This window comes from Sulfitobacter undariae, from assembly GCF_014196805.1.
GTDB lineage: Bacteria > Pseudomonadota > Alphaproteobacteria > Rhodobacterales > Rhodobacteraceae > Sulfitobacter > Sulfitobacter undariae.
This window is the reverse complement of the sequence record NZ_JACIEI010000001.1, coordinates 397550-455220: the sequence shown is the minus strand read 5'-3', so window position 1 is coordinate 455220 and position 57671 is coordinate 397550. Positions and strand designations below refer to the sequence as shown.

51 protein-coding genes (2 of these 51 running past the window's edge) are annotated in these 57671 nt (G+C 56.3%); 23 read left to right on the top strand and 28 right to left on the bottom strand.

The window, feature by feature from the left end:
* The 11 genes from GGR95_RS02335 to ruvC form a co-directional block, all read right to left on the bottom strand.
* On the bottom strand, nt 1-177 hold the 5' end (the start) of the coding sequence (locus tag GGR95_RS02335; RefSeq protein ID WP_184562346.1) for a tetratricopeptide repeat protein. Its footprint begins 642 nt before the window's first position; 177 of the gene's 819 nt are visible here — the first part of the coding sequence; it begins with the start codon at nt 175-177; its stop codon lies off the left edge, out of view.
* A gap of 12 nt (nt 178-189) precedes the next feature.
* A complete protein-coding gene (gene pal / locus GGR95_RS02330; protein ID WP_184562344.1) occupies nt 190-711 on the bottom strand; it encodes a peptidoglycan-associated lipoprotein Pal in 522 nt (173 codons plus the stop codon).
* A gap of 71 nt (nt 712-782) precedes the next feature.
* Nucleotides 783-2105: a Tol-Pal system beta propeller repeat protein TolB gene (gene tolB / locus GGR95_RS02325; protein ID WP_184562342.1), complete on the bottom strand. Its 1323-nt coding sequence runs from the start codon at nt 2103-2105 to the stop codon at nt 783-785.
* A 135-nt stretch (nt 2106-2240) separates the two neighbouring features.
* Complete coding sequence (locus GGR95_RS02320) at nt 2241-3350, bottom strand: energy transducer TonB (RefSeq protein WP_184562340.1); 1110 nt, start codon at nt 3348-3350, stop codon at nt 2241-2243.
* A gap of 3 nt (nt 3351-3353) precedes the next feature.
* Nucleotides 3354-3824, bottom strand: a complete 471-nt coding sequence (gene tolR / locus GGR95_RS02315; protein WP_184562338.1) for a protein TolR — start codon at nt 3822-3824, stop codon at nt 3354-3356.
* 3 nt (nt 3825-3827) lie between these two features.
* The gene (gene tolQ / locus GGR95_RS02310; protein WP_184562336.1) at nt 3828-4523 is read right to left on the bottom strand and encodes a protein TolQ; all 696 of its coding nucleotides are present in this window, start codon (nt 4521-4523) and stop codon (nt 3828-3830) included.
* Nucleotides 4524-4632: 109 nt separating this feature from the next.
* Nucleotides 4633-5019, bottom strand: coding sequence for a tol-pal system-associated acyl-CoA thioesterase (gene ybgC, locus GGR95_RS02305; protein WP_184562334.1), 387 nt, complete (start codon nt 5017-5019; stop codon nt 4633-4635).
* Nucleotides 5016-5645 (bottom strand): hypothetical protein, encoded by a 630-nt coding sequence (locus tag GGR95_RS02300; protein WP_184562332.1) that lies wholly within the window; start codon nt 5643-5645, stop codon nt 5016-5018. The genes ybgC and GGR95_RS02300 overlap by 4 nt, the downstream gene beginning before the upstream one ends.
* Before the next feature lie 95 nt (nt 5646-5740).
* The gene (gene ruvB, locus GGR95_RS02295; RefSeq protein ID WP_184562330.1) at nt 5741-6760 is read right to left on the bottom strand and encodes a Holliday junction branch migration DNA helicase RuvB; all 1020 of its coding nucleotides are present in this window, start codon (nt 6758-6760) and stop codon (nt 5741-5743) included.
* A gap of 48 nt (nt 6761-6808) precedes the next feature.
* Complete coding sequence (ruvA, locus tag GGR95_RS02290) at nt 6809-7471, bottom strand: Holliday junction branch migration protein RuvA (protein ID WP_184562328.1); 663 nt, start codon at nt 7469-7471, stop codon at nt 6809-6811.
* Entirely contained in the window at nt 7468-7974 is a 507-nt protein-coding gene (ruvC, locus tag GGR95_RS02285; protein ID WP_184562770.1) for a crossover junction endodeoxyribonuclease RuvC, read from the bottom strand. The genes ruvA and ruvC overlap by 4 nt, the downstream gene beginning before the upstream one ends.
* Before the next feature lie 345 nt (nt 7975-8319).
* On the opposite strand from ruvC, the gene GGR95_RS02280 reads away from it, so the two are divergent.
* Entirely contained in the window at nt 8320-8538 is a 219-nt protein-coding gene (locus GGR95_RS02280) for a DUF1127 domain-containing protein (RefSeq protein WP_184562327.1), read from the top strand.
* A gap of 162 nt (nt 8539-8700) precedes the next feature.
* Here the strand turns inward: GGR95_RS02280 and GGR95_RS02275 are convergent, their stop codons facing one another.
* The 4 genes from GGR95_RS02275 to GGR95_RS02260 all read right to left on the bottom strand — a co-directional run bounded on the left by GGR95_RS02275 (nt 8701) and on the right by GGR95_RS02260 (nt 13640).
* On the bottom strand, nt 8701-9048 hold the full coding sequence (locus GGR95_RS02275) for a hypothetical protein (RefSeq protein WP_184562325.1): 348 nt from the start codon (nt 9046-9048) through the stop codon (nt 8701-8703).
* 109 nt (nt 9049-9157) lie between these two features.
* Nucleotides 9158-10030, bottom strand: a complete 873-nt coding sequence (locus GGR95_RS02270; protein ID WP_184562323.1) for a 50S ribosomal protein L11 methyltransferase — start codon at nt 10028-10030, stop codon at nt 9158-9160.
* 73 nt (nt 10031-10103) lie between these two features.
* Complete coding sequence (locus tag GGR95_RS02265) at nt 10104-11336, bottom strand: MFS transporter (RefSeq protein WP_184562321.1); 1233 nt, start codon at nt 11334-11336, stop codon at nt 10104-10106.
* A 120-nt stretch (nt 11337-11456) separates the two neighbouring features.
* Nucleotides 11457-13640 (bottom strand): primosomal protein N', encoded by a 2184-nt coding sequence (locus tag GGR95_RS02260; protein WP_184562768.1) that lies wholly within the window; start codon nt 13638-13640, stop codon nt 11457-11459.
* Nucleotides 13641-14032: 392 nt separating this feature from the next.
* Between GGR95_RS02260 and GGR95_RS02255 the strand changes: the two genes are divergently transcribed.
* The 3 genes from GGR95_RS02255 to GGR95_RS02245 are packed head-to-tail and all read left to right on the top strand — an operon-like array spanning nt 14033 to nt 16421.
* Nucleotides 14033-14740 carry a DUF484 family protein gene (locus GGR95_RS02255; protein ID WP_184562319.1) on the top strand — a complete coding sequence of 236 codons (708 nt, stop codon included), beginning with the start codon at nt 14033-14035 and terminating at the stop codon, nt 14738-14740.
* Nucleotides 14737-15675, top strand: coding sequence for a tyrosine recombinase XerC (locus GGR95_RS02250; RefSeq protein WP_184562317.1), 939 nt, complete (start codon nt 14737-14739; stop codon nt 15673-15675). Before GGR95_RS02255 ends, GGR95_RS02250 begins: the two co-directional genes overlap by 4 nt.
* Before the next feature lie 47 nt (nt 15676-15722).
* Nucleotides 15723-16421: a CDP-alcohol phosphatidyltransferase family protein gene (locus tag GGR95_RS02245; RefSeq protein WP_184562315.1), complete on the top strand. Its 699-nt coding sequence runs from the start codon at nt 15723-15725 to the stop codon at nt 16419-16421.
* Between the two features lie 12 nt (nt 16422-16433).
* On the opposite strand, the gene GGR95_RS02240 is transcribed toward GGR95_RS02245, so the two are convergent.
* The 6 genes from GGR95_RS02240 to GGR95_RS02215 form a co-directional block, all read right to left on the bottom strand.
* A complete protein-coding gene (locus tag GGR95_RS02240) occupies nt 16434-16889 on the bottom strand; it encodes a methylated-DNA--[protein]-cysteine S-methyltransferase (protein WP_184562313.1) in 456 nt (151 codons plus the stop codon).
* A 99-nt stretch (nt 16890-16988) separates the two neighbouring features.
* Nucleotides 16989-19895, bottom strand: a complete 2907-nt coding sequence (gene ileS, locus GGR95_RS02235; protein WP_184562311.1) for an isoleucine--tRNA ligase — start codon at nt 19893-19895, stop codon at nt 16989-16991.
* Nucleotides 19896-20074: 179 nt separating this feature from the next.
* On the bottom strand, nt 20075-22981 hold the full coding sequence (locus tag GGR95_RS02230) for a DUF2339 domain-containing protein (protein ID WP_184562309.1): 2907 nt from the start codon (nt 22979-22981) through the stop codon (nt 20075-20077).
* Between the two features lie 77 nt (nt 22982-23058).
* A complete protein-coding gene (locus GGR95_RS02225; RefSeq protein ID WP_184562307.1) occupies nt 23059-24072 on the bottom strand; it encodes a YcjF family protein in 1014 nt (337 codons plus the stop codon).
* Nucleotides 24072-24521 carry a GNAT family N-acetyltransferase gene (locus tag GGR95_RS02220; protein ID WP_343042029.1) on the bottom strand — a complete coding sequence of 150 codons (450 nt, stop codon included), beginning with the start codon at nt 24519-24521 and terminating at the stop codon, nt 24072-24074. The genes GGR95_RS02225 and GGR95_RS02220 overlap by 1 nt, the downstream gene beginning before the upstream one ends.
* Nucleotides 24518-25933 carry a YcjX family protein gene (locus GGR95_RS02215; RefSeq protein WP_184562305.1) on the bottom strand — a complete coding sequence of 472 codons (1416 nt, stop codon included), beginning with the start codon at nt 25931-25933 and terminating at the stop codon, nt 24518-24520. Before GGR95_RS02215 ends, GGR95_RS02220 begins: the two co-directional genes overlap by 4 nt.
* 85 nt (nt 25934-26018) lie before the next feature.
* On the opposite strand from GGR95_RS02215, the gene truA reads away from it, so the two are divergent.
* A complete protein-coding gene (truA, locus tag GGR95_RS02210; RefSeq protein WP_184562303.1) occupies nt 26019-26786 on the top strand; it encodes a tRNA pseudouridine(38-40) synthase TruA in 768 nt (255 codons plus the stop codon).
* 39 nt (nt 26787-26825) lie between these two features.
* Here the strand turns inward: truA and GGR95_RS02205 are convergent, their stop codons facing one another.
* Both GGR95_RS02205 and GGR95_RS02200 read right to left on the bottom strand, forming a co-directional pair.
* A complete protein-coding gene (locus tag GGR95_RS02205; protein WP_184562301.1) occupies nt 26826-27512 on the bottom strand; it encodes an anti-sigma factor in 687 nt (228 codons plus the stop codon).
* 10 nt (nt 27513-27522) lie between these two features.
* Nucleotides 27523-28068, bottom strand: coding sequence for a sigma-70 family RNA polymerase sigma factor (locus tag GGR95_RS02200; RefSeq protein ID WP_184562299.1), 546 nt, complete (start codon nt 28066-28068; stop codon nt 27523-27525).
* 89 nt (nt 28069-28157) lie between these two features.
* On the opposite strand from GGR95_RS02200, the gene GGR95_RS02195 reads away from it, so the two are divergent.
* From GGR95_RS02195 to GGR95_RS02155, 9 genes are all read left to right on the top strand, one after another.
* Nucleotides 28158-28763: a DsbA family protein gene (locus tag GGR95_RS02195; protein ID WP_184562298.1), complete on the top strand. Its 606-nt coding sequence runs from the start codon at nt 28158-28160 to the stop codon at nt 28761-28763.
* A gap of 82 nt (nt 28764-28845) precedes the next feature.
* A complete protein-coding gene (locus GGR95_RS02190; RefSeq protein ID WP_184562295.1) occupies nt 28846-30042 on the top strand; it encodes an NAD(P)/FAD-dependent oxidoreductase in 1197 nt (398 codons plus the stop codon).
* Nucleotides 30043-30059: 17 nt separating this feature from the next.
* The gene (locus GGR95_RS02185; protein WP_184562293.1) at nt 30060-30503 is read left to right on the top strand and encodes a GNAT family N-acetyltransferase; all 444 of its coding nucleotides are present in this window, start codon (nt 30060-30062) and stop codon (nt 30501-30503) included.
* 30 nt (nt 30504-30533) lie between these two features.
* On the top strand, nt 30534-32618 hold the full coding sequence (locus GGR95_RS02180) for a hydantoinase/oxoprolinase family protein (protein ID WP_184562292.1): 2085 nt from the start codon (nt 30534-30536) through the stop codon (nt 32616-32618).
* Nucleotides 32619-32622: 4 nt separating this feature from the next.
* Nucleotides 32623-34326 carry a hydantoinase B/oxoprolinase family protein gene (locus GGR95_RS02175; protein WP_184562290.1) on the top strand — a complete coding sequence of 568 codons (1704 nt, stop codon included), beginning with the start codon at nt 32623-32625 and terminating at the stop codon, nt 34324-34326.
* Between the two features lie 131 nt (nt 34327-34457).
* On the top strand, nt 34458-35306 hold the full coding sequence (locus GGR95_RS02170) for an NAD-dependent epimerase/dehydratase family protein (RefSeq protein ID WP_184562288.1): 849 nt from the start codon (nt 34458-34460) through the stop codon (nt 35304-35306).
* 273 nt (nt 35307-35579) lie between these two features.
* Entirely contained in the window at nt 35580-36236 is a 657-nt protein-coding gene (locus GGR95_RS02165) for an ABC transporter ATP-binding protein (RefSeq protein WP_184562286.1), read from the top strand.
* Nucleotides 36233-38617 carry an ABC transporter permease gene (locus GGR95_RS02160; protein ID WP_184562284.1) on the top strand — a complete coding sequence of 795 codons (2385 nt, stop codon included), beginning with the start codon at nt 36233-36235 and terminating at the stop codon, nt 38615-38617. Before GGR95_RS02165 ends, GGR95_RS02160 begins: the two co-directional genes overlap by 4 nt.
* On the top strand, nt 38607-39659 hold the full coding sequence (locus GGR95_RS02155) for a lipocalin-like domain-containing protein (RefSeq protein ID WP_184562282.1): 1053 nt from the start codon (nt 38607-38609) through the stop codon (nt 39657-39659). Before GGR95_RS02160 ends, GGR95_RS02155 begins: the two co-directional genes overlap by 11 nt.
* 3 nt (nt 39660-39662) lie before the next feature.
* Here the strand turns inward: GGR95_RS02155 and GGR95_RS02150 are convergent, their stop codons facing one another.
* From GGR95_RS02150 to GGR95_RS02140, 3 genes are all read right to left on the bottom strand, one after another.
* Complete coding sequence (locus GGR95_RS02150; protein WP_184562280.1) at nt 39663-42791, bottom strand: reductive dehalogenase; 3129 nt, start codon at nt 42789-42791, stop codon at nt 39663-39665.
* A gap of 869 nt (nt 42792-43660) precedes the next feature.
* Nucleotides 43661-44251 (bottom strand): exopolysaccharide biosynthesis protein, encoded by a 591-nt coding sequence (locus tag GGR95_RS02145; protein WP_184562278.1) that lies wholly within the window; start codon nt 44249-44251, stop codon nt 43661-43663.
* A gap of 351 nt (nt 44252-44602) precedes the next feature.
* The gene (locus GGR95_RS02140) at nt 44603-46141 is read right to left on the bottom strand and encodes a phospholipase D-like domain-containing protein (RefSeq protein ID WP_184562276.1); all 1539 of its coding nucleotides are present in this window, start codon (nt 46139-46141) and stop codon (nt 44603-44605) included.
* Nucleotides 46142-46625: 484 nt separating this feature from the next.
* Here GGR95_RS02140 and GGR95_RS02135 point away from each other — a divergent pair, with 484 nt between their 5' ends.
* Nucleotides 46626-47297 (top strand): hypothetical protein, encoded by a 672-nt coding sequence (locus GGR95_RS02135; protein WP_184562274.1) that lies wholly within the window; start codon nt 46626-46628, stop codon nt 47295-47297.
* Nucleotides 47298-47580: 283 nt separating this feature from the next.
* Entirely contained in the window at nt 47581-49386 is a 1806-nt protein-coding gene (locus GGR95_RS02130; RefSeq protein ID WP_184562272.1) for an OmpA family protein, read from the top strand.
* A gap of 60 nt (nt 49387-49446) precedes the next feature.
* Here the strand turns inward: GGR95_RS02130 and GGR95_RS02125 are convergent, their stop codons facing one another.
* Complete coding sequence (locus tag GGR95_RS02125) at nt 49447-49623, bottom strand: hypothetical protein (RefSeq protein ID WP_184562270.1); 177 nt, start codon at nt 49621-49623, stop codon at nt 49447-49449.
* Nucleotides 49624-49815: 192 nt separating this feature from the next.
* Between GGR95_RS02125 and GGR95_RS02120 the strand changes: the two genes are divergently transcribed.
* Nucleotides 49816-50490 (top strand): endonuclease/exonuclease/phosphatase family protein, encoded by a 675-nt coding sequence (locus GGR95_RS02120; protein WP_184562268.1) that lies wholly within the window; start codon nt 49816-49818, stop codon nt 50488-50490.
* Nucleotides 50487-51917, top strand: coding sequence for a cardiolipin synthase (cls, locus tag GGR95_RS02115; RefSeq protein ID WP_184562266.1), 1431 nt, complete (start codon nt 50487-50489; stop codon nt 51915-51917). Before GGR95_RS02120 ends, cls begins: the two co-directional genes overlap by 4 nt.
* A gap of 66 nt (nt 51918-51983) precedes the next feature.
* Here cls and GGR95_RS02110 read toward each other — a convergent pair whose 3' ends face one another.
* Nucleotides 51984-53150: an iron-containing alcohol dehydrogenase gene (locus GGR95_RS02110; protein ID WP_184562264.1), complete on the bottom strand. Its 1167-nt coding sequence runs from the start codon at nt 53148-53150 to the stop codon at nt 51984-51986.
* A 440-nt stretch (nt 53151-53590) separates the two neighbouring features.
* On the opposite strand from GGR95_RS02110, the gene hemP reads away from it, so the two are divergent.
* The 5 genes from hemP to GGR95_RS02085 form a co-directional block, all read left to right on the top strand.
* Nucleotides 53591-53755: a hemin uptake protein HemP gene (gene hemP / locus GGR95_RS02105; protein WP_184562262.1), complete on the top strand. Its 165-nt coding sequence runs from the start codon at nt 53591-53593 to the stop codon at nt 53753-53755.
* Nucleotides 53752-54231: a hypothetical protein gene (locus GGR95_RS02100; RefSeq protein WP_184562260.1), complete on the top strand. Its 480-nt coding sequence runs from the start codon at nt 53752-53754 to the stop codon at nt 54229-54231. Before hemP ends, GGR95_RS02100 begins: the two co-directional genes overlap by 4 nt.
* 14 nt (nt 54232-54245) lie before the next feature.
* Nucleotides 54246-55508 (top strand): imelysin family protein, encoded by a 1263-nt coding sequence (locus tag GGR95_RS02095; protein WP_184562259.1) that lies wholly within the window; start codon nt 54246-54248, stop codon nt 55506-55508.
* 80 nt (nt 55509-55588) lie between these two features.
* Nucleotides 55589-56596 carry a hypothetical protein gene (locus GGR95_RS02090; RefSeq protein ID WP_184562257.1) on the top strand — a complete coding sequence of 336 codons (1008 nt, stop codon included), beginning with the start codon at nt 55589-55591 and terminating at the stop codon, nt 56594-56596.
* Between the two features lie 145 nt (nt 56597-56741).
* Nucleotides 56742-57671, top strand: the 5' portion of a protein-coding gene (locus tag GGR95_RS02085) for a di-heme oxidoreductase family protein (RefSeq protein WP_184562764.1). It continues 621 nt past the right edge of the window; the window shows 930 of its 1551 coding nt (coding positions 1-930); it begins with the start codon at nt 56742-56744; its stop codon lies beyond the right edge, outside the window.

The window sequence follows — 57671 nt, the reverse complement described above, 5'->3', positions numbered from 1 at the left end:
AGGCAGTTGAACACCACCCGCCGTCCCTGTTGTAGACATTTCGCGCTTTAGCTTGGTCATTTCCACGCTGAGAACGTTCAGTTCCTGCCGGATGTCAGCAAGAGTTTGCGCGTCTTGTGCGGTGGCTGCCATCGGCACAGCCCCCAAAACAACGGCGAATATAAAAGCAAAGCGCATTCTGCGGCTCCCTTAGCTGGTTTGACCACCGGCCAGCACAGTTACAGCGCGGCGGTTTTTCGCATAACATGCCTCATTCGAGCAAATTTCGATCGGGCGTTCTTTACCATAGCTGACAACCCGCAGACGCGCAGCGGGCACACCTTTGGAAACCAGATATTCACGTGCAGCGTTTGCACGGCGGGCACCCAGTGCAAGGTTGTATTCACGTGTACCTTGCTCATCCGCATGGCCTTCAATGACGGCTTGATAGTCATTGTTGGTCATCAACCAAGTCGCCTGCCCGTCCAGCGTAGCGCGGCCAACATCCGTCAGCGCGGATTGGTCGATCAGAAAGAGAACGCGATCCCCAACGGCTTGGTTGAAATAAGCAACCGACGTAGGATCATTTGCACTGCCTGGAACGATACCGTTCAACGGCTGGCCAATTGCAGGGTTTCCAGAACCGTTCGCGTCATCGCCAAAGCGGTTCGGGTTGGTACATGCCGACAGCGCCACAGCGGCGACCAAAACGGCCATTGGTAGGAATTTCATCTGTCTCGACCTCGTAAAATTATTTTGTTATTCCTCCGACGATACCACAGGCGGGTATGTCAGGGAAAGGGCTACTGCTGCAACGGTGACCAACTCGGGTCTGATCCGCCTTCTTGGGTTTGAACCTGCTTTAACACTCGGCCCGTAATATCAACCGAATAGAGCGACGATGCACCGCCTGCACCTTGGGTTTCACGGGTGAACATGATCACGCGGCCATTGGGCGCCCATGTTGGGCCTTCATCCAGAAACGACGCAGTCAGCAGACGCTCTTCAGAACCATCCGTGCGCATCACGCCAATATGGAAACGACCCGAGTTCTGCTTGGTGAATGCCACCAGATCACCACGGGGCGACCAGACAGGTGTGCCGTAGCGGCCCTCACCAAAGGAAATCCGCCGCGCTTCGCCGCCACTGGCGGACATGATATACAGCTGCGGTGATCCCGAACGGTCACTTTCAAACACAATCTGACTGCCATCTGGACTATAGCTGGGTGCTGTTTCAATGGCCGGTGTGTTGGTCAGGCGCACAGACTGGCCCGAGTTGATATCCATCGAATAAATATCAGTATTGCCACCTTGGCTAATCGAAAACACTACCGTCTGACCAGATGGCGAAAACCGCGGTGCAAAGCTCATGGTGCCTTCGCCGCTTTGCAAAACGCGGCGCTGTACCGAACCGATATCCAGCACATAGATACGCGGAAAGCCGCTCTCGTAGCTGGTATAGAGAACACGGTCGCCTGTAGGCGAGAAACGTGGGGCAAGCACAATAGCGCTGCTATCTGTCAGATAGCGTACATTGGCACCGTCATAATCCATAACCGCCAACCGTTTTTTACGGTCATTTTTGGGGCCTGTCTCAGAAACATAAACCACGCGGCTGTCAAAATAACCGCCTTCACCCGTGATGCGTGAATAGACTTCGTCGGCGACTTTATGCGCCATACGACGCCAGCCGTCCGTGGTGCCAGAGAATTGCAGCCCCTCACCCAAAGTGGTACCAGAGACCACATCATAGACGCGGAACTTTACGTTCACGTTGTTGCCCGACACGGACACAGCCCCTGTCACCAACGCCTGCGCATTGATCGCTTTCCAATCAGGATAAGAGATCGCGGCGTTGAAATCACTGTATTGCGCGATGAAAGCCGAGCTGGGGATTTCGCGAAACACACCTGTCCCTTGCAAATCCGCCGCAATCACCCGCGACAGATCAGCAGCCAGCTGGCCCGCCTCGCCTGTTTCGGCCTGAAAATTGGGAACGGCAAAGGGCAGCGGCTGAATGATGCCTTCTTCAATGGTGATCTTTAGCGGCCCCTGTTGGGCCTGTGCCGTCGATGTTAACGCAACGGCACATACCAGCGCTGCACATATGCTCAGAAACTTCATTTCAAACTCGTCCTTTCAGGGCTGAACGTAAGTCCAATATCCCGCCATTCATTATGTTTCTCAACGGGAAGTCTATGATCCTGTTCCCCACGGCACATTTTTTCTCATAAGACTGCTCTTGCGCAACAAGCCAACTCATCTGATCCGCATCCGTTCCGGATTAAACGTCATTTCGATTTCCTGCCATTGGCCGTATTTTTCCGCAGGCAGCGGGAATCCGTCTTTCTGGCACAGCAAAATCGCCCGCCGCGCCGCGCCGAACGCCGCATCAGCCGTAGAGGCATCGCCGCCTTCGCTGGCAATCATCCGCAAGGAAGACCCTACAACTTTGCCGTCTTGGGTCATGTTCATCGCAACGGTCACAGTTGTCTGCGCCCAACGCGCCCCCGGATCGACGTTCCAGCACGCCTGCACCGCCAAGCGCAATGCATCCTTTTCGCCAGAAGACATCGGCGGGCCACTTGGCACGGTATTGGAGGACGAACTCATTGCCGCTTCCAGCGCCGCCTGAACCGCCGCATCATCTACTGCGTTTGTCTCTTGCGTGGGGGCGGGTGTTGTACGTGTCGGCGCGGGCGTTTCGACAGGGCGCGGTGCAGAAGGTCGGCGCGCAGGGGGACGCATCGAAACATTCGGCGACGCCGCTGGCGGTTGTGCCGCCTCTGTCACGATACGGTCGGTTGCGGCGGGTGCTTGTGTCGCTTCGCGCGGTGTCTCAACCGTTTCACCCGTGTCTTCTGGTACAACAGCTTCTTGTGGCGTGGGCTCCTGAACAGCCTCCGGTGTGGGTTGCGGCGCAGGTGTAGGGGCAACCACCTCGGCGGGGCGCTCTACAGGTCTGGACGATACGGGCGCATCTTGCACGTTCACTTCTGCTGGCGCGTTCGGGCTCTCGGGCGCCGCTTCGGACACCTCTGGCACCACTTCTTCAACTGGCTCCGGTGCAGGCTCGGCCACCTCTTCTGGTACGGGAGGCGGCGTGACCGTTTCAGGCGGTGCAACGTCAACTTCGGGCGCATCTGGTGTTTCTTCGGGGGCCGCTGGGGTTGGTGTTTCAGCCAACTCAACGGGTTGACGCGATGCATCCACCAACGCCTGAAATTCCTCACCCGAAATCATCGCAACTTCTTGTACGTCTACAGGGTCTGGCCGCGATGTGAAAATCCCGCCCAGCAACACCCATCCGGCAAGGCCAACATGCCCCACACCCGATACGATATTCCCTATTTTGCGCGTGCGCGACATCGGCTAGTTTCCAGCGCCGTCCAGCGTTGGCCCGCCAATATCAGTCACCAGACCAATGTTGGAAAACCCGCCTGCGTTCAGCGCACCCATAATTTCCATAACTGTGCTATACGGCACAGCCCCGTCAGCGCGCAAAAACACGCGGTCGCCTTCGCGCTCTGCCGCAACAGCGCGCAACTTCGCAACCAGTTCTTCGCGTGGCGTCTCAGTTGTCAGAATTTGAACGCTTCCTTCCGCTGTGATTGTCACCGTCAAGGGCTCTTCCTGCTCGGCTGGCAGGGCTTGCGCCGCTGTTTTGGGCAACTCAACAGGCACACCCACAGTCAACAGCGGGGCCGCTACCATAAAGATAATCAGCAACACCAACATCACATCCACAAACGGCGTGATGTTGATCTCAGCCATCGGCTGCGCTCCGCCGCGCCGCCTGCGCCGCCCGCTACCGCCGGATTTTTTCATGATACCACCAGCCATGGCTTAGCTATCCAACTGGCGGCTGAGGATCGTCGCAAATTCATCGGCAAAGGCTTCGTAGCCGCCCAAAATGCGGTCACTGTCCGCGCTTAGTTTGTTATAGAAAACAACCGCAGGGATCGCCGCCATCAGGCCAAGTCCCGTCGCCAGCAACGCCTCGGCAATACCCGGCGCCACGACCGCAAGGTTGGTGTTTTGCTGCTCTGCGATTTCGATAAAGGCGTTCATAATACCAAACACCGTCCCGAACAGGCCGACAAACGGCGCCGTCGATCCAGTTGTCGCCAGAACAGGCAACCCTTTTTGCAGGCGCTCTGCCTCTTTTGCGATTGCCACATCCATCGAGCGGTCGATACGTGCCGTGGCACCGGGGATCAGCCCGCCGTCCTCACGGTGCGAGCGCTGCCACTCGACCATACCGGCGACAAAAATCTTCTCTGCCGCGCCTTTTGGATCAGGACCGATCTGGTCAAACAACACATCCAACGGCTCGCCCGACCAAAACGCACGGTCAAAATCTGCTGCTTCGCGCCGCGCTGCGCGGTATTGGATGGTTTTCTGAACCACAATCGACCACGTCCAGAAACTGGCCGCGATCAGCGCAAGCATCACAAGTTTCACTGTGAATGTCGCTTGGGCAAACATGCCCCATACGGTAATACTGCCGCCGATTTCGGCCGCTATCAATGCTGTCTGCATGTCTGTGCTCTACTTTTCTGCCTCGGACGGGCCTGTTCTCAGGCTCCATTTGGGGAGAATCTAACGCAGCACAAGGGAAAAAGCGAGAGCCAAGCGCAAGCAGCCTTAATCAGGCGTCAAGCAAGCGACATTCCGCTGGCAAACGCACGGGCTTTCCCGTTGAACCAATGCAGACAATCAGCACTTTTGCAGTGAAAATCAATGTATCTCCGCGCCAAACCTCCTGCGCCATGACCATTTTGGCAGCACTGAGACTGTCCAAGGTTGTGCGTACTTCCAGCACGTCATCAAACCGCGCAGGGGTGATATAATCAGCTTCGACACGGCGCACGGCAAAGACCACGCCCGCATCTTTCATCGCAAGCTGATCAATGCCCACATCACGCACCCAATCACTGCGCGCCCGTTCAACATAGCGCAGATAGTTTGCGTAATAGACGATGCCCGCCATATCTGTATCTTCGTAATAGACGCGGATTTCTTTACGGTGAATCATTGCGCTTCTCCGACCTGCACCCGCGCAAAAAGGCGCAAGGCATGGCTCCTGTCTTTTGCTGCCGCAGGTAACACAGGATCATAAGCAGCGCGGATCAAATCAGCCACGTCCGGGCGCAGAATTGTTGTGCCCTCCACAATCGCCAAAGGTGATTGATCCCTGAACGCCGTATCCGACCACAATAGATAGGACTGAACTATCTGGCTTAATGCCAAGGTCTGCGCATCAATCTCGGCCAATTGTGCATCCATACGCAAGAACACAAAGCAGGCTTTGATTGCGCCTGCTTCGTCAAAACGGAAGAAACGATACTGGTTCGCCTCCGCCTCGGTCAGTTTTGCCACCAACGGGTCCAGATCAGGCACCAATCGGTCCATCCCTTTCACATCCAGCAATTCGGCCCAGTCAGAGAAGAAGAACACCATGAGGTTAGAGCCAAGCTCCATATCCGTTTCAGCCATCTTGTGCCCAGATAGGACAGCAACAGCCTCCAACGCGCCTTTGACCACCTGCAAGGTTTCCTCTTGGACGCCAAAGATCACAGGCGCGATGGGCCGCCCCCACCGCGCAAAGACAAACTGCCCGTCTGCCCGTGTGAACATTGCTTCTATCTCTTCAGCCGTCATGGCCCTTCCTTCTCTTTGTGCAGTGGCCACCAAAGCGTTCTCTGGCAGGCTTACTTGCAGCTATATTCAGTTGGCTTTTAAACGCATTGTCGGTTTTAGCCAAACAGATCAACGTCCCGTTTCGGCGGCTGCATGCCCAAATGCACCCACGCTTTATGCGCCAACATTCGTCCACGCGGGGTGCGCTGGATCAAACCTTGCTGCAACAAAAACGGCTCGATTACTTCCTCCAAGGCGTCACGGGACTCAGAGAGCGCCGCGCTCATCGTTTCAATGCCCACAGGGCCGCCTTGATAATTTTCGGCGATCAGGCGCAAATACCGCCGATCCGCCCCGTCCAAGCCCAGATGATCCACGCCCAAACGCGTCAACGCCATATCAGCCAACGCGCGTGTCACACGCCCATCGCCCTCGACTACAGCAAAATCAACCACGCGGCGCAGCAAACGCCCTGCAATCCGCGGTGTGCCACGCGCACGTTTCGCGATCTCCCGCGCACCGCCTTCATCGGCAGGCGCGCCAAGCTTGCGTGCATTACGTTCAACAATGATGAAAAGCTCGTCCTCGGTATAGAACTGCAACCGTGTGGGGATGCCAAAACGATCCCGCAGCGGCGTCGTCAAAAGACCCATCCGTGTGGTCGCCCCCACCAAGGTAAAGGGCTGCAACTCAATCCTCACGGTACGGGCCGCTGGCCCCTCACCGATCACCAGATCCAGCTCAAAATCCTCCAAGGCAGGGTACAGGACCTCTTCAACCGTGGGGTTCAAGCGGTGGATTTCATCAATAAACAAGACATCACGCGCTTCAAGGTTGGTCAAGATTGCGGCCAAATCACCTGCCTTGGCCAGAACCGGACCCGAGGTCATCCGAAATCCCACACCCAACTCTCGCGCCATAATCTGCGCCAAGGTCGTTTTCCCCAGCCCCGGTGGGCCGTGAAACAAGGTGTGATCCATTGCTTCTTCACGCTGCTTAGCACTTTGTATAAAAACCTTCAGGTTTCCACGTGCTTCGGCCTGTCCCACAAATTCGTCCAGCATTTGTGGACGCAAAGCGCGGTCAAAATCCTCAGGCATCCCTTCGGGTCGTACAATCGGGTCACTGTCTATCATACCAAACCTTTAGCGATGAGCGCCCGCATGGGCCGCGATATGCGCATATTACCCTTGCGGTGCCAGAAGTTTCAACGCCGCACGGATAAGCGTCGATACATCCGCCTCAGGGGCCTCACCAGCTGCACGCGCCACAGCCCCTGCCGCATCGGACGGGCTATACCCGAGGTTTGAAAGCGCCGACAAGGCTTCGGACTGGGCCGAGGCATTGGGCATCGGTGCAGGTGCGCTGCGTTTCACGGGCGCTTCAATCACTTCTGCTTCGTGATCCCCTAGGGCTTCGGCCACCGTGCCGCCCATCGCCATCATGGCAGGCGCTTTGTCCTTCAGGTCCAACACCACACGCTGCGCAATCTTTGGGCCAACACCTTTGGCAGCCGTTACGGCCTTCCAATCCCCCAAAGCAATCGCGCGGCTTACGCCATCAGGGCCAAGTGCGCCCAAAACAGCCAGCGATGCCTTGGCACCGACGCCCTGCACACTGGTCAGCAACCTGTGCCATTCTTTCTCGGCCAAAGTAGAAAAACCAAAAAGCTGCATCAAATCTTCACGCACCAGTAAATCCGTATAGACCGCAGCGACCTCACCCACGGGCGGCAAACTGGCCAAAGTACGGTCGGAGCAGAACACCAGATAACCAACACCGCGCACATCTATCAAAACGTGATCCAGCGCACGATACTCTATGCGCCCTGTAATTTTACCGATCATGCACTTGCCCTCGCTACTGCCGCGGCAAAACTAGAGGCACCGCCATGATGTGCATGCGTGATCGCAATCGCCAGCGCATCCGCCGCATCGGGCCCTTCAAACTGGACACCAGGCAATTGCATCCGCACCATATGCGCCACCTGCCCTTTATCCGCATGCCCCACGCCTACAACAGTCTTCTTGACGTTATTGGGCGCGTATTCACCGACACTCAGGCCCATTTGCGCAGGCACCAACAAGGCAATCCCCCGCGCCTGCCCCAGTTTCAGCGTCGCAACACCGTCTTTGTTCACAAATGTATGCTCGACCGCCGCCGTTTGCGGACGATACGTCACAAAGACGCGGGTCAGCTGCGCATGCAAGCTCAACAAGCGTTCGGCCAGTTCAATGCCGGTTTCTGAATGACAAATCCCGTTTGCTACGTGACTCAGCTTGCTGCCGGCAACGTCAATCACGCCCCAGCCCATGTTCCGCAACCCCGGATCAATGCCAATTACCCTGATCATACGTCCTCGCCTCAAATTATTGTTGCTTTTAGGATGCAGTAGCACGAAACGCGAACATTGCACACAGTTTTCATACCAAAGTGAGCTTTCGACGTTATTTTGCCCTTTGACGCAAGAAATATGCTGCACTGCAGCGATTCTCGACGGAATATTGCCAAGTGAGCGCCGTCTGACTGCTTAATTTTGGCATATTTTTAGCAAATTTACCCATATTTTGCTGCTATGCAGAAAACGCATATCGGACGTGCGCACAGCCCCCTTGCACGATCTTTTCACTCTGCCTATTTGATCATCACAACGCCGAAGAAATCGGCATAACCCTATTAGAAAAGGACGGCTCCAATGGCTGCTTTTGACACCACACGCACCACCTACGGCGTTGCAACATTTGCAAACCGCGTAATCGCTTTTGTCGCCGATCTGGCACTTTCGGTACGCTCCTGGAACGATGTACGCATCACCAGCAACGCACTTTCAAACCTGACAGACCGCGAATTGAATGACATCGGTTTGGCACGTGGCGACATCAATAACGTTGCACGCAGCCACTTTACCCGCTGAAATTAATCCTTAGGCTGTTGCGCCCGACATATTGGGCGGACAGAGCCAAGGTAAAGAATTGATAAAGGCCGCGCTGGGATATCCCAGTCGCGGCCTTCCTATTTTCATATCTGCTTTATTTCCTGCTCCTGCCCCCGAAGGAACAGAAGCAAAAAACGGAAATTAGCGAAGCAGCAGCGTCGCCTGATCCGCAATAAATTGCGTAGCTGGATCAATGCTCAGAACTGTTGCGCCCAACACCTCAAAGGCCGTCCCGTTTTCCAACACTGCTAGGCGCTCATTGTAAGTTGCAGGGCCGCTTGTTGTCAAAACAAGGGCTTTGAACCCCAAAAAACACAAAACCAGAAGCAGTAGCCCTTTGATAGGAAAACGAAGACGCTTCCCCTTGGGCTTTACAACAATGATGCCGTTTTTATCCACGCGCGAGGTGTAGCCGCGGCTCACCAAACGGGCATGTTTTCCGTCTACGTTCTTCACACGCGACACAAAATCTTGCTTTGTATAAACCATAACAGTGGTCTCTCTAACAACAGCCCCCACCGTTGTTACGTCTTTTTTAAGCTCCAAATATGGCAAGAATTAGGCAAATAAGGCAGTTTCACCATGAATACGGTATATTCTAGGTCATTTTCCGCAGCACTATTGTCGTCCAGTCACCAATGCTTTCGCGGTGATATAGATTGATGCCATTTTGTGCATAAACCTCAATCACATCATCTGCCTGCTCGTTCAGAATGCCAGATAGAATCGCAAAACCCTCAGGCACCATTGCCCCTGCCATATCAGGCGATAGTGCGATCAGCGGGCCTTTCAGGATATTTGCGAACACCAAATCAAACGGCGCAGCCGCCGCCAGTTCAGGATGGTCAAAACCCGCCGCCTCAACACAGGTCACACGACCTTCTAAACCGTTCGCCACCACATTGACCTGTGCCACATCAACTGCGACCTCATCAATATCAGAGGCCAGAACAGTGCCCTCCCAGATCCGCGCAGCACCCATCGCCAACACGGCCGTACCGCAACCAATATCCACCACACGCCGTCCAATAAAACCGCCCGTCGCCAGCATATCCAATGCCTTTAGGCAGCCCAGCGTCGTGCCATGGTGCCCTGTGCCAAAAGCCATCGCTGCTTCGATCAACAAAGGTTCACAGCCCTCTGGCACCTTATCCGCATCATGTGACCCATAGACAAAAAACCGCCCCGCCTCGACGGGGGCCAACTCACGGCGCACATGGGCAACCCAATCGGTTTCAGGCACTTCCGAGACAACGAATTCCTTCGCGCCAAATGCCGTGGCCAATACCGCCAGCGCGGCCTCATCAGGTGTTTCTTCAAAATAGACGCCGACTTCCCATAGGCCCGACCCGTCTTCCATCTCGAAAACGCCAACGCCGGTTGGTTCGGGTAGGATCGCGTCCATGGCTTCGCCCAGTTTATAAGCCGGTTCGCGGCCCGTCAGCGTGGTCAGTGCGGTAAAGGTTGGCATCTATAGGTTCCTATAACTCTTTAATTTCGGGTAGGCACACGTCGCCCTCAGGTCAAGGGCCAAGCGCAATGGCTCACTCTGCCGCCTTTAGCTTGCGCGCCGCAAACACCGTCTCATTTCCCGTGTCTGGATGGCGCGGGATCAACGTAGACAGCACAAATGAAATTGCCGCCATCGCCGCCGCCAACAAAAACACCGCCGCAGGAGAAGCCAGCCATAAAAGCCCCAACATCACGGGCAAAAACACCGCAGCAATGTGGTTAATGGTAAACGCCACCGCCGCCGTCGGTGCCATATCCCCATGTGCGCCGATTTTCTGGAAATACGTCTTTAACGCCAATGCCAATCCAAAGAACATGTGGTCCAGCACATAGAGCACAGCCGCCACCTGAAACCCCCAATCAAAGAAATAGACGCCGCCGTAGGACAAAAAGATAAAAACCAGCCCTGTATACTCAAACATCAACGCACGGCGCTCACCAAACCGCCCTACGATCCGCCCCAGCAAGGGTGCGATCAACATGTTAAGCAGCAGATTTATCAAATACAGCCCTGCAACTTCATGCACCGCAAAGCCGAATTTCTCGACCATCATAAAACCCGCGAACACCATGAATATCTGCCGCCGCGCGCCAGACATGAATTGCAGCGCATAATACAGCCAATAGCGTTTGCGTAGCACCATGCGTTTAATCTGCGGATGCGGGCTCTCGTATTGTGGGAAAGCCAGCAGCGCAAATAGGGCCACAGCCATAGTGATGCCGCCGCCTGCCATGAAAACGGCATTATAGGTTAGCCCCAAAGGCTCCCACAAAATCATGATCACGAAATACACACAAAACGTCGCCGCCGATCCTGTGGCCATCAGCCAGCCGAGTATCTGCGGCGCACGGTCTTTGGGCAGCCATTGAAGCTGCAAGGATTGATTCACCGTCTCGTAATAGTGAAACCCAACCGAGCTGAGGAAGGTCAGCACCAAAATACCCGTCAATTGCGGATACCAAGCGGTGACAGCCGTGGCCGCACCCAAGACCATCAGCGAGACGATCCCCAAGACCTGTTCACGCACGAATATGATCAAGAAAATAACAAGAAACGCCAAAAATCCGGGGATTTCGCGCACCGTATGCAGCAGGCCAATATCTGCCCCGTCAAAATCCGCCACTTCTTTTACAAAGTTGTTCAGCAGCGCATACCATGTAAAAAACGCAATCGGCATGGCCATAGCCATCACAAACAACAACACCTTGGGACGCCGCCATGCGGGCTGGTCCTTGGCTTCTTCTAGGGTCAGGAAATCTATCATCCTGCTGCATTACGCCTATACCACTCTAAAAGCGATAGAAATTCACGTGCCACGGGATGCGCAGGCCGTTGAATGATTTGGCCAGTTAAACCCAGCTAACGGCCCTTGGCTGGCCACGTCCTAATAAAAGCTCTGCGGGTCGATATCGACTGCCAAACGCAAGTCACCTTTTAACCTGATCTGGCTGACCCATTTTGCAAGGGCACGTTGCAACGCTACTGTTTTATCAGCCTTCACCAGCAGCCGCACACGGTGTCGCCCGCGCACCCGCGCAATGGGGGCGGGTGCTGGCCCGAAAACCTGTGCGCCCACATCGCGCAATGCACGGTCATTGCGGGCCAGTTGGTTACCCGCTTCAAACACCGCAGCCACGTCTGGCCCGCTCAGGATGATGCCCGCCAGCCGCCCATAGGGAGGCATGCCTGCCTGCTCGCGCTCTTTTGCCTCGGCCTGCCAGAACCCTTCTTCATCGCCATCTAGGATCGAACGGATCACAGGATGGTCAGGCTGATAGGTTTGCAGCAATGCCGTGCCGGGGGCCTCGGCCCGTCCTGCACGCCCCGCGACCTGCCGCATCAATTGGAATGTGCGCTCAGCAGCGCGAAGATCGCTCCCCGCCAGCCCCAGATCCGCGTCAATTACACCCACCAGCGTCAGATTAGGAAAGTTATGACCCTTTGCCACCAATTGTGTACCGATGACGATATCCGCTGCCCCCTCGGCGATGCCCGCGATTTCAGCCTTGAGTGCCCGCGCCGTGCCGTACATATCCGAACTCAGCGTCGCAACACGCGCATCAGGCCACAGCGCATGGGCCTCTTCGCCCAACCGCTCCACTCCCGGCCCGACAGCGGCTAATTTGCCCTCAACTTCACAAGACGGGCAGGCCTCTGGCATCTCCTTGCTTTCACCGCATTGATGGCAAATCAGACGTTTCAAAAACCTGTGCTCAACCATCCGCGCATCACAGTGATCACAGGCAATCTGATGCCCGCATGCACGGCACAGGGTCACAGGTGCATAGCCGCGGCGGTTGATAAACAACATCGCCTGCTCACCTTTGGCCAAACGCGCATCCACCTGCGCCTTAAGCGTTGGCGATATCCAGCGATCAGACGGCAGCCCTTCGGCCCGCATGTCAATTGTGCCCATTGTCGGCATCACCGCAGGCCCGAAACGCGATTTCAGCTCAAGCTTGGCGTATTTCCCCGCTTGCGCATTTGCCCATGTCTCGAGCGAAGGCGTAGCCGAGGCCAGCACCACATGCGCCCCGCAAATAGAGGCCCGCAGCACCGCCATATCGCGCGCATTATACAGCACGCCTTCTTCTTGTTTATAGGAAGTGTCATGTTCCTCATCGACCACGATCAGACCCAAGTTTTGAAACGGCAAAAACAGCGCTGACCGCGCGCCGATCACCAGTTGTGCTTGGCCTTGCCCGACCATGCGCCAAATGCGCCGCCGTTCGGTCATCGTCGCACCTGAATGCCATTCGGCGGGCTTGGCGCCAAACCGCGCTTCCACCCGCGTGAGAAATTCAGAGGTCAGCGCGATTTCTGGCAGCAAAACCAGCGCCTGACGCCCCGCACGCAGCGCCGCTGCTACGGCTTCCAGATACACTTCGGTTTTGCCCGATCCTGTCACGCCGCGCAGTAAGGTTGTGCCGTAGTTGCCCGAAGCTACCCCCGCCGCCAGCACCTGCGCGCCTGCAGCCTGATCGTCGCTCAAGTTTTTGCTGGGCAGGTCAGGGTCCAACGGCAAGAAGGGTAAATCGCGCGGGCTTTCCTCTTCGCGCACGACCTCTTGCTTGACCAAACCTTTGATCACAGAAGAAGTCACCCCCGCCATATCCGCCAGTTCTTTGAGCGTGAAAGACAGATCACCGTATTCCTGCAAGGTGTCCAACACCTGAGTACGTGCTTTGGTAACGCGGTCAGGCTCTCCGATCCCCCGACGGTACACTTTTTGCATCGACGGCGGATCACCCAAACCCGGTGCGCGGGTGGCAAGGCGCAGCATCGCACTGAGTGGTGTTAGCGTATAGGCGGCGGATTTTTCCAGAAAGCTGACCATCTCGGCGCGCATCGGGGCCGCGTCCAGCACCCGCATCACCTTGCGCACCTTGTTATAGTCGAAATTACCCTGCCCCGCACCCCAAACGACACCGACTACCTTGCGCGGACCCAAAGGCACTTCCACAAACGCACCCAAATGGCAGCCCCCTTCTGGCGCTTTGTAATCCAACGCGCGGTCCAGCGGTTGCGCCGTCAGCACCGAAATCAGTGCACCTTCGTCAAAGAACATTTGCGGCACCGAGGGCTTCCTTTGGGCAAAGAGTAACGGGGACATGTGCTAAGGGTTGCACCAACAGCACGCCCCCTAACATAACCGCCTTGTCCGCCATTCCAACCGCCAAGCGACAGTTCCGTCAGAATTTATACGGCCCCAGCCTAGGTTTGCGCCGCATAAATGAACCCCGTTGTGCAGGACATATGAGAATGCGCTTTGTCGGATTTTTATCTGCGGAGGGTTCCATGAAGCGTGGCGACACCGTATGAAGCCTAAAAAACGGGGAAATGAGGGCATCACCCTCTTCTATCAGGCAATTCGGGCGCATGCGCCCTAACCTACAACAAAAAAAGAGGCGAAAATCACAATACTCTGTGTTATAGCCCCTAAAACAAAACGAGAGCAGCATGAGCAGCAGCCCAAAAATTGAAGACGCCCTGCGCGAAGCGATCATATCGCAGCCCGATGTGATTCTGGATGACAGTGACGTCATGCAGGCGCTGATTGCGGCAAATGAAAAAGCTATGGGCGGTAATATCGTCGATCTGCGCGGCATCGCCATGGAACGTCTAGAGACACGTCTGGACCGCCTAGAGGATACGCATCGCAGCGTGATTGCCGCCGCCTATGAGAACCTTGCAGGCACCAACCAAATCCACCGCGCCATTCTCAGAATGCTGGACCCACTAGAATTTGAAACGTTCCTGCGTGATCTGGACGGTGAAGTCGCCGATATTCTGCGGGTGGATTCAGTCAAACTTGTGCTGGAATCTGTTCAGAACGACGAAGATCCAGCCGTTCAACGCCTTGGCGATGTGCTGAGCGTGGCAGCGCCCGGATTTATTGACGACTACCTGATGCAAGGACGTCGCGGTACGGCACGGCAGGTTACTCTGCGTTCGGTTCAGGACGCCTCTGAACATATCTATGGCCCCAACGCCGAGTGGATTCGCTCCGAGGCTTGCCTCAAGCTGGATTTCGGCACAGGCCGCCTGCCCGGTATGTTGGTTATGGGCGCTGAAGACCCGCATCTGTTCAGCCCCCAACAGGGCACAGACTTGCTGGCGTTTTTCACTGGCGTATTTGAGCGCACCATGCGCCGCTGGCTGTCTTGAGCGCCCCAAAAGATACACTCGCCATTAGCGCCGCGGCACGCGACGCATTGCAAACGTGGCTGGATCACCAGCGCGCCCTGAAAGGGGCCGCTGAAAATACCATGACGGCCTATCGCGGCGATGTAACTGATTTTCTGGCTTTCATGAGCGTGCACCACGGCCAGATGCAAGGTTTGGGCGCATTGGCCAATATTACTGTCAGCGACATGCGGTCGTGGATGGCGCGTACACGCGGCGAAGATGTCGGGTCGCGCAGCCTTGCGCGCAAACTCTCGGCTGTCAAAGCATTCTACCGCTGGCTGGCCGAACGTGAAGGGTTTGAACCCACTGCCGTTCTCTCTGCACGCGCCCCAAAATTCACCAAAAAGCTACCGCGCCCTTTGGCTGTGGATGCCGCCCGCGAGCTGATCGACTGCGTTGAAATTCAAACAGCGACGCCGTGGGTTGCCGCACGTGATGTGGCTGTGCTGACCCTGCTTTGGGGCTGCGGATTGCGCATATCCGAAGCATTGGGTCTACAAGCCCAAGATGCGCCCCTGCCCGATGTTCTGAGGATCAAGGGTAAAGGCGGCAAGGAACGTTTAGTGCCTGTGCTACCTGCTGCCCGAAACGCGGTTGAGGTTTATACGCGTCTTTGCCCTCATCCGCTGCCTGATAAATCACCTCTGTTTCGCGGTGTGCGCGGCGGTGCCTTGTCGCCTGGCGCGATCCAAAAGGTCATGGCCTCTGCCCGTATGCAACTAGGTCTACCCGCCAGCGCCACACCCCACGCCATGCGCCACAGCTTTGCGACCCATTTGCTGGACGCAGGGGGAGACCTGCGTGCTATTCAGGAATTGCTGGGCCATGCCTCGCTTTCCACCACCCAAGCCTATACAGCCGTAGATACGGTACGCCTGATGGAAGTCTACAACAGCGCCCATCCACGCGCCTGATATCTTTCTTTTTGCCAGCCTCCCCCCGATGTGCGAGTAACCTATTTATGAAAAACCAAACCAAAGCCCTTGCCGTTCACCTCTTCACTGCAACAGGTGCCGTTTTTGCCATGCTCGCCATGTTGGCAGCTGTGGACGCCGAATATGACATGATGTTCCTCTGGCTGGTAGTTGCGTTCTTTGTGGACGGCATCGACGGGCCGCTGGCGCGCAAATACGATGTGAAAACAAACGCGCCCGAATTTGATGGCGTCCTGCTGGACCTCATCATTGATTATCTGACCTACGTGTTCATCCCTGTTTTCGCATTATTCAAATCCGGCCTGATGGATGGCTGGAGCGGCTGGTTGATGATGATCATTGTGACCTTCACCAGCGCATTGTATTTTTGCGATACACGCATGAAAACCAAAGACTATTCGTTCTCCGGCTTTCCGGGGTGTTGGAACATGGTTGTACTGGTGATCTTTGCACTGGGCATTCCATGGTACATCAGCCTTGTGCTGTCGACCTTTTTGGCAATCACCATGTTTGTGCCTGTAAAATTCGTCCACCCCGTCCGCACCGAGCGCTGGCGCAGTGTGACATTGCCCATGGCGCTGGCGTGGACCTTCTTTGCCGGCTGGGCCGCTTGGGTGAACTTTCTCCCCGGAAGCTGGGCTTCTTGGGGGCTGGTTGTGACCTCTGTCTACCTGCTGTTTGCGGGCGCTATGCAGCAAGTCATCTATGATGGCCGTGACATCTAAAGATCAAAAACCCTAGATCAAAAACCCGCCTGCGCCTTCATGGCGCAGCAGTGCGACCTTGGTTTCCACACCACCAGCGCCTGAGAACCCCGTCAGCCCTTTTGCCCCCATCACACGGTGACATGGAATGATAATGGGGATTGGATTGCCGCCACATGCACCACCCACCGCTTGGGCAGGTACACCAAGTTGCTTGGCTATATCGCCATAGGTGCATGTATCCCCAAAGGGTATCGCAGACATGGCATCACACACCGCACGTTGGAAATCGCTGCCTTGCACATGCAACGGCAGATCGAACTGCTGCAACTCCCCCGCCGCATAGGCCAGCATTTGCCGCCGCGCCTCCTCCAGCACTTGCGTGCTGTCCTCGGAGGGCGCACGCCCCCAATTCAGGGCAGTGACGTGGTGATTTTCCTCTACGAGGATCAAATCGCCGAATTGTGTGGGAATGGTGCATGTATTCATGCGCTGAGTATGGGCGTGGTTTGCGCCTTGCTCAATCCGCTTTATGCGGGATCGTGTTCAAGGGCGGGAACAAACCCGCCCCTGACCAATCTTTATGCCTTAAACCGCATCGTCACAGCGGGCACAAACGCCTGCATGCTTGTGGGTTCCAACATCTGGCAGAACTTTCCAGCACCGCGCACATTTCTCGCCTTGGGCCAGAACAAAGGACACGGCCACACCGTCGGTTTCGGGCATGCGGAACGCATCCTCAGGTGCTGCATCGCCTGTGACAGTGATCTGGCTGGTGATGGTCACATCATCAAACGACACACTCTCCAACGCCGCACGCTGCGCTGCGTCTTCAACATAGACAACCGGAGCCGCCTCAAGCGAGGCACCAATTACCTTGGCTGTACGCTGTACTTCCAAAGCGGCAGTCACCACACGGCGCGCCGCACGGACCTTGGCCCATTTTGCGGCCAATTCCGTATCCAGCCAACCCTCAGGCGTGGCAGGAATATCTTGCAGGTGAACCGAGCTGCCTTCGCCACCCATACGCTCCAGCCAGACTTCTTCCATGGTGAACACCAGAACGGGTGCCAACCAAGTTGTCAGACGGTGGAACAACAGATCCAACACCGTGCGTGCCGCACGGCGGCGCAGCGTATCGCCATCACAATACAGCGCGTCTTTGCGGATATCAAAGTAGAAGGCCGACAAATCCAGCGTGGCGAATTCAAAGATCGCGCGGAAAACGCCTTGGAAATCAAAGCGCGAATAGCCGTCACGTACCACTGTATCCAACTCGGCCAGACGGTGCAGCACCCAACGCTCCAACTCGGGCATATCAGCGGCGTCTACGCGGTCTGCCTCGGTGAAATCAGACAAGGCACCCAGCATATAGCGCATGGTGTTGCGCAAGCGGCGATAACTGTCCGAGGTGCCTTTGAGGATTTCATCACCGATGCGCTGATCGTTGGTGTAATCCGTCTGGGCCACCCAAAGGCGCAGGATGTCCGCCCCGTATTGCTGGATGATTTTCTCGGGTACGATGGTATTGCCGATGGATTTGGACATCTTCATGCCCTTTGAATCCAACGTAAAGCCATGCGTCACAACATTGCGGTACGGCGCGCGGCCCGTGGTGCCAACCGATTGCAGCAAGGACGAGTGGAACCAGCCGCGGTGCTGGTCGGTGCCTTCCATATAGACATCTGCGATGCCATCCTCTGAGCCATCTTCGCGATCACGCAGAGTGAAGGCATGAGTCGAACCAGAGTCGAACCACACGTCCAGAATATCGGTGACTTGATCGTAATCATCAGGGTTCACGATACCGTCAAGGAAACGCGCCTTTGCGCCGTCCTCATACCACGCATCCGCACCTTCAACTTCAAACGCCTCAACAATACGCTGGTTCACCTCTGCATTGCGCAGCAGGAAATCCGCATCCGTCGGCAGCACACCTTTGCGCGTAAAGCAGGTGAGCGGCACACCCCATGCACGTTGGCGCGACAGCACCCAATCTGGGCGTGCCTCCATCATCGCGTGCAGGCGGTTGCGGCCTGATTTTGGCGTCCAGTTGACGTTGTCGATCTCGGTCAGCGCACGTTCACGGATGGTGGTGCCGAATTGGTCCTGACCATCACCCACAGTTTTATCAATCGCGGCAAACCATTGCGGAGTGTTGCGATAGATCACGGGCGCTTTAGAGCGCCAGCTGTGTGGGTAGCTGTGTTTGATCTTGCCACGCGCCAGCAGGCCACCGACTTCGACCAGCTTGTCGATCACAGCAGCGTTGGCGTTGCCCTCTTTGCCGTTCGGCTTGAGGATCGCCTTGCCGCCAAACAGCGGCAAATCATCGCGGTAACGACCATCGGGCATCACATTATACGTGATAACTTGGTCCAGCATGCCCAGATCACGGTAGAGATCATATTCATCCAAACCATGGCTTGGCGCGCAATGCACAAAGCCCGTACCATCAGTGTCGGTCACAAAATCAGCGGCGCGGAAATCGCGCAGATCATCCCATTCGCCGTTGCCGCCGTCGACACCATGCAGCGGGTGCTTGAGGCTGATGGTTTCAAGTTCAGCAGTGGTCACATCACGGACACGGGCCCACTGCCCTTCCTCCAGACGTGCACGCCCCAGAACATCCGCCGCCATATTATCGGCCAGCAGATATTTATCGCCCACATTCACCCAGCATTCGTCAGGCGTGCCAGTGATTTCATACAGGCCATAAGAAATACCCGCGCCGTAAACGACTGCTTTGTTCGATGGCATTGTCCATGGCGTCGTTGTCCAGATGACAACCTGCGCATCTTCCAGATCGCCACCACCAACAACTTTAAACTTCACCCAGATCGTGAAACTGTCTTTGTCGTGATACTCAACCTCGGCCTCGGCCAATGCGGTCTGCTCAACAGGCGACCACATCACAGGTTTAGAGCCTTGGTACAGCGTGCCGTTCATCAAGAATTTCATGAATTCTTCGGCGATCACGCGCTCGGCGTGGAAATCCATTGTCAGGTATGGCTTATCCCAGTTTCCCTGAACCCCAAGGCGTTTGAATTCCTCACGCTGGATGTCCACCCAGCCTTTGGCAAACTCGCGGCATTCACCACGGAATTCATTGATCGGCACTTGGTCCTTGTCGCGGCCTTTTTTACGGTACTGTTCTTCGATCTTCCATTCGATCGGCAGACCATGGCAATCCCAGCCCGGGATGTAACGCGCATCGCGGCCCATCATCTGGTGGCTGCGCACGATCATGTCTTTGATGGTTTTGTTCAGCGCGTGACCGATGTGCAAATGCCCGTTGGCATAGGGGGGGCCATCATGCAGGGTGAACGGTTCGCGTGTCTCGGTCTTGGCCTTTTCGCGCAGGCGGTCATAGATGCCGATTTCATTCCACTGTTCCAGCCACATTGGCTCACGTTTGGGCAATCCCGCACGCATTGGGAAATCGGTTTTTGGCAGGTTCAAAGTAGATTTATAGTCTGGGGTCTCGGCGCACATGTGGGGCGTCCTTTATCATCGTCAAATATATAAAAATGGGGTCGGTGCGAGCGGCTCAAACACCTTTGCCCGGCGGCTCAGGACTGGCCGAGCGCCGGGGATGTAATTCGCTGTATGATCAGATGCTCTGTCATGTTGAGGCGCTTATAGGCCCGCTCCCGCTAGGGAGCAAGCGCGTCTTACTCTTTATCCTCTGTCGTTTCGCGATCATCCTCTGACGCAGCGTCGCTTGACGGCAATGAGGGCGGCACAGCAGGCGGCACGGGGTGCGCCGCCTCGGCAAGGTCGCGGTCCTGCGCCCAGCGGTTCAACCACGCCAGCGCAGCCAAAGCCAGCCCCAGCACCAAGAGCGAGAACACCCGCGTCAGCCCATCCAGATCGGTCACATCAATCAGGAAAACCTTGGCCACAGCCATGCCAATCACCACCAGCCCCGCCTTGCGTAGCTCATCTGATCGGCGTGCAAGAGACTGATAAAACAGCCCTGCCCCCGTAACCAGCAAGATGAGCGTATAGGTGTATTGCTCTGGTTGCGAGATGCCCAAGCTGAGCGGCATCATAGACCCGCCTTGCCAGAAGTGGCGGATCACAGTCAGCGCCCAAATCACCGTCAAAGCGCCACTTGTAATGGCCAGGCCTTTGCGCAACCGCAGATCAATCTGCCCCAAACGCCACGCCCCTGCCAGCAGCACCAATGCGGGCACCAGATAGGCCGCTGCCAATGTATTGATAACAATCGGGCCATAGACATCCGCCGATTTTCCCGCCTCGAACACGGGATTTGCTTCGGTCAATGCGCCAAGCAACGCTACCCCACCGATCAGGCCAAACAGCGCGGCCAATGCCCACCGCATTTTGTCCAACACGCCAGCCGAACGCCCTTCGCTGCGCTGTACCTGAGCCAACGCCAATCCGATCCAGATCGCGGCATTCAGGCCAAGGCTCCAATGGCTCTCGACATAGCCAATGCCCACTTTGCTCTCGATCCAGCGCAGAACCAACAGGCTCAGCGTCAGCCCGCCCGTGGACCACGCAGCGGAATCAAGCATAACCTTGGCGGTCTGCCGCTCCAGCGGACGCAACAACCACAATGCAGCAATAAACGCAGCCAGCGCCCCGCCATAGGCCAGCAACACACCCGCAAGCGGTCCCTCGGCCCCGTAAACCAGCCCCGGATCAGCAACGAGGCGGAAGCCCACGGTGACCACGCCAACCGCAATGAACCACGACAGCGCAGGCAAACGCCACATGCGATCCAGTGCAGCGGCAGCAACAACCGTCACAGACAACGCCACGGTCAAAGCGACCGAACTGAGGACGATAACAAAGGCGAAAGCCAAACAGGCAAGCATCGACATCACCGCAAAACTGACCCGCAAACGCTCGGCCCCGTCTTGCCGTGCAAGCCGTTCAGCAAACAGCGCCATCAGCACCGCCAGCCCCGCCGCATGCAAGGCCCAAGGATAGGCTCCGATAACCGCCGCAGGGTTCCAGACCATTTCCAGCACAATCGCCATTGCAGGTGCATATACAGCGGCGATAACAGCCCAGATCACACCAAACTGCCCGCCCCGCATCGCCCGCCAAAGGGCCAGCACCGACAGACCCACCGCCAGCACCAGCAAGAGCGTCACGACCCAAGGAAACGCCGCCTCGGGGCTTTCGCTATAGGTATCAATGAACTGGCGATAGGTAACGCGGCGGTTTTCGCCCTGTGCAAAAACCGACAGCAGCAGCGTGCCCATCGGCAGCAAAGCCGCGTCTTGCAGCGCAGGAGCGCGGCGCGACCAAAGGATCAACACAGCGCCCAACACTGTCATCAGGCCAACGCTCAACCAGATTTCCGCCTCACCCGGTTTCCAGATGGTGAGCAGGATGAAACAGCTTGCGGCGACACTGGCAAAGGCTAGCAATGTCGGGAAAGAAGGCCATGTCGCGCCGCGCTCTTTCGCGCCAAGTGTCATCCGCCCCAGCACCCCCAACAACGCAGGCGGGCCTGCATGGTCAGGCACAAAGCTGCGCGCAGGGATCAAAATAGCCAGCAAAGGCAAAACAGCGAAATACAACTGCCCTGTCCACGCTGTTGCGCCGCCCCCGCCCAGCACGATGGCAAAGCCCATCAGATATGCCAGCGTCAGTGTCAGCGCAGAAATCCAACCCCAGCGGCGCACCGTATCCACACCTAGCCCCAGCAACGCGATCACGGCAAAATAACCAAACAACGGACTCGCGTCAGCCGAGGAGTCTCCCAGCACCAGCGGCGCGCCATACGCACCGATGACACCCACAGCCACCAGCAGCGGCCCGTGCATCCAGCCCAACACAACCGCAATCAGCGCGACAGCAACCATGCCGACCATAGCCGACCCACCACCGATCAGATCATACATCATCCGCGCAGACAGGATCGCGCCAAACAACGTCACGATACCCGCCCCCGAAAAGACCGAGGGCAAATAGGCCGTGGCCGATTGTGGCCCATCGCCAAAGCGGCGGCGAATAAACTCGCCCACACCGATCAGCGCTGCACCAAAGGCCAAGGCCGCAGCAACCCGCGCACGGGGCGGCAACAGACCGTTTTCCATGCCGTATTGCACAAGGAAAACCCCCGCCAGCGCCAGCGAAGCAGCGGACACAGCGTAGAACCAGTTTTGCTGCAACCACGGGCCAAAATCGGCCAGTGCCTGTGCAATTGGTGACGGGGGACGTGGTGCGACCAGTTTGGTCGGCTCCGCCGGAAGAACTGGCGGTTTTTGAGTGATCGGCGGCGGCGTGGATTGCGACCGGGGCCAGACAATTTCTTTTGCTTCAGGCGCTTTGGCTTCTGAGACAGGCGCAGTCTGCACCGCTGGCGTATCCGAAACCGATGCAGGCTGGGCGCTTACAGTTTTCCACGGCTCGAGCGCGTTTTGAGGCTTTTCAACTTTACCGTTGCCCATCGCATCTATGGTTTTTTGCAAGGCTGTGATCTTGTTTTCGGCATCGTGCAGACGCGTGCGCAGGCCAGATTGCCCAATAATCAATGCAATCAACGTCACAGGGATGGCCAGCACAACCAGTGCCGCAATCAACAAAAGGCCATCCATACGTATTCTTCCCGTCTCAAAATCGCAGTTTACACTATTTTAAACAAACACGCCCACGTCAAACAGTAAGGAAAACCTTAACCTTTTGCGTTGGCCTTACTGAACAAGCCACCAAGGCTTTGGGCGATGATACTGCGCACTTTGGGGCGTTTCACAGCCGTAAAGGGCAGCGGGCGGCAGACCTCTATCGCGGCGACCCCCACGCGTGCGGTCAGAGCCCCATTCACCATGCCCTCGCCAAAACGGCGACTGAGTTTGCCCAGAAGTGAACCGCCCAAGATCGGTTCCAACATATCATCCCCCACAGCCACAGCCCCTGTCGCCACCAGATGTGATAGCACTGCACGGGTCAAACGCCAGCTGCCGAAAAACCCTGAGCGCCCGCCGTAAATCTCGGCGATGCGGCGGATCATGCGCAGGTTAGAGGTGAGCGCGGCCACAACATCTGCCAACGCCAAAGGCACCAGCGCTGTCACCGTTGCCACCTGACGCGCTGCGGCCTCGACTTCACGTTGGGCCGCGTTATCCAACGGCGACAACAATTCAGTTTCGGCCAAAGCCAGCAAACCCGCCGCATCCAACTGATCCCCGCGCAACTCTGCCAGACGCTCGCGCCCCCAACGGGTATCTTCACGCCCTTTATAGAGGCCCACCAAACGGTCGGTCACATCACGGGCCGCTTTCAAATCCCCACTGGCCAGTGTCACAGTTGCGCTGTGGCGCAATCCATCCAAACGGCCAAGCCGCCCGAAGGCGGCCAATTCACGCAGCGCCACCAAAGCACAGACCAGTAAAAACGCCGACATCAACACAGTCATCGCCATGCCCAACAGGGGATAACGCGTCATCAGATCAGTAATGAAACGCCACGCCGCAAGCGATACAAGCGCGGCCAACACAGCCCCCGCCAAGCCCCAGAACAACCGCGTCAAAAGCGAAGGCTTGCGTGCCGCCAGCCTTGCGGCAATCTGCATCGCTTGCCCTTGTGGGGCATCGCCTTGGGGCAAATCCTGAACCGCAGGCGCATCAGCCACCGACGGGCGTTCAGAAGTGTCGCCTTCCAGGTCAAATAATACGGGACCTTTAGCCATCACTCGGCCTCCCTTTGCCATTCATAACGAATATCCGGCAGATGTGCCTCATTGCCAGCGCCATCCGTGCGCAGGATTTCCACGAATCCAGCACGCTCATAAAAATAAGTGGCACGGTCATTGGCTTGATAGCTCCATAATCCCAGCTTTTTGGCTTTGCGTTGCGCATCGCGCATCATGGCCCTGCCAACACCCTGCCCTTCCATGTGCGGGACTACAGCCAGCGCGTGCACCTCTGTACCCTTGCGCGCAATGAAGCCCACCAACCCGTCATCCACATAGGCCGTACGCACCCACCCCGCATCGATCATATCGCCGATCAGCATGATCTCCTCGGCAGAGGTATAAAGCGGCGGCAACCACGCCAACTGCCTGTTCGCGGCCGCAAGAATATCCCCCAGCTTGCCCGCATCCAGAACCCGCGCGGGACGGATCATCACCGCGCTCACAGCCTGTCTCCAATCAGGAATTCTGCCGCACGGTCCAGACGGATATGGGGTGGCCCGTCGCCTGACCGCAGGGTCAGAGGCGCTGGCGCGAAACGCATAATTTGGTAATCCGCGTCCAGCCATTTCTCCGCCCCTGCCTTGGCAGGGCTGAGCAGATGCGCCGGGTCTTGGGGCAATGCGCCGGGGTAAAACGCCGCTTGTTTGCCTGTATCCAACAAGGTGCCGCGCACCACGTCCAGTTTTGTACCCTCATAGGTCATCGTATCTTCGGTGGTGGCACGCAACGACGCGATGGCCAGTGCTTGGGTTTTTGCCCCTGCGAACCGCGCACGTTCACGGGCCTCGCGCGTCAAGGCCTCCATGATCGCAGTCAATTGCGCGTGCTGGCTGTGGTGCAGATGATCCGCTTTGGTCGCCGCAAAGAGAATTTTCTCAACCCGCCTACCCCCTAACAGCCCTGTCAGGAAACTATTGCGGCCCGGGCGAAACGCGCCGAGTGTTTCGCTCATCGCAGCGCGCAAGTCTTCTACGGCTGGCGGACCAGCATTGATTGCGCCCAACGCATCCACCAGCACAACTTGACGGTCGATGCGAGAGAAGTGATCGCGGAAAAATGGCTTAACCACCTGACGTTTATACGCCTCAAAGCGGCGGGCCATTTCACGGCGCAGGCTTTTGCGGGCATCGCCCTGTGCCGCAGGCAGCGGTGCGAATGTCAGCACCGGAGACCCCGCCAGATCACCGGGCAGCAAAAACCGCCCCGGCGTGCAATCTGAAAACCCGTCCGCACGTGCCTGCGTAAGATAGCTGGCATAGGCCTGCGCTAGTTCTTTCGCGATCGGTTCTTCCAACGGGGCCTGCGGATCAATCCCCGCCGCCAGCGCCAGATATTCACGCGCCTGCGCACGCGGCGCAATGCGCGCCAGCGTTTGCGCACACCAGTCATCATAGCTGATGTCCAGCAGCCCCAAATCCAACAGCCATTCCCCCGGATAATCGACAATATCCAGATGCACCGTGCGCGGCCCTTGTAACCCCGAGAGCAACCCTTTGGGCCGCACGCGCAAGCTCAGCCGCAACTCGGATACGGCACGGGTGCTGTCAGGCCAACTGGGCGTCGGCGTGGTAAGCGCCGCCATATGTGTCTCATACTCAAACCGCGGGATGGTATCATTGGGCTGGGGTTGCAAAAATGCCGCCTCAATCCGCCCTTCGCCAGCGGCCACCAAACCGGGCATGCGGCCACGGTCCATCAGGTTGGCCACAAGCGACGTGATAAAGACAGTTTTACCCGAACGCGCAAGACCCGTCACCCCAAGCCGGATCACCGGCTCAAAGAATGTTTCAGAAACCGTGTCTTGCACAGATTCGACTTGCCGCCAGATGCCATCAGCAATTTGAGATATGACCACGAAAACCCTGCCCTTTTAACAACCTCTTACATAGGCGTGTTGTGTAGGGATTGCCACAGGGCACCCCCCGCGATAAAGCCCCTTTATGCCACGTTATGCCCTTCAGATTGAATATAATGGCGCGCCCTTCCACGGTTGGCAGCGCCAAAAGACCCTTGCTTCGGTTCAGGGTGCCATTGAAGATGCCTTGGCCAAGCTGGAGCCGCGCACCCATAATATCGCCGCCGCAGGGCGCACGGATAAAGGTGTGCATGCGTTGGGACAGGTTGCCCATTGTGATATGGAACGCGACTGGACCCCCTTCCGCTTGTCAGAAGCCGTCAATTACCACCTGAAACCCGCGCCTGTGGCGATTGTGAATTGCGTGCCTGTGCCCGATACGTTTCACGCAAGGTTTTCTGCGCAAGAGCGACAGTATTTCTTTCGCATTTTGTGCCGCCGCGCCCCTGCGACCCACCAAAAAGGGTTGGTTTGGCAGATTAAGAACAAATTGGACATCGCAACCATGCAAGAAGCGGCCAACAGGCTGCTCGGCGAACACGACTTCACCACGTTCCGTTCCACCATCTGTCAGTCGCTCAGCCCGATCAAGACAATGAGCCGTTTGGACATCACTCAGGTCGAAACCCTACAGGGCACAGAAGTTCATTTTGACGTGCGTGCGCGGTCATTTCTGCACAACCAAGTACGCAGCTTTGTTGGCACGTTGGAGCGGGTCGGCAGCGGGCAGATGACGCCCGATGACGTGACCGCCGCCCTCGAGGCCCGCGACCGCGCCGCATGCGGCCCAGTCTGCCCGCCCCATGGGCTATATCTGGCTGGCGTTAGCTATCCAGAAATGCCATTTTCCTGATCACCCGACGCATCGAACTCACTCTACGCGCTGGCCGCGCTAAATAGCGACCAATGCGGAGGCCGCCAACACGTCACCTGTGGGCACGCCGTTGGGCGATCCACCTGCGGGTTCATCTGTAATGGCCAGCGTGATTTCGGCACCACGGCTACGCAAATTCTCTGGCAAGGCCACCCGCATGGTCGCACCCTCTTGCATAATACCCAACGATATCGGCGGCGTATCCGGCACAATCGCCCAAAGCTCAAACGATCGGCCCTCGGCCTCGCGCCCTGCAACACGGCTCAGCGCGACGTCCCCTTGTCGCGCATCCAGAACCGCCAAGACTTGCAACGGCACCCCATCACCCATCAACTGTGTGGCATATAGCGGCCCTGCCGCTGGTGGTGTTTCTGGTCCCAACTGCTGAACGCCCAAAAAGGCGGCAAGCGCCAATGCGGCAAAGCTTAGCCCTTTCCATATCCACAGCCGCTGCAACACGGGCACGGGTGCAGTGACGAACAATGTACTTAACAGACGCTTTTTGACATGTTTTGGCGGGGTCACTGGCGCGATCTCATCTGTCATCGCGACCAGCCGTTCCTGCCATGCAACCAGCAGTACTGCAAAGGCGGGGTCACGCAGCGCACGTGCGTTTGCTTGGCTCAGCTCATCGCCTTCCAGCAGGCCCAGCGCCAGTTCTGCTGCCAAAAGATCATCGCCCTGGGGTGCCACATCATCGGTCATTTCGTCCCCCTCACTCACGACTCATACATTCACGTAACGACATTAACCCACGACGCAACCATGTGCGCATTGTATTAAGCGGCACAGAAAATGCATCCGCCAATTCCTGATAGCTTTGCCCGTCCAAATACGCCCCCCGCACCGCCACGCCGCGATCCTCGGAGAGTTCATCCAGACACCCTACCAGCCTGCGCGCCTCGCCAGAGGCCACCGCCATTTGTTCTGGTCCAGCGCCCGAAGCAGCCAGTTCAAGCCCCGGCGTATCTATATCAACATGTCCTTTACGGGTTGCACGCAGCCGATCGATCGCAGTGTTCCGCGCAATTGTGATCAGCCATGTCATCGGGCTCAGCCCATTGGCCTGATAGCGCGATGCGTGTTTCCATACTTTCACAAAACTATCTTGCATGGCGTCCTCTGCTGCGGCCCGATCATTCAACACACGCAGGCACACGCCGAAAAGTTTCGCCGAGGTCGCATCATAAAGTCCTGTAAACGCCGCCCGATCATTCAACGCCACACGGCTGATCAACGTTTCTATCTGTCCGCGGTCCATCAAACAGCCCTTGCCCTACTTCCCCCGTGACAATGGAGCGATCGCGGCTAAAGTCAAATGAACAATGAGATTTTTTACCGGAGACCGCCGTGACCGCTAACACTATTGAGTATTTTTACGCCGCCCATTCCGCCTATGCCTATCTGGGGACAAAGGCGCTGGCGCAGATCGCGCAAGACAGTGGGTGGCGGGTGGTGCACCGCCCCTTTGACTATCTCCCTGTTGTGCAAGCAGCCAGCCCACACGTGATCCAAGGCCGTACCGTGGCGCATATCGAGTATTTCTTTGGCCGCGAATTACGCCGTTGGTCGCAATGGCGCGATTTGCCAATGATCTCCCGTCGCCCGACCCATCATGATAATCCACTCGCCCTTGCCAGCGGCATGATCATTGCGGCCACTGATCCAGACCGCGTCGGCTTTGCCATTTTACAGGCCCATTGGCGTGATGATGCGGATATTGCGGATGCTGATACCCTTTTGCAAATCGCGCAGGAGTGCGGCGAAGACGCTCAGGCTTTGCTGAAAATGGCCCGTAGCACCGCCGTAAGTGAGCAGTTTTCAGCCAATACGAAAGAAGCGATTGCACGCAGTGTCTTTGGTTCGCCCACATATTTTGTAGGCGGAGATATGTTTTACGGGCAAGATCGCCTTGAATTGGTCGCCCGTGCGATCAAGCAGCCCTTTGATCCCTGAAAATCGCTCTGGGCAATATCTTCCAGCCATGATTAGGCTTTGTTAAATCGGCTCCTTGCAACTCACAGAAGAAAGCCTGCCCATGCGCACCCCTACCCGCTCCAGCTATGATGTGGTGATTATCGGAGGAGCGATCTATGGCTCCTCCGTGGCGTGGTGGCTGACGCAAATGGCGGGGTTTGACGGCACTGTTTTGGTGGTTGAGCGTGACCCGACCTATACATTTGCCTCCACGTCCCACACCAACAGCTGCATCCGCCAGCAATTCAGCAATGCAACCAACATTCAGGTCAGCCAGTTCGGCGCTCAATTCATCCGCAATTTTCGCAGCTTCATGGGCGACAATCCCGATGTGCCAAACCTGACGCTGCAAAGCTTTGGCTATCTCTATCTGGCCGATACGCCAGAATTCACACAATCCTTGCAGCGCTCACAGGCGGTGCAAAGCGCCCTTGGCACCGCCACTCGCCACATGAGCCGCGATGAGATTGCGCAGGCTTATCCGTTTTATCAGCTTGATGACATTCTGGCAGGCAATCACAATCTGGTAGACGAGGGCTATTTTGACGGCGGCACCATGTTTGACTGGTTCAAACGCAGCGCCCGTGCGGCAGGGATAGAGTTTGTGCATGCCGAAGTGACGGCGATCACCCGTAAAGGCGATAGGGTGAACAGCGTGACCTTATCAGATGGCACCGACATCGCCTGCGGTACGGTTGTAAATGCCTCTGGCCCGCGTGCCGCGGCCACTGCGCAGATGGCAGGGCTGGAAATTCCTGTTGTTCCGCGAAAACGCTATACCTTTGTTTTTGATGCGGCACAGCCGCTGGACATTGATTTACCGCTCACCATTGATCCCTCAGGCGTGCATGTCAGGTCAGATGGCAAATATTACATGGCTGGTTGCCCGCCCGAAGACGATTATGATGCCGCCTATGATGATTTTGATTTTGATCACAGCCTGTGGGAAAATAAAGTCTGGCCCGCCATCGCCACCCGCATCCCGCAATTCGAAGCGGTCAAAGTCATCAACGAATGGGTTGGCCATTACGCCTATAACACGCTGGATCAAAACGCTTTGCTGGGCCGCGCACAGAGCTGCCCGAACTTTATCTTCGTCAACGGATTTTCGGGTCATGGGCTGCAACAAGCCCCCGCCATTGGCCGCGGCATCGCCGAATTGATCACCTATGGCACTTACCGCAGTCTTGACCTCAGCGCATTTGACGTAAACCGTACCCACCGCAACGAGAGCTTTCTTGAGACTGCTATCATCTAAACCAAACTGGAAAACTTATGTCCCTTACTACCCGCCCCCTAGCCCAAACCGATCACGCCGAATGGGAGGTGCTATTTCAGGGCTATGCAACATTTTACAAGGTTGAGCAGACTCAAGCCATGCGCGATACGGTCTGGGGCTGGCTTCATGATCCTGCACACGGATCAAACTGCATTGTCGCCGTGCTGGACGATACCATCATCGGCTTTACCCATTACCGCCCGTTCACCTCAAACCTACGGGCAGCGACCAACGGGTTTCTAGACGACTTGTTTGTCGATCCCGACACACGCGGATCAGGGGCTGCCCAAGCGCTGATTGAAGCTGTGGCTGACAAAGGACGCGAAAACGGTTGGGGCCTGATCCGCTGGATCACCGCCGAGGACAACTACCGCGCTCGCGGTGTATATGACCGCGTCGCCACGCGCACGCCTTGGGTCACCTACGACATCAAGCTTTAAAAGACCGAACCAAAAGACTGGAATATTGAGATGGACAGACAAGATGCACGTCTTGGCGTAGATATTGGCGGCACGTTTACAGATGTTGTGCTTGAGACGGGCGGCGACAGCTTCTCCACCAAAGTACTGACCACCTATACCGCGCCCGAACAGGCGATCATCGACGGCATGCACATCGTTTGTGAAAAGGCGGGGCTGAAGCCACGTGACATCACCCAGATCATCCATGGTACTACCTTGGCCACCAACGCGTTGATTGAACGCCGCGGTGCTAAAACTGCGTTGATCACCACCGAAGGATTCCGCGATGTCATCGAAATGCGCACCGAGTCGCGGTTTGAACAATATGACCTGAACCTGAAACTGCCAGAACCTCTGCTGCCGCGCCAACGGCGTTACACGGTGCCGGGCCGCATTGATGCCTCTGGAGGCGAACTATTGCCCCTTACTGCCGCCGATATCGAACCTGTCGTCGAAGCCATCGCCATCGCAGGGTATGAAAGCGTCGCCATCGGATTGCTACACAGCTATCTCAACCCCACACATGAACGCCTTGTGCGGGATGTGCTGGCCGCCCGCCTGCCCGATGTGATGATCTCGCTCAGCTGCGAAGTCTCCCCGCAGATGCGCGAATATGAACGGTTCAACACGACAGTCGCCAACGCCTATATCAAACCGCTGATGAAATCCTATCTGGGGCGGCTGGAGGGACGGTTGCGCAATGAGGGTGTAAATTGCGCCATTTTCCTGATGCACTCGGGCGGGGGCATTATCTCTATCACAAATGCCGCCGAATTCCCCGTACGACTGGTTGAAAGCGGCCCCGCTGGTGGGGCTGTTTTTGCTGCCCATATCGCAGCGCGCTACGGGCTGGATAAGGTGCTCAGCTTTGACATGGGTGGCACCACCGCCAAGATTTGCCTGATCCAGAACCAAACCCCCAAAACTTCACGCGTGTTTGAAGTTGCCCGTAGCTACCGCTTTAAAAAGGGGTCAGGCATGCCAATTTCGATCCCCGTGATTGATATGGTAGAAATCGGCGCGGGCGGCGGCTCGATCGCGCATGTGGATGCCCTGCGCCAGATCCGTGTCGGGCCAGAAAGCGCAGGCTCCGAACCCGGCCCTGCCTGCTATGGCCGTGGTGGTACACGCCCCACTGTCACCGACGCCAATCTGGTGGTTGGCAAGCTGGATGCCAAGAAATTTGCAGGCGGCACCATGACACTGGATGAAAACGCCGCTCGCGCTGCGGTGCTGGCTGACTTGGGTGATCCGCTGGACCTTGATGTAAAAACCGCCGCCTCGGGACTGGTTGAGGTTGTCGATGAAAACATGGCCAATGCCGCCCGCGTGCATGCGGTTGAGAATGGCGAAGACCTGTCGGAATACACCATGATCGCCTTTGGCGGCGCGGCCCCCCTGCATGCGGGGCGCCTGTGCGAAAAGCTGGGCATCACGCGGCTGCTGATCCCTGAAGGGGCGGGTGTCGGCTCGGCCATCGGTTTCTTGCGTGCGCCCTTCAGCTTTGAGGCTACGCGCTCAGTTTACATGACGCTGGCGCGGTTCGACAGGCCCACGGTGACTGATTTACTGGCCGAACTACGCGCTGAGGCGACCTCATTTGTGCGCACCTGCGCCCCCAAGGGCGAGATCATCGCGGAATACAAAGTCTACATGCGCTACAAGGGGCAAGGATGGGAGATTCCTGTTTCGCTAACCGCCGAGCAAGTGCAAAATCCTGATCCGGCAGTATTCGAAGAACGCTTTACCGCCGATTACACGCGCCTATTTGGCCGCGCAGTCGTGGGCATGGATATTGAGATCACCGTCTGGTCGGTCAACGCCACCACCCCACCGCAGCCTGTCAATCGCGCAGTTCAGCAAACCCGTGGCAAAGTCGCCGTGGTGAATGGCAAGTGCAGCTTCTTTGACGCGGCCAAGGGCGAAAACGTTCACGGATACCTGTATCGACGCCACAGGTTGGTGACCGGCACTGAAATATCGGGCCCCGCGTGCATCACCGAAGATGAAACAACCATCATCATCCCCAGCAGCCGCAGGGCGCATCGGCAACCGGATGGTTGCATCGATGTCACCCTAAAGAACAAAGGATAGGACCATGAGCAAGCAACCTACAACTGTCGCCTATCAAGTCATGTGGAACCGCCTGATCTCTATCGTTGAGGAACAGGCGCAAGCCTTGGTCCGTACCGCCTTCTCCACCTCTGTGCGCGAAGCGGGTGATCTATCCGCAGGGGTCTATGATGCCCAAGGGCTGATGCTGGCACAGGCCGTGACAGGAACGCCGGGGCATGTGAATGCCATGGCCGATGCTGTGGCCCATTTCATCCGCCGCATCGGGCGTGAAACCATGGCGCAGGGCGATGTCTATCTGACCAACGACCCATGGGAAGGCACAGGCCACTTGCACGACATCACCATGGTTACCCCCTCTTTCCACAATGGCACCTTGGTCGGGTTCTTTGCCTGTACCGCCCATGTGGTTGATATTGGCGGGCGCGGCTTTGGAGCTGACGCGAACTCGATCTACGAAGAAGGGCTGTATCTGCCGATCATGCGTTTTGCGGATCGTGGCACCGTCGATGAAACCCTACTGCGGATTGTGCGCGGAAATGTGCGCGAACCTGATCAACTGGTTGGTGATCTCTATGCATTAGCCACCTGCAATGACATCGGCCACCGCCGCCTGATCGAGATGATGGGCGAGTTCAACCTCACGGATCTGACGGGCATCGCCGACTTCATCTTTGACAACTCCCGCCGTGCCACATTGGAGCGCATCGCAACCCTGCCACGGACCTCAGCCACTGGCGAAATGACGGTAGACGGGTTTGCCGCACCGATCACCCTGCGCGTCAAACTCACCATTGAGGGAAACCGCATCCTGACTGACTTTGCAGGGACCTCAGGTCTTGATCCAAAAGGCATCAACTGCCCCTTGGTCTATGCCAAAGCCTACGCCTGCTACGCGCTCAAATGCGCCATCGCGCCCGAAATCCCTAATAACGCGGCCTCGCTTGCGCCCTTCGAAGTCATCGCCCCTGAAAACACAATCGTCAACGCGCTGCATCCGGCCCCCGTTGCCCTGCGTCACATCGTTGGCCACTTTGTCCCTGACACAGTCTATGACGCGCTGGACAAAATCCTGCCCGATGTCGTGCCAGCCGAAGGCGCGGGATGCCTGTGCAATTTTCAAATCTCGCTGCGCCCCACCGCCGACGCCCCCAAGGGCGCGCGGCGTGCAGAAGTGCTCACCTTCAACTCTGGCGGTGCAGGCGCGCGGCCTTTGATAGACGGCCTGAATGCCACCGCCTTCCCGTCCGGCGTAATGACAATGCCTGTAGAGGCGACAGAACATGCTGGCCCCGTGATCATCTGGCGCAAAGAACTGCGCGCCGATTCAGGCGGTGTCGGCAAGCAACGGGGCGGGTTGGGCCAATACATGGAGATCGGCGCACGTGACGGCTATGAGTATGACATCTCGGCCATGTTGGACCGCGTGCATTATCCCGCACGGGGGCGCCGTGGCGGAGGCGATGGTGCGCCTACACGCATTACCCGCGAGGATGGCACCCCCATGCAAGGCAAAGGCCGCCAGAGCATCCCTAAAGGGCAGCGCGTGAAGATGGCCTTTCCGGGTGGTGCAGGATATGGCCCCGTATCCGAACGCGACACTACCGAAATCAAGCGCGATTTGGAAAAAGGTTACATAACCACAACATCAGCAATCACAGAATATGAACTAAGCGTAGATGACGTTGAAAAAGTAGAATCCGAAATAATGGCCGGCACCGATAAATGAGGTAATACAAGACCATTTAATCAGGTCGAAACCCCGAATTTCAAGCTGACGTATCGCGCCCTGTGCCTGCTTCAGATACCCGTAAGAAGATGACCAAGCTGTACCCAGCAAACTAAAGAAAGGCCTACAACATGCCCAAAACGCTATCAAAAATCGTCCTCACAGGTGCCGCTGGCCGTCTAGGCTCCTATTTGCGCGAACCGCTTGCAGCGTTATGCGATGAATTGGTCTCAACCGATATCAAAGAGCAACCTGGAACGCTTTATGCAGGTGAGAGCTATGTGCAGGCCGATTTGGCAGATTTCGACGCGATGAATGCCGTGATTGAAGGCGCAGAGATGGTTGTGCATATGGGGGCTTTTGTGGACGAAGGCCCGTTTGAACAACTGCTTGGGCCAAATTTCGTCGGTTCCTACAATGTCTGGGAGGCTGCATCGCGGCACGGTGTGCGGCGCGTTGTTTATGGATCATCTATTCACGCTGTCGGCATGTACCCGAAAAATGAATTCATCGGCACAGACGTCGCCCACCGCCCCGATACATTCTATGGCCTCGCCAAGTGTTTCACCGAAGATTTGGGTCGGATGTATTGGGAAAAGCGCGGTTTGGAAAGCGTGCATATGCGTATCCTGTCTTGCGCCCAAGTCAATAATGCCCGCGCCCTTGGATCGTGGCTCAGCTATGATGATCTGATCCAGCTTGTCACCCGCTGCATTGAAACGCCTGTGACCGGCTTTGCCATCATCTATGGCGTCAGCAATAATGACCGCGCACCTGTGGACAACGCCAAGGCCAGCTTCATCGGTTACCGCCCCAAAGATAACGCAGAACAATTCGCCGAGGAAGTTCTGGCAGCGGAGCCGCCAATGGACCCACAAGACCCCAACCACGCACGCCATGGTGGACCTTTCGCAGGGGTTGAGCTTGGCAATTCTGGGCTGGCGGGCATGAACGTGGTGGATGATACGAAAAAGAGCTGACCTAGTTTTAAGACATCAGGGGTCTATTTGCACAGGATGTGGATAGACCCAAAAAAATTATCCTTTAAATAATAATTTCAACACATTAAACGCCAAATCTAACCCAAAACATCCACATGACCTCAAAACACAAACAACACCCCTTAGTGAGCTGATAACAAAAGATTAACAACTACCTTCACATCAACGCCGCGACATTTAGCCTTTACTCCACAATAGCTACTGCTCTCCGCAGTATTCTGCGCTATTTTGCAATCAGCCACGGAGAAGAGTATGTTGTTAAGCGTTAAGTCCCTTGAGAAATCTTATGCTGGCGCTGAAGGTTCTGTGCCTGTTTTACGCGGCATAGACATGGATGTCGCCACGGGTGAAACGCTGGCGCTGACCGGTGAAAGTGGCTCTGGCAAAAGCACGCTTTTGCACTTGATCGGCGGGTTGGATACAGCGGATGCTGGCACAATTTTTCTGGACGGGCACGACATCGCACAGATGGATGATGCGGGTCGGGCCGCTGTTCGGCGCGCGAGTGTCGGGATCATTTTTCAACAGTTCAACCTGATCCCGTCTCTGGATGTCACGGCCAACATCGCGTTCCAAGCGCGGCTTGCGGGTGTCTATGATCGGCAGGAGGCCACCGCATTGGCGACCTCTTTGGGGCTGGCAGATCACCTGCATAAATATCCTGAACAGCTCTCTGGTGGGCAACAGCAACGGGTTGCCATTGCCCGCGCGCTTGCCGCCAAACCACGGTTGATCCTTGCGGATGAACCCACAGGAAATCTGGACGAAGAAACCGCCGCCGAGGTCATGGCACAGATGCTGTCATTGGTCAGTCAAACGGGATCTGCATTGGTGATGGTCACCCATTCTCCACGTCTGGCCGGACAGATGGGGCGGCAACTGCACTTGCGTCAAGGCCAACTGGCATGACTGCCGCAACACTGGCGGCACTCTGGTCACATTGGCGGCGAAACCCGTTGCAACTGTTCACATTGATCGCTGGCCTTGCTTTGGCGACGGCGCTTTGGTCTGGGGTTCAGGCCGTAAATTCCGAGGCCCGTGCAAGCTATGACACAGCCGCCGCAACATTGGGCGAAGGCCAGTATGACCAACTGTTGCCCACCGCAGGTGACACCATTCCCGAGGGAACCTTCATCGCCCTGCGCCGTGCTGGATGGATAGTGGGCCCTGTCGTTGAGGGCCAAATCGCTGGCGTGCGTTTGGTGGGGATTGATCCGCTCACTGCACCCGGGGGCTTGGGGCCAGTGGGTAATGGCGGTATGGACCTGCCGCAATTTTTGGCCGAGCAACCTGTTTTTGCCAATGCGGCCACCGCAGCCAAACTGCAAACCTTGATCGACGCCCCTATCGTGATCGCGCCTGCCACCGCGCCAGACACGGCCATTACCGACATTTTTGTAGCCCAGCGCCTGCTGAACGGCCAAGGGCAACTCAGCCGCTTGATCGTGTCGCCTGATCAACCTTTAGGTCAGCCGCCTCTGGCGCAGATCGCCCCTGACCTCACCCGCCGCGCAGCGCAGGGCGGATCAGACGTGGGGCGCCTGACCGACAGTTTTCACCTCAACCTTACCGCCTTTGGATTGCTTAGCTTTGCTGTGGGGATTTTCATCGTACATGGGGCCATCGGCCTTGCCTTTGAACAGCGGCGCACGATGATCCGCACTTTGCGTGCCTTGGGAATGCCCCTGCGCCGTTTGGTTATGCTGATGGCGTCCGAACTAATGGTCTTTGCCCTGATTGGCGGGTTAATCGGTGTCTGTCTGGGGTATCTGGTTGCTGCCAGCCTGCTGCCAGATGTGGCCGCGACCCTCAAAGGGCTCTATGGCGCACAGGTATCAGGCACATTGCAGTTGCGCCCGTCTTGGTGGCTGTCTGGCATGGGGATCTCGGTTCTGGGCACCGGTATCGCGGCCACTGGCGCGCTGCTGTCGGTGGCGCGGATGCCGCTGCTGGCCAGCGCCCAGCCCCGCGCGTGGGCCACCGCACGTGGCAATGCGCGACGCATACAGGTTATGGTTAGTCTGGGCTTACTGCTGATTGCTGGGCTGCTGGCTGTTTTTGGTGAAGGCCTGATCATGGGCTTTGGCCTATTAGCCTGTCTTTTGATCGGTGCCGCGCTGGCGCTGCCTTTGGTATTGGATGTTACCCTCCGCATGGCACAGCGTTTTGCCAAAGGCGTCACCGCGCAGTGGTTCTGGGCCGATACACGCCAACAGCTTCCGGGCCTCAGCCTTGCCTTGATGGCGTTGTTGCTGGCGATGGCGGCGAATGTGGGGGTGTCCACGATGGTGTCCAGTTTCCGCCTGACCTTCACGGGTTTTCTGGATCAACGGTTAGCATCCGAGCTTTATGTCAGCACTGAAAACGCTGCGCAGGCTACCGCGTTGGAAGAGTTTGTCGCCCCGCGCACTTCCGAAATCTTACCGCGTCTTTATGTTGAGACCGAGTTGGCAGGCCTGCCAGCCGAGATTTACAGCGCACGCATCGGGCGCACCTACCGCGAGAACTGGCAGTTTTTGGCAGAGGCGCCGCAGGTTTGGGACCGTGTCGCGGCGGGTGAGGCTGTGCTGGTCAACGAACAATTGGCGCGGCGCGCAGGGCTATGGGTAGGCGATGATCTGGCCCTTGCGACGGATGTTGTCCTGCCGATTGCAGGCGTGTTTGGCGATTATGGCAACCCAATGGGACAGGCGATGGTTTCAGAAGACCTGTTCAATGCCCTTCATCCCACGGCGCAATCCACACAGTTTGGTCTGCGCACGGATGACCCCCAAGGTCTACGCGATGCGCTAATCCGTGATTTTGGCCTATCTGACCAGAGCATCACCGATCAGGCGCAGATCAAGGCCTTTTCCCTATCTGTGTTTGAGCGCACGTTTACCGTGACTGCAGCACTGAATATCCTCACGCTCAGCGTCGCGGGGTTCGCGATATTTATGAGCCTGCTCACCCTTGCCGCCATGCGGGTGCCGCAACTGGCCCCTGCGTGGGCCTTGGGGCTGACACGGCGGCGGTTGGGACAATTGGAGCTGATCCGTGCGGTTGTGCTGGCGGTGCTCACCGCGCTTCTGGCCCTGCCGCTGGGTTTGGCCTTGGCCTGGGTGTTGCTGGCGGTGGTCAACGTTGAAGCCTTTGGCTGGCGTCTACCGATGTATGTGTTTCCGCGTGACTATGCGGTGTTGGGGCTGTTTGCGCTGGTCGCCGCTGTTTTGGCTGCCGCATGGCCCGCCCGCAGGCTGGCACATACGCCGCCTGCGGACTTGTTAAAGGTGTTCGCCAATGGCCGTTAAATCGTTTCTGTTCGCCCTTGCGCTCTCTCTGACCGCGCCTGTCGTCGCCTTGGCCCAAGGCTTTGCTGGTATGGGCAGCGAGGCCCAAGGTTTTGCGACCCCCAGCCTTGGCACCCCGCTTAGCTTCCCCGCTGATCATGGGCCGCACCCTGACTACCGGATTGAATGGTGGTATGTGACCGCCAATATGACCGGACCAGATGGCACAGCTTACGGATTGCAATGGACGCTGTTCCGCTCGGCGCTGGCGCCTTTCGCGACCCAAGGCTGGGATAGTCCGCAAATCTGGCTGGGCAATGCCGCTGTGACAACACCTGAAGCGCATTACACCTCTGAACGGTTGGCGCGAGGCGGCACAGGCCAAGCAGGCGTCATTGCTGCACCGTTTGAAGCGTGGATAGATGAATGGCACATGCGCGGCGATACGGTTGATACGCTGCAATTGCGTGCGGCAGGGACCCAATTTTCCTATGATGTGACCCTAGAGGCCCAAGGCCCGCTGATCCTTCATGGACAGGATGGGTATTCCGTCAAATCCCAACAGGGACAGGCCAGCTATTACTATTCCCAACCCTCATACGCGCTAAGCGGTACGTTAACCTTGCCGCAAGGTGAGGTTGCTGTAACAGGCTCCGCATGGCTGGACCGCGAATGGTCATCACAGCCTTTGGCGTCTGATCAGACGGGCTGGGACTGGTTTTCAATCTCGTTTGACGGGGGCGAAAAACTGATGGGGTTTCGCCTGCGCCAAGCCGATGACAGCTATTACACCTCTGGCACATGGATCACCGCCGAAGGTGATACAACCGCCCTGCCAGATGGCAGCTTTGACGCCACCGTGTTGGAGGTATCAGATGTGGGCGGGCGTGACGTGCCGACACGTTGGCAAGTGCGCGTGCCGGATTACGATGTGGATATCACCGTCGAGGCCCTGAACCCGCAAGCGTGGATGGACATGTCTATCCCGTACTGGGAAGGGCCTGTGCAGATCAGTGGCAACCGCACAGGCGTGGGATATCTAGAGATGACGGGCTATGACTAGCCGTTAAAGATCAACCTCGATCACGCCGCCCTCTTGTGCGGCACGTGATTGGCACAAGATCACCGTGGTTTCGCGCTGCGCTTTTGACAAGACAAAATCGCGGTGCTCCACCTCTCCTGCGACCAGCCCGCATTTACATACGCCGCATAACCCATCCGCGCATTTCACATCCAGATGCACACCGTTTTCAGCCAGCACATCCGTTGCAACGCGGTCCGCAGGCACGAACACATCACGGCCAGAGCGTTTCAGACGCAGCGTGAAGTCATGGTTTACGTAATCCGGCACCTCGGGAACCGAGAAATACTCCAGATGCAATGCCTCGTCAGGCAGGCCTGCGGCACTGGCGGCTTGCATCACCGCGTTCATGTAGGACTCGGCCCCGCAGGTATACATATGCGTGCCCTCGGCCTGACCCGCAAAGATCGCAGCCATGTCAGCACGTGTGCCTTCATCTGTGATGTGCAACGTAACATGCTGCGCCCAGTCAAAAGATGCCATTTCCTCCAAGAACCCCATGGTCGCACGCGAACGGCCCGAATAATGCAGCTCAAAACTGCGCGATTGGGCGTGTAATTCATGCGCCATGGCGATCATCGGCGTGATCCCGATACCGCCGCCCATCAGAACGGAGTGGGTAGCCTGTGTATCCAACGGGAAGTGGTTGATCGGCTTTGAGATAAACACCCGCCGTCCCTGTGCAAATATCCGGTGCATCAACTTGGACCCACCCCGCCCTGCGTCCTCACGCAGAACTGCGATCTGATAAGTGCTCCGATCAGCGGGATTACCCGACATGGAATACTGGCGCAAAAACTCAGGCGCGACCACGATATCCAGATGCGCGCCCGCTTGCCATTCAGGCAGCTCACTGCCATCCAGCGCGCTGAATTCATATTTGGTGATGCCATCTGCCATCACTTCGACCTTACTGACTTGGGCCTGTATCACAGGGCTGTCCTTCGCCCCCGCATAGACATGCGCAACACTATCCACCGTGCCGTTTTTCACATGCAGCTTGTATTCATCGGCGGTGATCATCGCCTGATACGCCTCGATTCCTGCCTCGCGGTCCATCGGGAAAGGATAAGGGTAAGGATGCGGTGCGAGATTGGCAGGATAAACGGCCAGTGTCTGATCCTCATATTTCAGATCAAGGTCTTTTTGCAAAGACCGCGCATTCACTGGCGCTTTGGCCGGGAGATAGCCGCCGTTTTCATCCAACTCCAAATCCCACCACCATTTTTTGACGGGGTTCAGACTGCCTTTGCCCAAAGCATCATCCAGCTTGGCCAATACAGGGGCCGCTGCGGGAATGTTCATCGCCGCCCAACGGAACGGTTTTTCGGCGAACAGCCCTTCAAGGTTCCACGGGCAAGTCTTCATGCAACGTCCACACATCGCCCCGCCCTCGGTGGTGATACGGTAAGTCGCGCATTTTTGGCTGTCGGATTTCCAAATTTCATAGCCGTTGAACATCAGCTTCGGCCCCGCCGTGATCGCCCCCGAGGGGCATTCACGGGCGCATTTATTGCAGGCTTCGCAGAATTTTTGCAGTCCGAAATCAATCGGCTTGTCGTGGGTCATGGGTAGATCAGTGGTCACCACCCCGGATTTCAGACGCGGGCCAAGGAAAGGGTTAAGGATCACTTCGCCAATACGGCTGACCTCGCCCAAACCAGCCAACAGCAACAACGGTGGTTGCAGCACTTCGCCATCCATCACCGTATGCGCTTTGGCGCTATAACCCAGATTTCGGATTTGCTGCGCGATCACACCGCCCAGCAACGAAAACCGCAGATAAGCGCGCATGGATTGCGCAACGCTGATCCAATCATCGCCGCTGGCGCCCTCCATTGTCTCAAAACCTTGGTCGATGATGATGCTGATCGCCTGATCATGGGGCGGATCAATCACATCACCGCGGGCATCATGGCTGTACCACGTCCAATCAGGACAGGCCGAAATGCCCACCGCATCACAGCCCAACCAATAGGATGTCGCTTTGACCAGATCAGCAGCCTCTTGCGGCGGCAGTTGTACCCGCGTGTCCGCTGCCGCACCGTCTTGCAATAGCACAAACGCCCCCAGCGCACGGCGTTGTGCCATCGACGGGGCCGCCTTGCGGGCATAATGTCCCCCCGCAGCGCCCTTTTGCAAAGGTTTGCCCATATCCCCGAATTGCGCCCGCGCAAACAGATCCGCACGTTTTGGCACCCGTGCCACACGCGGCGCGTCAATATAGGTGGTCGGGTTATCCACCCGTTTGAGCGTTTCAAACGGATGCGCCCCATCGACAAATCGGCGTTTGGCAAAAGGCACCGCATTACTGGCGTTACGCGCATAGCCGCCGCCAATCTGCCACCTCAACCCGAAAGCCGAGGTCGGTTGCTGCTGCATCGGCACAAGCGGTTGATCAGGTGCAATTTCAAAACGGGTTGTGATTGCCGCCAGCCCAAATCGCGTGCCGATATAGGGATGGCTCAGCCCCCCCTTCTCAACTGTCGCCAGCCCCGCCACGACAGCCAGCTGGTTCAGATCAACATCCGCGTCGGCCCCCGTATGCGCACGCGCATCATAGCCCAACAGACGGATATATTCGGCCAAGACCACAGCCGTTTCCGCCGCCAAAAGCCCCGCACGATGATCCTGCGCATCACGAAGCCAGTCTGTACCCACCTCATCAGCATCTGGCGTGCGCGGATTTTCATACATAAACACAATGGCATGTGTATGGTCATCAATCGCAGCAGGAGGTGTTTTTATGGAATCCTTCAGATCAGCCATGATCATATCAATGCCCGCCGCCAAAGTCTTGGTCTGACGGGTCTGAAGCGCATCGGCCAACCGCTCTAACGCGGGATTCCGCTGTGGCGTTGCAAGCACCGCCGAGGCAGGCAAAAGGCACGTGCCGACCACGGCTGCATCTGCAAAATAGCCGAATGATTTCAAATGCTCGGCCCGCGCGACGGGGTCATCAGGACAGGCGGCCAGCGTCCCGTTTACCCGCCCATGGCGGATCGCATCCAACATCGCGTGGTATTCCCCCATCGCATTCACGATGCTACGCGGGTCTTGTGGGCGATCAAATTCCAGAGGTGTGAATTTGGGCACCCCCGACAGGTCAGGCATGCTGCTTTGACGTGCCAGCAACTCGCAGGGATAGCTCCCCAAATGCAGTCGCCTATTTTTATTTGAAAAGACTTTCACGCATGCCACCCATTGTTTTGGACCTCCGCAAAGCTAGTACACTCCCCCCTGTAGGTCACCCGAAAAAGCAGATTGCCATGCACCATGACCCAAGGGAGGCGGTCCGACAAATTTGGACAGCGTGCTACAGCGTACTAAGGAGTATCCCAACACCATCAAAAAGCACCCTCAACATCGGATCTATCCCTTTCTGTTGAGAAAGCTGGCGATCGCGCGCCCCAATCAGGTTCCCTTCTCGAGATCATACTACGTATGACCCTGCCGAGCAGTGGATGTTGCGGCATTACCTACATACCTGTCAAAAACGGCTTCCTTTACTTGGCGGTAATTATGGGTTGGGCCACCCGCAAGGTGCTGTCCTGACGGCTTTCAAATACGCTAGATGCCAGTTTCTATGTTGAGGAGCTGGAGGAAACGATTGCCAAATATGGGAAGCCAGAAATGGTGAACACGGATAGTCATATAATAGAAACCCGTTCTCGGGCGGTTTGGCACAAACACTGATCAACAGTTCGCTGGGTTGGGGCCGCTTGGCTGCCCGGTTTCCTGTTTACTTTCCAAGCAGAGCATCAGCTCTAGAGCTGCTTGAACTCATCTGCACTGGATGCAGAGAACAGCACTCTGGAGTCACAAGACAGAAGTGCCGCACAATTGGATGCCTCAACAGCGCTGTAGCAGTGCCATCTGTTTGATGCCAAATACACGTCGCGCCAGTTAGATGCCGAGCGCCCCTCTCGTGCCATTGCTTTTCAATGCACTGTCGGGCAGCGGACAAACCTAAGTGATTGGGATCATCCACCAAATCCCAATTGCCAGATCGCAAACGGTACGCTCACAAGCGCGGCCATTGACAACAAGACCAACGCGCCGTCGCGTGTTAGCAGCCCTGCGGCGAAGGTCGCAATCAGAGCAGAGGCGATAGAGCCCGATGCTGGCACAACTTCCATAAACGGCATGAACAATGTTAAAAACAAGATCAAGAAAAGGGGCACCCAAAAAAGGGGGCGGTGAAAGACGAACGTTAGGCGTACTTTCAAAAACCTTTCAACAAACCTCACTGGTTTACGCAGCCAGTTAATCCCCTGTTGGAGCTTGGCGCTGGATAAATTGCGGTCGGTCACAATGGCCGGAAGCCACAATGCATCACGCCCCATGATCATTTGCAGCGTCAACATAAATACGATGACCGCAACCAGTGTAGTGACACCGGGGATTGCGCTTGCGGGTGATGTGCAGATTAACGAGAACACTAACATGATTGACCCAAATGAGTTATGTCCCAAGCACTCGATCAATTCCTTAACCTTGATGTGATCGCCATCGGCGGCGGTTTCTAGTTGATTGAGCACTTCGCTCAAAGCGTGTGTCCGATCAGTGCTCATCTCAAGCCTCCTGCGCCAATTCTACAGACGTTTGGTGAAATGCGCCTGTCGCTTTATTTTTTCACATTTCACCCTGAAAAGAAGCTACGTCAACAGCACCTATGAGGGCAATTCTCATCACCCAAGCTGCCCTGTTCATTTAAAACCTCAAATTATAGCTTTTTATCAACACTCAAACCCGTATTTCGTTCCTTTACGCCACTCCAAAGGATGGGAAGACTCGGGCGTTTTCGGATTGGTCGCTAAGCGCGAGTTGAAGCACACTGGAACGGGCATGATGTCGAACCTATCCAAGCAGACGGCAGAGAACCGTAGAGTTCCCCTGCCCTCATAGCCACAAACACGTTAGCCTCAGTGATTGCCCTCGAACCAACGCCAAGCCATGAAACCAATATACCCGATCATTGCGCCAGCCCCGATCACTGCCAAATGGCGCGGTCGGATGCCATTGCCTGCGGATGTGTCGTCATCATGACGATACCTTTTGTCCATCAAGCGCGTTCTGGCCAGTAACAACCCTCTCCAGTTCTCACGACGGCGCCGCAATTTGCGTAATCCCCGCATCTTACCAGTGCTCAATGCGCTAATCGTCGCAATCAAAGACCGCTCGCGCGCAAACGTTTCCGAAAAAACCTGAGGTGTGACACCGAGATGTTCGGATACCAGCTTTGCGCGGGTTTCCGCGATAAGACTATCCGCGTCGGTCAACGCAACATCACACTCCGTGTCAAAACCCATGGAGCGGTCGTTTAGATTGCTTGATCCCAAACGTATGATGGATGTGTCCACTATCATGATTTTGGCGTGCACATAAATAGGCTCTTCGGCTGTATTCACGGGATAATAAATGCGGAACCTGTTCTCATGATCGACCTCGCGCAACTGCTCGATCATTCGGTTGCGCAATACATGCATCGCGTCGTCTTCGAAATCCGATTGTGCCGACTTTGGATTAATGATGACAACCTCCGGCCCGTTTTCCTCCTCCAACCGTTTTTGCAAAGCGTCACAAATGGTTTGCGCCGTGAAGTATTGGGATTCCAGATAGATCACATCGTTTGCGGCTTCGATACTGTCTAGGTAGAGGCGCTCGATCTCGTTGATCAGCGGCGCTCCATCATACGGCGGTTCAGTCCGTGCGATTGCGATCTTTACATCATGCGCTTGCACCTCCAGTTCCTCGGGCCATAGGGCCGTTCCAGCCGTTGAGGGCCGTTCCAGTGTTTCACCCGTCGCACGTTGCCACCGCAAGCGCGACAGCTCTGACAATGCAGATGCAGCAGGCCCAGTCATAGCAGAGGTGGCATCGTGCCAAGGTTGCGCCAGTGATCCATCTTTGCAAACACGCCGCGGATCATCTGGCAGATGTTCCGATGTATCCCACCTGTTTTCGGTCGCATCAATCCCACCGCAAAATGCAAAAGTGTCGTCCGCAACAACGATTTTCTGGTGGTGGCAAGCACCAAATGGATGGTGTCCGTCCAACGCAAAATGGATGCGATCACTGCCAAACATGCTCAGCGCAACGGACGGAACAATCCTGCCCGGCGCGACCACAACGGCACCGTTCCACTTGAGCAGATACACCTGCAACTGGGGCGACCGCGCGACAACGGCCTCAAGAAATGGACCCAATTTGTTGGGAAGCCCGTCCGCGACACAGCCGTTTTCATCACTTTCACCCGGCAGCATTTCTATTTCGAGATCAAAATCCCAACCAATCAGCATCAACTGTTTTTCACAGTTGGAAATGATTTTGCGCAGGCTGGCGAAATAGTCAGCCCCGTCGATGATAAAAGAGAATTTATCGGCTGTTTCCACCCGCCAGCAATTCACATCAGGTTTAAAAAAATCCGCCTTTGGCACGGTTGTATCACTTGTCACATTCATTGCTAACCCATCCTGTCTTTACCGTTTATGCACCAAAACCCCTGTGCCACCTGATTGGTTCCCAACATGGGGTGTCGGTGAGCCGTATTTTCCGCCACCCGCATCAAACACAGGAAACAAAAAGCAAGTGCTGCGTGGTGTGCATTTTATCCGTAACTTAGGAATAAATGAGAGTTAATACTGCATCTGAGACTCTTGTTGACCTTTTGATCACGGATCATCGGGCTGCCCGACCACTCTGCTCAATACTCCTGACCTGACCCACCCCCAGATGCTCTGTCAATTCCGTTTTGCGGAACCTTTCGGCATGTCCTGCGTTCTTTTCCCAGACACAGAAACGTTACTCAAAGTGACACCCAAATTCAGGAGAACAAGCATGCACGGAATAATCTACCTCGTCGGACTCGTTGTTGTTGTCATGGCAGTATTGTCCCTCATCGGCCTTGGCTGAGCCCTCTCTCATTTCTTAAGAAAGGAAAAACGAATGTCCGAACGAACAGAAACTCTAACCCAAAAGTCCGCCCCCGCGCTAGCACATGAGGGAAGCTATGTTGACTGGTCGGCCATCCTTGCCGGTGCAGTTGTCGCCTCAGCTATTGCATTTGTTTTCACTACATTTGGCGCAGCAATCGGCCTTTCACTTGCCTCACCCTATGAAGGCGATGGGTCTGCAATGGCCGCATTGATTGCAGTCGGCACATGGATGCTGTGGACGACCATCTCCAGCTTCATGGCAGGGGGCTATATTGCAGGCCGTATGCGGCGGCGCATTGACGCTGCCACGGCTGACGAAGTCGCCATTCGCGATGGTATCCACGGCCTTGCCGTCTGGGGCGCTGCGATCCTGCTGGGCGTTTTCATATTCGGCGCAGGCGCTGACACCGCTGTTCAAGCCACCACTGAAACGGTCTCTGCTGTGGCAACCGTCGCGGATCAAGCTACGGGCACCGAAGCAGCGAACGCCACGGCTGCAAATGTGACCGAAGCCGAAGCGAAAGCCGCCGCCGAAGCCGCTCGCAAGCTCTCTGTTGTTGCCGCTTTTGTGCTCGCCGCATCCCTTATGATTGCCGGAGCAGGCGCATATTGGGCAGCAGGTGTGGGTGGTCAACACCGTGACGAAGGCCGCGTATTTAACCGCTTTGGCCGTTGGACATAAGGAGGAAAACCGATGGGATCAATTTTACTTTGGCTAATTGGCGTACCAATCTGGATCATCATCCTTTTGGCCCTACTGACCTAAAGCCCCGCAAAAGATAGCAACAAATAATGGCCGCTCCCGCATCGGGGGCGGCTTTGGCGTATCGCCCCTCCACCACCGCTAATCGGCAAAGATCGGCTGGTCTTACCAATCTGGCTTTAGATAGCGGAACCAACCTGGCGAACTTAGCGTTACTGTTTCAACACGTTTCACACGGAATAAAACAGATTGGAATTTTTCGATGAAAAGCCTCCTTCAATCCACCACATCACTCACTCTTTGCATGGCCCTTGTCGCGCCCGGCATGACTCCCGCCTTCGCACAGGCCCAATCCGCCGAAGCCGCCGCCTGCGCCGCCACAGGTGAGCAAGAAACCTTCCCTTGTACCCTAGAGGGCGGCGTCCTGATTCAAAATGCGCAAGAATTGCAAGCGGTAGAGGCGCGTGATCCGGTGAGCGAAGCAGTAGAAGAGGCTGCAACCGCCACCGAAAAAAATCTCGAAAATTTGGCACAAGAGGCACAAACTGAGCCCGCTCAAGCCGAACCGGTGCAAGACGAAAAACAAGTAACTGAGCAAAGCGCATCCGACACGCCTGAAACACAGGCGCAAGAGAAAGACACGGACAAAGAACAGCCAGAAACTGCCCCCGCCCCTGCGGAGCCTGCCAAGGAAGAAAAACAAGGCACCTCAGATCAGAACCCAGCCCCTGCGGAACCTGACGCAGAGCTTCCGACCGATGCGGCGGAACTCGAAAAGCAGCTGAAGGAATTGCAGACCAATAAAGCAGAAAAAGAGGCGCAGCCCGAGCCTTCTGCTGAGGCTCAGGCCCCTTCTGTGGAAGGTGACAACACCCCCGCCGAGGCCCAAACTGCGCCCGCCACACAAACAGCCCCGACTGCATCTGTCACCCCGCCCGCCAATGACAAAGCCGCTGATGCCCCAGTTGACGAAGAAGCCGCCGCAAAGCGCAAGGCCGAGCGCCAAGAGGCACGCCGCGCCGAACGACAAGCAGAGCGCGAGGCCGCCCGCGAAGCGATGGAGCAAGAGCCCGCGGGTGAAGTGATCACGGAAGAAGTTACAGCCGAGGACACCCGCAAGTCTGATGAAGACTTTGCGACCTCGGTCATCGGTGACGCCAAAGCAAAGGATGACGATGGCCTGAGTAATCTGGAAAAAGCCCTATTGTTAGGCCTCGGCGCCGCAGTCGTGGGTACTGTTTTGAAAAACGGTGACAAAGTCGTCAGCAATTCTGGTGACCGCATTGTCGTGCAAGACGAAGGCGGCGACCTGCGCGTTCTGAAAGACGACGAAGCCCTTTTACGTCGCCCGGGGGACGCGGTGAAAACCGAACGCTTCAGCGATGGCTCAACCCGTCAAACGGTAGAAAAAAATAACGGCAGCCGGATCATTACCGTTCAGGGCAGCGACGGCACCGTGCTGCGCCGGATCAGCGTAAACGCAAATGGCGACGAAACAATCCTGTTTGATGACCTTGCGGAAGAGCGCGAAGTTGTGGTCACGGAATTACCGCCCGTAGTCGAACGCTCTTTTGCGGCTCAGGAACGCAGCGAAGCAGAGTTGCGCGCAGCGTTGATTGCCGAGCAAGACCGCGATCAGGCGCGCAGCTTTTCTTTACGCCAAGTGCGTGAAATCAGCGAAGTCCGTGCTCTTGCTGCCCCGATCGAACTGGATGCAGCCCGCTTTGCCACAGGATCTGCCGCTATCGCACCCGAACAAGCGCGTAGTCTGGCGCGTGTAGGCAACACATTGCGCGATTTGATCGCCGACGACCCGCGCACCGTATTCCTGATCGAGGGGCACACAGACGCGGTGGGTGATGCGACCTACAATCTTGCATTGTCTGACCGCCGTGCAGAAACAGTTGCTTTGGCGCTGACCGAGTACTTTGATGTACCCCCAGAAAATTTGGTCACGCAGGGTTACGGCGAAAGCGCGTTGAAAGTTCAAACAACCTCTGCGGAGCAAGCCAATCGCCGCGCAGTTGTGCGCAACATCACAAACCTACTGCGTTCAACCTCCAACTAAGTCGCTAAATCTATTGAACAATAACGCTCCGGCATCGAAAGGGCCGGAGCGCTTTTAGGTTTAAAACCAAACGCCAGAAAAACCTGCTGCGGCTTTGTTATGCAAGTGGTGTGTAAAGCGCCTGTCATGATTGAGTGTGGCCTCTTCACCCTTACCTTTTTGGCCCACGCTGATTTCCAGCGAACCTTTCGCCGTGCAGCAGTTGCGCTCAACCGCGCCCCCTCTGGTCCAATTCATGCAAGTCCCAAAACCAGCTTTGAGGTTCTCACAATAGAGCGTTATGCTAAGTGAGCCATACCGAAAAGGTTACCGATGAATTTGTTTAACTCCGCCCTCCTGTGCACGGCTTGCCCCCCCCATAAGTTCCACCCCTTCCGCGCATTTTCATGCCAACAATCCCTCGATTTCACAGAAACATCTGGCCGCTAGATGCGTATTGCCAGTTACAATATCCGCAAAGCAGTCGGGCTGGATTGGCGGCGTGATCCCCAGCGGATTGGGAATATCCTGAGCGAGATCGACGCCGATATCGTCGTTCTGCAAGAAGCGGATAAACGGCTTGGTACAAGATCGGGCGTTCTACCGTTACAACATCTGAAAGATACGCAGGGATATGTGCTGGCGGATTTGGCTTTGCGCCCCGCCAGTCATGGCTGGCATGGCAATGCGATCCTTTTCAAATCCTCCCTGAAACCCACCAAAACCCAACGCATTGACTTGCCCACATTAGAGCCCCGCGGGGCAATTTCAGTGCAATTTGCAGAACCGTTTTTCGAAGTTGTCGGCGTTCACCTTGGCCTCACCCCTGGTATGCGGCAGCAGCAATTGCAGGTTTTGGCGGCCTATGTGGAAAGTCGGCAGCACCCCGTCATCATTGCCGGAGACTTTAATGAACGCAAAGTGCATACCCAGCTTCTTGGCCCGACTGCACGTGTATTTACGCCCGGCCCCAGTTTTCACGCTGCGCGTCCTCGGTTGGCCTTTGACCGTTTTGCGCTATTTGGGGCCGTGCAACATGTGACATCTCATGTGCACACAAGCCCTCTATCGCGTCGCGCTTCCGACCATTTGCCCATCGTACTTGATATGGAATTCCCGCAATGACGTTACTTCTTATCCTGCATGGTTTTCTGGTCATTTCTTTCACCCTGCGCATTCTCTTGCGTGATGACCTAATTCCGCCAACCCGTTTGGCGTGGTTTATCGTCCTCAACGCGCTGCCCTATGCAGGCTGCATGGTCTATTTCTTGTTTGGCGAAATCAATCTGGGCCGCAAAGCAAACGCCTTGAACCAAAAAATCCACGACGATATCCGCGAAAAAGCGGTGGCGCATATGGGCGCTAAAGAAAATGTTGCGATGCTCATTGATCCACTCTATCGGCCTGCCTTCAGCTATGCGGCCTCAATCAACGGATTCTATCCTGTGGACGGCAACCAAGCGGAGCTGATGGCGGACGGTGATGAAACGCGGCGGCGTCTGGTGGCAGATATTGATGCCGCGACGGACCACATTCATGTCCTTTATTACATCTGGCTGGATGATAAAATGGGCACCGATCTGGCCAAGGCTTTGATCCGCGCGGCCAATCGCGGCGTCACCTGTCGCGCTATGGCTGACGGGCTGGGCTCACGTGGCCTGATAGGGGGTAAGCTGTGGCAGAGCATGCAAGACGCCGGCGTGCATTTGGCAATCGCCTTGCCCCTGAAAAATCCGATTTGGACCATGCTGCGCAGTCGGCTTGATCTGCGCAATCACCGCAAAATCACAGTGATCGACGGCACGATTACCTATTGCGGCAGCCGAAACTCCGCTGATCCCGAGTTTCGCCCGAAACCAAAATTCGCGCCTTGGGTCGATATCATGCTGCGGTTTCAGGGACCGGTAGTAGCGCAGAACCAACTGCTTTTCGCCAGTGACTGGATGCAAGCCACCGGCGAGGCGCTGGATCAATTCATGCTCACATCTGACACGTTTGACGGCGGGTTTGCCGCCCAAGTAATGGGTGATGGTCCAACTGAACGGCGCGGCGCAACCCCACAGCTTTTTGCAACCCTCATCGCAAATGCACAAACTGATCTCACAATTTCGACGCCCTATTTCGTCCCCGATGCAACGGTCCTAGAGGCGCTCTGCGCCGCAGCACATCGTGGCGTCGCCGTCACCTTGATCTTTCCCATGGCAAACGACAGCCGCATTGTCGCGGCTGCCAGCCGCAGTTATTACCGCCAGCTTTTAGAGGCACAATGTAAAATCTACGAATTTGAAGGCGGCCTACTGCATGCAAAAACACTGACAGTTGACGGCAAAATATGCCTGATTGGCTCCTCAAATCTAGACTTGCGCAGCTTCGACTTGAACTATGAAAACAACATATTATTGCAAGACAAAACCACCACACAGACCGTGCGTAACCGACAGCAAGACTACATCTCGCGCTCGACCCCTATCACTTTGGAGGCCGTGTTGGCCTGGCCTTATCGCACACGCATCTGGAACAATGTCGTCGCCACGGTTGGACCCATTTTATAAGCCTCATACAAGCAGCCCCGCCCGCAAACCAGCGCGCGAGGTCCATTTCAAAGCTGACTTGTGTCGTCAAAACGCTTCGCGATAAAGCGCCAGTGCATCCGCTTCGGTCACCTCAACGGGATTGTTGATCAATAGGCGGGATTGAAGCATCGCATCTTTGGCCAGCCTTGGCAGGCTTTCTTGTGTCACCTTGCAGTCGCGCAAACGGCGCGGCGCGGCAGAACGATCCATCAAATCTTCCATGAACGTCACAAAATTCACTGATCGCGCCTGTGCGCCCTCTTCTGTAGGCCCCATCACCACATCTGCCAGCTCTGCATAAAGCGGCGCGGCCTCACGCATGTTATAGCGCAAAACAGGCCCAAGCATGAGCGCATTGGTAAGCCCATGTGGCAAGTGATAATGTCCGCCCAACGGATACGCCAATGCATGAACCGCACCAACAGGGCTATTCGAGAACGCCTGACCAGCAAGGTTCGCCCCCAAAAGCATAGCTTCGCGTGCAGCACGGTTGCAGCCATCTTCGCAGGCCGTCACCAGATTTGCCGCGATCAGGCGCAATGCCTCTTTGGCAAAAACATCAGACAGCATGTTCTTTTTATGCTGGCTGGTAAAAGCTTCGATCGCATGCACCATGGCGTCAATGCCCGTGGCCGCAGTTTGCACAGCAGGCAACCCAACCGTCAGTTCAGCATCCAGTAGGACACGGTCAGCATAAAGTTGATGCGATACAATCCCCATTTTGGTTGTCTCGCCTGTGGTCAAAATCGTGATGTTGGTCACTTCCGATCCCGTCCCCGCAGTAGTCGGAACTTGCACCAATGGCGTACGTTTCCCTTTCACATTGCCAATTCCATAAAGCTCAGCCAGCGGCTGTTCAGAGACCAGCATCACGGCGACAAGCTTGGCAATATCCATCGAGGACCCACCACCGAGCCCCAAGACGATATCCGCCTGCGCTTCCTTTGCGCTTGCGACGCACGACATTAAAACAGCCTCTGGCGGGTCAGCCACCACATCATCAAATACAGTCACAGCGAAACCGTGTTCTTTAAGTGAAGCAATTGCAGGGTCTAGCAGGCCGTTTTCGTGCAGAAATTTATCTGTCACGATCAACAACTTACGCTCTGGAAACCACTCGGACAAAAGCTCCCCCATCCGTTTTGCACCACCCCACTCCACAAGAGTAGAGCCCGGAGTGTCGAAGGAAAAAGGGGAAATGCCATCAGTCATTGGTTTGGTCCTTGAAACTTGGAAAGCGAATATGCGCCCCTCACCGTGATAGAATTTGCGCGGCGCTGCAAATTATTTCAGGTTGGAAGGTATAATCGCAGCAATATGCTTCGACCCCGATCAGGTCAGCGGCCTCACACCTTTCCACGCCAATCATACCCGACTAAAAGAGTCGGATTGACAACACTGACCGATTCACTCAGGTATAGACGCAGTCAAGCCACCCCGAATCCATGCAGGGCAAGCCCGACACAGTTAAAATGTGAGGATTGCCCAATGCAAAGACCCGAGACCCATTTTAAACCGAGTGCGCCCACTCAGAAACGATCCACGCCTATGCCAGTCAGCTCCATAGAATTGCTCAGCATTGATCTCACGAACGGGCAGCCGTTGCCTGAATGGGCCGTCGAGTATTCCAACACTTTTACAGGTGCATCGGTATGACATTTCATTCTGCCCCCCCGAAACACACCGCAATTGAAAAACTGCCAATTTATTCCGCCCGTGACCTGACAGAGGGCGGCGATCTGGCGCAAATTGTACTGGATGATCAAACCTACACCCTGCGGATCACGCGGGCTGGCAAATTGATCCTGACGAAATGAGCTGTTCAGCACAAAAGCGCGGCGCAGCGCCCGTCGGGCATATCACAGACCTTGATAGCATAGAGGCCGCCGCCGTTGTCTACCTGCGCATGTGGTCAGGTGACGCAGCAGCCAAACAGCAGGTTTTCCGCGATTTTGCGGGCACCCTCGGAGCCGAGCAAGGACGCAAGGCGCTACGTGCGTTTGAACAATTGTGCAGCCTATGCGCCAACCATGGCCGCAGACCGTTAATGCGCCATTCTGTACAATGCAGTTGTCTTGGCGCTGATGAATCCTGCTTTGCCAATTTCATCTCAGCCGCCGCTGAAGGCGCCCGCGAAGACGCGATGCTGATCGCCACTTTGCTGGTGCGCGCAGATATCGCCCCCCTTATTGCCTCTTGTGCTGCCGACTTTGGTCTGGCCCTCAAGCGGATGCATCTCGCCGCGCCGCGAGATCTGATGTCACTGAACACCCAACACCCAACACTACACTAAAGGATTACCACCCCATGAAACAGCTTCAGCTTTTGACGACCGTAGCGGCGGTGGCTTTCGCCTCGCCGGCCTTTGCCGTTGAGAAAACGGACGTTCTGGCAAATTACGCCAACATCGCGGCCGCCAAATACGAAGACAGCGTGATCACCGCACAGCGCCTGCAAACTGCTGTGGCAGCTCTGGTGGCAACACCCTCCGCCGAGAACCTGACCGCAGCACGTCACGCATGGATCGCGGCACGGGTCCCTTATCAACAGTCCGAAGTTTACCGTTTCGGCAACCCGATTGTAGATGACTGGGAAGGCAAAGTTAACGCTTGGCCGCTGGACGAAGGCCTGATCGACTATGTTGATGCGTCTTATGGCGGCCCATCTGATGAAAACGAATTCGCCGCGCTGAACGTTGTTGCCAACAAGACATTCACCCTGTCGGGCACCGAAATCGACGCAACTAAAATCACGCCAGAGTTCCTCTCCGAGACCCTGCACGAAGCAGACGGTGTCGAAGCAAACGTGGCAACCGGCTATCACGCGATTGAATTTCTGCTGTGGGGGCAGGACCTGAACGGCCACAACCCAGGTGCAGGCAACCGTCCATGGACAGATTACGCAGCCGATGCGACCTGCACCAATGACAATTGCGACCGTCGCGGTGACTATTTGCAAGCCGTCACCGACCTGCTGGTCTCTGACCTTGAGTTCATGGCCGCACAATGGGCTGACGATGGTGCCGCGCGGGTTGAGCTGACAGCAGACACAGATGCAGGCCTTGCCGCGATCCTCACCGGCATGGGCTCCCTCTCCTACGGCGAGCAAGCAGGCGAGCGGATGCGCCTTGGCCTCATGCTCAACGATTCAGAAGAAGAGCATGACTGCTTCTCTGACAACACCCACAACAGCCACTATTATGATGGCCTTGGCATCCAGAGCGCCTATCTGGGTGAATATGTCCGCGTAGATGGCACGTTGGTTTCCGGTGCCTCCCTCTCTGATATGGTTGCTGATACTGATCCCGCCTTGGATCAGGAAATGCAGGCCAAGCTCAGCGCCACAATGATGGCACTGGGCCGGATCAAAACCGCCGCAGAAGCGGGTTTTGCCTACGATCAGATGCTGGAGCGCGGCAACGCAGGCGGAGAAGCACTGGTTATGGGCGGCGTGAACGGCTTGATCGATCAAACACGTTCTATTGAGCGTGTCGTGACCACCCTCGGCCTAGACCAAATCGCCTTTGAAGGATCAGACAGCCTCGACGATCCAAACGCCGTTTTTCAATAATTAGTTAACAGGTTTCAAAACCACATCCAGCGCGTCGGCATTTTGCTGGCGCGCTTCTTTTCTCCCGTCAGGACGACAACATGAACCACACATTAAAAACACTCGGGCTTTTCGGCCTCGCGATGACCTATGGCACAATGGCATTTGCTCAAGACACTGGCTTCACTTGGGAAGGCAGCCTTGAGGTTGGCGTCGACAGCACGGTCAGCTCCGATGACAAAGATGCAGAATTCTCCGATGGTTACCTCACCCTCGAAGCCGCGTTTGAGGCGCAGATTTCTGACCGTATCAGCGCCTTCGGTGGGCTGACGCTTGAGACCGTCACAGATGCTGATGACGACCGCGCATTTGAGGACATGGGCCTCTATGTCAGCGAACTTGGCCTGCGGTTTGCCTTTGGCGATACCGTGGTTTCCGTTGGTAAACTCAGCCCTGTTTTTGCGGTGGCATGGGATGATGCGCCGGGTTTTTATGGCACATCCCTGTCAGGCGATTATGAATTGTCCGAGATGATCGGTTTGATCGTTGACACACCCGTTGCCGCGGCTGGTGGCACGCTGTCCTTCGCAGCCTTCTACGCAGATGATACATTCCTCAGTGACAGTGTGGGCGAAAAACGGGGCCGCAATTCCGTTGCTGCGGGCGGCGTTGGCAACACAGGCAAGCTGAACAACTTCTCAGTGCAATACACCCAAGAGTTTGGCGAAACCACTGCATGGGTCGGTGCACGCCACCTCTCTGCTGGCAAAGACGATGTGTCCGATGAAACAGGCGTTGTTGTTGGCGCCTCACATGATTTCGGAAACGGCTTTGACGCCATCTTTGAAGTCGCGCATTTCAACGGCGCAGGCGGCACAGATGAAAACGCCACCTATGCCACTTTGGGCGGTGCTTATGCGATGGATGATTGGACTTTCTCAGCAGTGGCAACTGTCATTGATACTGAAACCACAACCGACAGCATGATCGCTCTGGGTGTAGACCGCGCCATCACAGATGCGGTTGAAGTCAACTTCGGTGTGGCCCGCTTTGATGTTGGTGGTGAAAAATCTACCGCCGTCGGTCTAGCCGCAGTGCTTTCTTTCTAAAACACCATTTTATGCGGCACGGCTCATTCAATCAAAAAAGGTGTGCCGCATATTTTTCGGGGGAAAGGCAATTGCCCCAAACCCAAAATCGCCATATTGCACTTCGCAAGATATGAGACCATCACACGGATTGGAGGTCAACATCATGCCACTCAAACTACCAAAGTCATTGGCAATAAAATGCAGTGCAGCGTTGATCGCAGTGTCGTTGTCACCTGTTACGCTGCAAGCCCAGTCAGTCCCGCTGGATGACTCACATCTGGATGTCATTCCCAGAACTGCCGAGGAAGCTGCGCGGATTGCGGCCATCACAGCCCCAACAACAGATTTTTCCAAACCGCAAAGGTTTGAGGACAAACCCGCTGGCGCGGCGACAGTCCGCGCGCGCGACGATGCGGATGCCTTTTCGCAATCCTCTGGAAACATCACTTTTGAGGATGAGTTGAATTTCAAGGTCGGCAACGGCCTGTTTCGCAAAATCTGGGTTTCGGCGCCGTCTTCCACTCTTGCTTCAGACGGATTAGGGCCGCTGTTTAATGCGCGGTCCTGCCAGCGCTGTCACATCAAAGACGGGCGCGGACATCCGCCCGAAAACGCCGACGACAAAGCGATCTCGATGTTCTTGCGCATATCGATCCCCGGTACAACGCAGGATGCAATTCCCCAGATCGAAGACTATCTGGCCACCCTGCCTGATCCGACCTACGGCACGCAATTGCAAGATTTTGCCATCCAAGGCTACCCCGCTGAATACAAGCTGGGCATCACCTACCGCGAAGAAGTGGTCCAATTGGCAGATGGTACAGAAGTCTCCCTGCGCCACCCTACTTATTCCGCTGATGATCTGGGCTATGGCCCCCTGCACCCCGACGCGATGCTCAGCCCGCGTGTCGCCCCTCAGATGATTGGCATGGGTCTGCTAGAAGCAATTCCCGCCGCTGACATTCTGGCGGGTGCTGATCCTGAAGATGCCGATGGGGATGGTATCTCGGGCCGTGCCAACATCGTTTGGTCCACCGTGCTGGACAAACCCATGCTGGGCCGTTTCGGATTGAAGGCAGGAAACCCAACCGTG

Coding starts and splice junctions, on each gene's coding strand:
- pal (WP_184562344.1), bottom strand. CDS start 711: ATGAAATTCCTACCAATGGCCGTTTTGGTCGCCGCTGTGGCGCTGTCG.
- tolB (WP_184562342.1), bottom strand. CDS start 2,105: ATGAAGTTTCTGAGCATATGTGCAGCGCTGGTATGTGCCGTTGCGTTA.
- GGR95_RS02320 (WP_184562340.1), bottom strand. CDS start 3,350: ATGTCGCGCACGCGCAAAATAGGGAATATCGTATCGGGTGTGGGGCAT.
- tolR (WP_184562338.1), bottom strand. CDS start 3,824: ATGGCTGGTGGTATCATGAAAAAATCCGGCGGTAGCGGGCGGCGCAGG.
- tolQ (WP_184562336.1), bottom strand. CDS start 4,523: ATGCAGACAGCATTGATAGCGGCCGAAATCGGCGGCAGTATTACCGTA.
- ybgC (WP_184562334.1), bottom strand. CDS start 5,019: ATGATTCACCGTAAAGAAATCCGCGTCTATTACGAAGATACAGATATG.
- GGR95_RS02300 (WP_184562332.1), bottom strand. CDS start 5,645: ATGACGGCTGAAGAGATAGAAGCAATGTTCACACGGGCAGACGGGCAG.
- ruvB (WP_184562330.1), bottom strand. CDS start 6,760: ATGATAGACAGTGACCCGATTGTACGACCCGAAGGGATGCCTGAGGAT.
- ruvA (WP_184562328.1), bottom strand. CDS start 7,471: ATGATCGGTAAAATTACAGGGCGCATAGAGTATCGTGCGCTGGATCAC.
- GGR95_RS02280 (WP_184562327.1), top strand. CDS start 8,320: ATGGCTGCTTTTGACACCACACGCACCACCTACGGCGTTGCAACATTT.
- GGR95_RS02275 (WP_184562325.1), bottom strand. CDS start 9,048: ATGGTTTATACAAAGCAAGATTTTGTGTCGCGTGTGAAGAACGTAGAC.
- GGR95_RS02270 (WP_184562323.1), bottom strand. CDS start 10,030: ATGCCAACCTTTACCGCACTGACCACGCTGACGGGCCGCGAACCGGCT.
- GGR95_RS02265 (WP_184562321.1), bottom strand. CDS start 11,336: ATGATAGATTTCCTGACCCTAGAAGAAGCCAAGGACCAGCCCGCATGG.
- GGR95_RS02260 (WP_184562768.1), bottom strand. CDS start 13,640: ATGTTCTTTGACGAAGGTGCACTGATTTCGGTGCTGACGGCGCAACCG.
- GGR95_RS02255 (WP_184562319.1), top strand. CDS start 14,033: ATGAGCAGCAGCCCAAAAATTGAAGACGCCCTGCGCGAAGCGATCATA.
- GGR95_RS02245 (WP_184562315.1), top strand. CDS start 15,723: ATGAAAAACCAAACCAAAGCCCTTGCCGTTCACCTCTTCACTGCAACA.
- GGR95_RS02240 (WP_184562313.1), bottom strand. CDS start 16,889: ATGAATACATGCACCATTCCCACACAATTCGGCGATTTGATCCTCGTA.
- ileS (WP_184562311.1), bottom strand. CDS start 19,895: ATGTGCGCCGAGACCCCAGACTATAAATCTACTTTGAACCTGCCAAAA.
- GGR95_RS02230 (WP_184562309.1), bottom strand. CDS start 22,981: ATGGATGGCCTTTTGTTGATTGCGGCACTGGTTGTGCTGGCCATCCCT.
- GGR95_RS02225 (WP_184562307.1), bottom strand. CDS start 24,072: ATGGCTAAAGGTCCCGTATTATTTGACCTGGAAGGCGACACTTCTGAA.
- truA (WP_184562303.1), top strand. CDS start 26,019: ATGCCACGTTATGCCCTTCAGATTGAATATAATGGCGCGCCCTTCCAC.
- GGR95_RS02205 (WP_184562301.1), bottom strand. CDS start 27,512: ATGACCGATGATGTGGCACCCCAGGGCGATGATCTTTTGGCAGCAGAA.
- GGR95_RS02200 (WP_184562299.1), bottom strand. CDS start 28,068: ATGGACCGCGGACAGATAGAAACGTTGATCAGCCGTGTGGCGTTGAAT.
- GGR95_RS02190 (WP_184562295.1), top strand. CDS start 28,846: ATGCGCACCCCTACCCGCTCCAGCTATGATGTGGTGATTATCGGAGGA.
- GGR95_RS02185 (WP_184562293.1), top strand. CDS start 30,060: ATGTCCCTTACTACCCGCCCCCTAGCCCAAACCGATCACGCCGAATGG.
- GGR95_RS02180 (WP_184562292.1), top strand. CDS start 30,534: ATGGACAGACAAGATGCACGTCTTGGCGTAGATATTGGCGGCACGTTT.
- GGR95_RS02175 (WP_184562290.1), top strand. CDS start 32,623: ATGAGCAAGCAACCTACAACTGTCGCCTATCAAGTCATGTGGAACCGC.
- GGR95_RS02170 (WP_184562288.1), top strand. CDS start 34,458: ATGCCCAAAACGCTATCAAAAATCGTCCTCACAGGTGCCGCTGGCCGT.
- GGR95_RS02165 (WP_184562286.1), top strand. CDS start 35,580: ATGTTGTTAAGCGTTAAGTCCCTTGAGAAATCTTATGCTGGCGCTGAA.
- GGR95_RS02160 (WP_184562284.1), top strand. CDS start 36,233: ATGACTGCCGCAACACTGGCGGCACTCTGGTCACATTGGCGGCGAAAC.
- GGR95_RS02155 (WP_184562282.1), top strand. CDS start 38,607: ATGGCCGTTAAATCGTTTCTGTTCGCCCTTGCGCTCTCTCTGACCGCG.
- GGR95_RS02150 (WP_184562280.1), bottom strand. CDS start 42,791: ATGCCTGACCTGTCGGGGGTGCCCAAATTCACACCTCTGGAATTTGAT.
- GGR95_RS02145 (WP_184562278.1), bottom strand. CDS start 44,251: ATGAGCACTGATCGGACACACGCTTTGAGCGAAGTGCTCAATCAACTA.
- GGR95_RS02140 (WP_184562276.1), bottom strand. CDS start 46,141: ATGAATGTGACAAGTGATACAACCGTGCCAAAGGCGGATTTTTTTAAA.
- GGR95_RS02135 (WP_184562274.1), top strand. CDS start 46,626: ATGTCCGAACGAACAGAAACTCTAACCCAAAAGTCCGCCCCCGCGCTA.
- GGR95_RS02130 (WP_184562272.1), top strand. CDS start 47,581: ATGAAAAGCCTCCTTCAATCCACCACATCACTCACTCTTTGCATGGCC.
- GGR95_RS02125 (WP_184562270.1), bottom strand. CDS start 49,623: ATGAATTGGACCAGAGGGGGCGCGGTTGAGCGCAACTGCTGCACGGCG.
- GGR95_RS02120 (WP_184562268.1), top strand. CDS start 49,816: ATGCGTATTGCCAGTTACAATATCCGCAAAGCAGTCGGGCTGGATTGG.
- cls (WP_184562266.1), top strand. CDS start 50,487: ATGACGTTACTTCTTATCCTGCATGGTTTTCTGGTCATTTCTTTCACC.
- GGR95_RS02110 (WP_184562264.1), bottom strand. CDS start 53,150: ATGACTGATGGCATTTCCCCTTTTTCCTTCGACACTCCGGGCTCTACT.
- hemP (WP_184562262.1), top strand. CDS start 53,591: ATGACATTTCATTCTGCCCCCCCGAAACACACCGCAATTGAAAAACTG.
- GGR95_RS02100 (WP_184562260.1), top strand. CDS start 53,752: ATGAGCTGTTCAGCACAAAAGCGCGGCGCAGCGCCCGTCGGGCATATC.
- GGR95_RS02095 (WP_184562259.1), top strand. CDS start 54,246: ATGAAACAGCTTCAGCTTTTGACGACCGTAGCGGCGGTGGCTTTCGCC.
- GGR95_RS02090 (WP_184562257.1), top strand. CDS start 55,589: ATGAACCACACATTAAAAACACTCGGGCTTTTCGGCCTCGCGATGACC.